The following is a 50,288-nucleotide window of genomic DNA, read 5'->3' as shown; positions in this document are numbered from 1 at the left end:
GATCCCCTCCCCACCCCGCCCGACCACCCCACGAACACCTGCACCACCGCGCGATCAGCGCCATTGCGAAGGAGCAAGCACATGTCCGCAGACTCGAGTCCGCGCCTCATCAGCGCACAGCTCGTCGGCCTCGACGAGGACCTCGGCGCCACGTCGACCGACGTCATCCGGGTGCTCGCCGATCGCGTCGCCGCGACCGGTCGCGCCGCCGACGGCGCGACGCTCGCCGACGACGCCATCAAGCGCGAGGCGAGCGTCGGAACGGGCGTCCCCGGCGGCATCGCCATCCCGCACGCCCGGTCGGCGTCGGTGTCCGAACCGACGCTGGCGTTCTCGCGCCTGGCCCGGAAGGTGCCGTTCGGCGCCCCGGACGGCGACGCCGACATCGTCTTCATGATCGCCGTGCCCGAGGGGGCGGACAAGGACCACCTGACGGTCCTCTCGACCCTGGCCCGTGCGCTCATCCGCGAGGACTTCACCGCCGCGCTCCGTGCCGCGACCACCCCCGACGAGATCGTCCGGCTCGTCGACAACGAGGTGAGCGGTGAAGTGGCCGAGGCCGGCGTCGGGAAGGCGAGCGGTGCCTCCGAACCGGCCACCGCACCGGAGGCGGGCCGCAAGGTCTTCGTCGGCGTCACCGCCTGCCCGACCGGCATCGCGCACACCTACATGGCGGCCGACGCCCTCGTCGCCGCCGCCCAGCGTGCCGGTGCCGAGATGCACATCGAGACGCAGGGGTCCTCGCAGGTCGAACCCCTCGACCCGGCCCTCATCGCCCGTGCCGACGCCGTCGTGTTCGCGGTCGACGTCGACGTCCGCGACCGCGGTCGGTTCGCCGGCAAGCCGCTCGTGTCCGGACCCGTCAAGCGCGGTGTCGACGAGCCCGACAAGATGATCGCCGAGGCCATCCGCGCCTCGGAGGACCCGCACGCCGCACGCGTGCAGGGCGGTGCCGCCGTCGAGGGCGAGTCCACCGCCAAGAACGAGCACTTCGGCCAGTCGCTCAAGCGCTGGCTCCTCACCGGCGTCAGCTACATGATCCCGTTCGTGGCCGGCGGCGGGCTGCTCATCGCGCTCGGCTTCCTGCTCTCCGGGTACGGCATCGCGCTGACCCACGGTGACTCGGGCCAGAACAACGCCGTCTTCACGCTCACCAACTACACCCTGCTGAACCTGCCGCCGGAGGGCCTCGGCTACTACCTCGGCGCCGCCGCGTTCCAGATCGGGTCCGTGTCGCTCGGGTTCCTGGTCGCAGCACTCGCCGGGTACATCGCCTACGCCATCGCCGACCGTCCCGGCATCGCACCGGGCTTCGTGGCCGGGTCGATCGCCGTGTTCATGAACGCCGGGTTCCTCGGTGGTCTGGTCGGTGGCCTCATCGCCGGTGCCGCCGCCTACTGGATCGGGCGCATCCCGACCTGGCGCTGGCTGCGTGGTCTGATGCCGGTCGTGATCATCCCGCTGTTCGCGTCGATCATCGCCTCGGGCCTCATGCTCCTGGTGCTCGGTGGCCCGATCGCCTGGGTCATGACCGAGCTCACCGCCTGGCTCAACTCCCTGTCGGGTGCCTCGGCCGTCCTGCTCGGGATCATCCTCGGCCTGATGATGGCGTTCGACCTCGGTGGTCCGGTGAACAAGGTGGCGTACGCGTTCGCCGTCGCCGGGCTCGGTGCCGGGACCGCCACGAACGTGGTGCCGTTCGAGATCATGGCCGCCGTCATGGCGGCCGGCATGGTGCCGCCGCTCGCACTCGCGCTCGCCTCGACCGTGCTCTACCGCAAGGGCTTCACGAAGCCGGAGCGCGAGAACGGCAAGGCCGCGTGGCTGCTCGGTGCGTCCTTCATCTCCGAGGGTGCGATCCCGTTCGCCGCAGCCGACCCGCTGCGCGTCATCCCGGCGTCGATGGTCGGTGCCGCGATCACGGGTGCGATCTCGATGGCTGCCGGCGTGACCTCGCGAGCGCCGCACGGCGGGATCTTCGTCTTCTTCGCGATCGGTGACGTCCTGATGTTCGTCGTCGCGATCCTGGCGGGGACCGTGGTGTCCGCGCTGGTGCTCGTCGCCCTGAAGAAGTGGGTCCGTCGTCCGGTTGCGTCGCGGGCCGGACGTGCGCCGGTCAGGCGGCCATCGCGAGTGCCGACGGGTCGATCTGGCCGGGGACGCACTCGTCGACGTCGCACGGCGCGATCGGCGCGACCGAGGTGTGGGTGATCTTCGGGTGCACGGGACGGCGTTCGGTCTCGCCGCGTCCGATGAGGTCCTCGTGGAGCTTCTCGCCCGCCCGCAGGCCCGTGAACACGATGTCGGACGGGCTCCCCGTCGCCTGGAGCATGCGCCGTGCGATGTCGAGGATCCGGACCGGTGCACCCATGTCGAGCACGAGGACCTCGCCGGGGTGGGCGATCGCAGCCGACTGGATCACGAGGTGGCACGCTTCGGGGATGGACATGAAGTAGCGGGTGGCGTCGGGGTGGGTGACGGTGAGGGGCCGTCCGGCACGGATCAGCTCCGCGAAGAGCGGGAGCATCGAGCCGCGGCTGCCGAGGACGTTGCCGAACCGGACCGACACGTAGTCGTGGCCCGTGTCGGCGGCGGTCCAGGCGGTCAACCGCTCGGCGATGCGCTTGGTCGATCCGAGTACGCTCGTCGGGTTCGCGGCCTTGTCGGTCGAGATGTTCACGAGTGTCCCCACGCCCGCGGCAGCAGCGGCGCGGAGGACGTTCAGGGTGCCGAGGACGTTCGTCTTCCAGCCTTCGTCCGGGTACTGCTCGAGCATCGGCAGGTGCTTCAGCGCCGCGGCGTGGAAGACGACGTCGGGCCGGCGGGTCAGCATGATGTCGCGGATGGCGTCGGCGTCGCGGATGTCGGCGAGGACGACGTTCTTCGTGTCGAGGAGCCCGTGACCGTCCACGGAGACCTGCACCTGCTGCAGGGCGGTCTCGTCACGGTCGAGCATGATGATCTCCGCCGGCTCGAACCGGACGAGCTGTCGGCAGAGTTCGCTGCCGATCGAGCCGCCGGCGCCCGTGATCAGCACCGACCGGCCCCGGACGAAGTCGACGGTGATCTCGAGCTCGGCCTCGGGCTGTCGATCCCCGATCAGTGCGTCGATGTCGAGCCCGTCGAGGCCGGGGATGCTGCGCTGTGGCATGGGGGTCTCCTCCGTGAAGTCCTCCCCAGTGTGAACCTCTCACATGTGAAATGTCAATTGGTCAGTCGGCGATGTTCGCCGTCACCGCGTCGATGTACGCCGCACGCTCCTCGCGCGAGTGCGGGCGCCCCGGCACGCCCGGCCGCTGCTCCCACGGGAACGGCCCGGCCTCGTGCCGGTACTCGATGCCCATGGCCTCGAGCCGGGCGGTGTGCTCGGCCAGGCGTCCGCGGAACTCGGCGAGGTCGCGCGGCCCGGTGACGTCGGCCGACCACAGTGCCTCGGCGAGGGCGGCGACGCGGGGGAAGAGCTGGTAGTCGAGCCGACGGGCGGTGTCGACGTGCTCCGTCCACATGTTGCCCTGGCCGCCGATGACGTGGACGCGCTCGTCGTCGGTGAGCCCCGACGGCACCGGGTCGAAGGCGAAGACGTCGTCGACGGTGAGCACGATCGACACCGGGATCGGCTCGGTCGGCAGGTCGCTCTGGCGGTAGTCGAGGTACACCTGGTCGTCCGGCGACGAGATGACGTCGTGCCCGCGGCGGGCGGCGGTCCGTGCGCCGGTCAGCCCGCGCCAGGAGACCACGGTCGCCGAGGGGTCGAGCGTGCCGCCCTCGAGGATCTCGTCCCACCCGAACGCCCGCCGGCCGTGCGACTCGACGTGTGCGGCGAGCTGCCCGATGATCCAGGCCTGCAGCTGTTCCTCGTCCTGCAGCCCGAGCTCGCGGATGCGCTCCTGGGTGCGGGGGTCGGTCTCCCACTGCACCTTCGGGCACTCGTCGCCGCCGATGCCGATGTAGCCGGAGGGGAAGAGTGCGATGACCTCGTCCAGGACGTCCTTGAAGAAGTCGATCGTGGCGTCCTCGGCGTTCAGGACGTCGTCGGCGATGCCCCACTCCGTCCACACCTCGACCGCTTCGCCCGTGACGCCGAGCGACGGGTAGGCCGCCAGCGCCGCGCGGACGTGCCCGGGGGTCTCGATCTCGGGGACGACGGTGACGAACCGGTCGGCCGCGTAGGCCACGATCTCGCGGACGTCGTCCTGCGTGTAGTACCCGCCGTGCGGGCGGCCGTCGAACCCGGCGACGACGAGTGTGCCGTCCGGCCCGGGGACGTGCGCGCCGACCTGGGACTCCCGACGCCAGGACCCGACCTCGGTCAGGCGCGGGTACTTCCGGATCTCGATGCGCCACCCCTGGTCCTCGGTGAGGTGGAAGTGCAGGCGGTTGATCCGGTGCGCGGCGAGTTGGTCGACCACCCGCATGACCTCGTGCTTCGTCCGGAAGTGCCGGGCGACGTCGAGCATCACGCCGCGCCAGGCGAAGGCGGGGGCGTCCTCGACGACCACGGCGGGGACGGACCACGGACCGGTCGCGACCCGGCCGCGGCGGTACACGTCCGGGGGCAGCAGCTGCAGCAGGGCCTGCACACCGTAGAAGACCCCGGCGGGCGAGCCGCCGACGACGTCGACGCCGTCCGGCGTCACCGTGAGGCGGAACGACTCCGCCCGGTCGCCCTCCGGCGTCGTCGGGCCCGCGGGCAGGGACGGGTCGTCGGCGACGCGCAGCGCGATCGTGCCGGTCCCCGGTGCCGTGTCGTCGAGGGCGTCCCGCACCGGCAGCCCGGTCGATCCCCGCAGGGTCTGCTGCAGGTACAGTCGGACGGACTCGCTCGCCGGGTCGGCGGCGATCCGGGTCGACGGGGTGATCGCGAAGGCCCCGACACCGGGAGCGGTGCGGCGCGGTCGTGGGACGAGCATGTCGGAGCCACCATTCCTCAATGATCTTTCGTAATGTGGAGGCTATGACCGTGGAGCAGACCGTGTCAACGACCCCCGGTGTCGTGGGGACGACCCCTGGCGTCCTGCGGCAGATGAACTCGCGGGCGATCCTCGACGAGCTCCTGCGCGACGACGTCTCCCGCACGGTCACCGAGCTCGGGCGCACGGTCGGACTCTCCCGCCCCACGGTCGAGGCGGCGCTCGCCGACCTGGTCGACGAGGGCTGGGTGACCGAGGCCGAGGCGATCGCCACCCCGAACAAGGCCGGTCGTCGCGCCAAGCGCTTCGCCGCGGACGCGTCGGCCGGCTCCGTGCTCGGGGTGGACCTCGGCCTGCACGGGATCGTCGGCGTGCGCGCGGACCTGCGCGGCGTCACGCTCGCCCGCGTCGAGGAGCGCTACACCGACCTCGCCGACGCCGAACAGGCCTGGTCGAGCGTGCAGGACGTCGTCCGTCGGCTGACGGCGCCCGTCGGTGGCACGGTCGGTGGCTCCGCCGGTGGTGCGCCGGTGCTCGGTGCCACGTTCGGGGTCCCGGCGGTCGTCGACCGCGACGGCGCGATCGACTACACGGTCGCGGTGCCGGAGTGGGTCGAGCGGCGGGTGCCCGGCCGGATCCAGGACCTCTTCCCCGGGGTCGCCACCTTCTTCGACAACGACGCCAAGCTGGCGGCCACGGCCGAGGCGCGGTGGGGGCGGTTCCACGGCGTCCGGGATGCCCTGTACCTGGTCATGGGTCGGCAGATCGGTGCCGCCCTGGTGGTCGACGGCTCGTTGGCGCGCGGTGCGCGCGGTGCGGCCGGCGAGATGGGCGGCATCGCCTCGACCGGCTGGCCCGCCGCGCCCGCCCGCCTGGAGGCCCGGATCCCGTCCGGCACGGACCTCGAATCCGTCTTCGCGGCGGCGGCCCAGGGCTCGGTGTCGGCAGTCGAGACCGTCCGTGCGTTCGCGGCCGACGTGGCACCCGGCGTCGTGCAGCTCGTGACGACGATCGACCCCGAGGTCGTCGTCGTCGGTGGTGAGGTCCTGCCGGCTGCCGAGGTGTTCTGCGCCGCGCTCGACGAGATCGTCACGCCGCAGCTCCGGCACCCGGTGGCCTTCGCCCCGTCGACCGTCGGTCGCGACGCCGTCGCCCGGGGTGCCCTCGCCCGGTCGCTCGCGCACGTCCGCTCCGCCCACATGGGACTCGGCTGACACCCAGGGAGCGTGCCGGGTCCTGACAGGGCGTTCAGGGATGCTGGGGGCATGACGACTGCCGTGACCACCCGTGCCATGACCGTCGCCAGTGGCGACTCCACCGCCCCGTCGGACCTCGGCGGGCTCTCCGGGCTCGTGCTGCAGCTGATCGACGCGCTGGGGGAGTGGGGCGTCGGGCTGATGCTCTTCGTCGAGACGGTGTTCCCGCCCATCCCGTCCGAGGTCATCCTGCCGCTGGCCGGGTTCCTCGCGGGTGCCGGCCAGATGAACCTCGTGCTGGTCCTGGTGCTGGCGACGATCGGTTCGTACCTCGGGGCCCTGGTGCTGTACTGGCTCGGCGCGAAGATCGGGTTCGAACGCACCACGCGGTGGTTCGGCAAGCTGCCCCTCGTCGACGAGGACGACTTCCGCAAGGCGGCCGGCTGGTTCCACCGGCACGGCAAGAGCGCGGTGTTCTTCGGCCGGTTCGTCCCGATCGTCCGCAGCCTCATCTCGCTGCCGGCCGGCGCCGACCGCATGCACCTCGGCACGTTCTCGGTGTTCACGATCATCGCGAGCGGCATCTGGAACAGTGCACTCGTGCTGCTCGGTGCCGCGTTCGGGTCGCAGTACGACCAGGTCGAGGCGTACACCGAGTGGATCGACCGCGTGCTCTACGTCGCGATCGCCGTGGTCGTGGTGACCTTCGTCGTGCGCCGGATCCGCCGTGTCCGCGCCGAGCGGCGTACGGGCGGCCCCGACGACGACCACGACGACGCCGGCAGCCCTGCCGTGGGCGGTGCCCGGGGTCGTCGTCGCGCCGAGCCCGCCCGCGACTGAGCCTCAGGCCTTCGTCAGCGCCGACTCCTTGTGGGCGGCCTGCTTGCCGCTCTTCTCCGACTCGACGATCCAGTACGGGTCGTCGTCGGTCGGCGTGAAGTGCTGCCCGTCGAACTCGAAGTCGCTCGTCCGCTTCCGCACGAGCGTGCCGGTCGTCCTGCCCTGCGAGGTGTTCCAGTGCACCTCGTCACCCTTCGACAACGCCATGCTGTCCTCCTTGCGCGATTCCTCGTCCTGGTGGAGGTCGGACTGTACCCCGTCGATCCCCGGGAACTCAGGGAAGTACGGCGATCACGATGTCGTAACGGCCATGCGGATCGAGACTCGGACGCGTACCGTTTCCCATGAGCCCACACGCCGGCAGGCGCCGCGGAACCACGGGCTCCGGACGGGACGACGGACACCATGACCCTGCTGGACAGCGCGCGGGCGGACACCGTCCTCTCTGCGCGGTACCGGCTCGTGAAGCTCATCGGCACCGGCGGCATGGGATCCGTCTACGAAGCCCGTGACGAGCACACGTACCGGGCCGTGGCCGTGAAGCTCTTCGCGACCCCGGACAAGATGACCACCGCCGACCGTGTCCGCCAGGAGCGCGAGATCCGGCTGCTCAGCATGCTCTCCCACCCGGGCCTCATCCCGCTGTACGACGCCGGCACCCACGAGTTCGAGGACGGCCCGCACCGGTTCATCGTGATGGAGCTCATCGCCGACACGACCCTCCTCCGCCGGCTGTCCGAGGGTGCCCTGCACAACTACGAGGTGGCCGACCTCGGTGCGCAGCTCGCCGACGCCCTGGCCTACGTGCACTCCCGCGGCATCGTCCACCGCGACGTCAAGCCCGCCAACATCCTGATCAGCGACGAGGGTTCGTCCGGGTTCGCGCGCACCGTCAAGCTCACCGACTTCGGCGTCGCCCACTTCGTCGACGGCTCCCGCCTGACGAACGACGGCACGGTCATCGGCACCGCCGCCTACCTCAGCCCGGAGCAGGTCGCCGGCGAACCGATCAGCTTCGCCACCGACGTGTACTCGCTCGGGCTCGTCCTGCTCGAGGCGCTGACCGGCAAGCAGGAGTACTCGGGCACCCTCATCGAGGCCGCCCTCGCCCGGCTCCGCCGCGACCCCGAGGTCCCGGACGACGTCGCCGACGAGTGGCGCGAGCTGCTCAGCCGGATGACCGCCCGCGACCCGGAGCGCCGGCCCACCGCGGTCGCCATCGCCAACGCGCTGCGCGGCGGCTCCACCCAGATCACCGGCCCGGTGCCGCTCGGCCCGGAACGCGTGAAGCACCAGCGGGACCACCGCATGCACCGCGCCGCGCACCGGCACGCCAGGCGCGGCACGTTCTCGGCGGTGCGTCGCTGGCGGCGGCGGAACGTCCTGGTCGGGTCCTTCGCGGCCTTCGGCGTCACCGCGGCGTGCGTGGCCGCCTACGTCGCGGGCGCCCTGCACTGACCCCTCCGGCGGCTCCGTGCTCCGGGTACCGGAGCACCCTGGCAGGATGGACAGCATGACCGACCAGCGCTGGATCAAGATCTGTGGCCTGTCGACGCCCGACACCGTGGACGCCGCCGTCGACGCGGGTGCCGACGCCGTCGGGTTCGTCTTCGCGGCGGGCAGCCCCCGGACCGTCACCGCCGACCTGGCGAAGGAACTCGTCGAGCGGGTGCCGGACGGCATCGACGCCGTCGGGGTCTTCCGCGACCAGAAGATCGACGAGATCGTCGGCATCGCCTCCGAGGTCGGGCTCACGACGCTGCAGCTGCACGGTGGCGAGTCGGCGTCCGACTTCGCCCGCGCGCGCGACGCCGGCTTCTTCACCATCCGGGCCATCGGGGCCGAGGACTACCTGCGCGAGACGCCCGAGCAGCGCGCCGCGTTCGACCACGACCTGCTGCTGCTCGACGCCGCCGTGCCCGGCAGCGGTCGCCTGATCGACCCGGCCACGATCGAGGGCGTGGACGAGGCCTGGATCCTCGCCGGCGGGCTGACCCCGGCCAACGTGGTCGCCGCGGTCGAGGCGCTCGACCCCGACGGCGTCGACGTGTCGAGCGGTGTCGAGTCGGAGCGTGGCGTCAAGGACCCCGCCAAGATCCGCGCCTTCGTCGAGGCCGTCCGCAGCCTGGGCTGAGCGCCCGGCCGCGTCGGTCGCGTTCGCGGCTCTGGACGCGACCGCGGACGGACAGGAGGCGCGGTGCGGGCCCGCCACGGGCCTCCCGTCCGCCGCGCGGTCAGCGCAGGGTGGGGATGAGCTCCGTCAGGAACGCGTCCGTGTCCTCCCAGCCCTGCACCGCGTGGCAGGGGACCCCGAGCGCCTTCACCGGGTAGTCGTTGCCCTCGGGGTCGAGCCGGTCGCCCACGAAGAGCATGTCGTCGAGTGCGATGCCGGTGATCTCGGCCAGACGCTGCATGCCGTAGGCCTTGTCGATGCCCTTGCGGGTGATGTCGATGCTGGTGGAGCCGCCCGAGCGGACCTCGAGGTCGGGCAGGTCCTGCTGCACCAGACGGCGCAGGTGGTCCTTCTTCTCGCCGGTCGGGTCCCACTGCTTCTTGACGTCCACCGGGGCGGACTGGCCGAGGGCGGAGAACGTGATCTGCGACCCGCGGTCCTCGAGGATGGCGCCCCAGGTCTCCGACTCCCAGTACCCGGCTTCCTTCGCACGGGCCTCGACCGCGGCGAGGGCGCGGTCCTTCTGCTCGTCGGTGAGGTCCTCGGCGTACTGCAGCGCCCAGTCCTGGTCCTCCCAGCGGTAGTACCGGGTGCCGCAGGTGGGCAGGAGGTGCAGGGCGTCGAGCGTCAGGCCGTCGCGCTGCCGGAGCGGGGTGACCAGCTGCTGCTCGAACTGGGTGAAGTTGCCGCCGGAGATGACCGCGACCGGCACGACCTCGAGCAGGGACGCGAAGGTCTCGAGCATGCGGGGGTCGAGGGAGGACTTCGACGGGGCGAGCGTGTCGTCCAGGTCGAAGGCGACGAGGCGGGGCGTGGTCATGCCCCCGATCCTGCCAGAGCCCGCCGACCACCCGCAGGGTGCGACCATCCGGGCACCCCGGTGCTGCGCGAAGTCTGCGGGGTCACGCGCGGTGCGTGGCGGGGACCCGGTCGCGCGCGTAGGTGATGTCCGTGTAGCCGTGCGGGGCCGGGTTGCCGTCCTCGTCGAGGTTCACGAACACGACCTCGTCGATCGTCAGGATGCTGCGGTGCGTGAAGAGGTTGCGCGCCTCGGCCCGCATGGTCAGCGACGTGCGGCCGAACCGGGTGGCGACGAGGCCGATCTCGACGATGTCGCCCTCCTTCGCCGAGGACAGGAAGTTGATCTCCGACATGTACTTCGTGACGACCTTGCCGTTGCCGAGCTGGATGATCGCGTAGACCGCGGCTTCCTCGTCGATCCAGCGGAGCAGGCTGCCGCCGAACAGGGTGCCGTTGGCGTTGAGGTCTTCCGGTCGCACCCACTTCCGGGTGTAGAAGTTCATCTCCGGCGGGGCGTCGTCCTGGTGCTGATCCATGTCACGTCATGGTACGCCGACGGCCGCGCCCCCGCAGGGACGCGGCCGTCGTGGCGATCGCGGGCGGCGGTGCCGCCGGAGCTCACTCCTTGACGAGGACGACCTCGTCGAGGGGGATGCGGGTGCGCGGGGCGACCTCGCGCTCGGCGGCCTTGTCGTCGAGCTGCGACGGGTGCGCGACGGTGCCGACGGCCGTGACGGTGTACGGCAGGAAGCGCTCGGGCAGGTCGAACGCGGCACGGAGCCCGGCGGCGTCGATGCCCGCCATCTGGTGCACGTGCAGGCCCTCGGCGTGCGCCTGCACGGTGAGGGCGGCGAGCGACTGGCCGAGGTCGTACTGCGCGAAGGGGCGCTCCTCGCCGTCGGCGGTCACGGTCTCGAGCACGCCGACGACGAGGGCGCTGGCGCGGAAGGCCCAGGCGGCGTTGAAGCCGAGCAGGTTCTCGTTGATCTTCCGGAACGTCTCGGTGCCGCGGCGGCCGGCGATGAAGCGGCGGGGCTGGAAGTTCATGGCCGAGGGTGCCCAGCGAGCGGCCTCGAGGACGGCGTCGAGCTGGTCGTCCGAGATCGTCGCGGTCTCGTCGTAGGAGCGGGGGCTCCAGCGCTCCTCGAGCAGCGGCACGAGCGGCTGGCTGGAGTCGGTGGACCGGGTGAGGGTGTCGGCGTTCGTCGAGGTCATGATGCGCTCAACGGTATTCGATGCGTACGCATTTCCGACCTGAGTGACGTCACATCCCCGCCGGCAGGTGCCAGGATGGACGGGATGGGTGGCGTGTTGACCGGCTTCGCGATCATCGGCGCGATCATCGCCGGTGGGTACGTCGTCGGACGCATCGGCCTGCTGGGCCCGCACGCGCAGTTCGTGATGAGTCGGCTCGCGTTCTTCGTGCTGATGCCGTGCCTGCTGTTCCACACCATCGCGACCGCCGACATCGCGTCGCTGCTGTCCTCGATGCTCTGGGTCTCGCTGCTGAGTGCCGCCGTGGTCGCCCTCGGTGCCGCCGCCGTGTTCCGCTTCGTGCTGCGCCGCCCCGTCACCACGACCACCGTCGGCGCCCTGGCGTCGAGCTACGTGAACGCGAACAACATCGGGCTGCCGGTGGCCGTGTACGTCCTCGGCCAGGCGACCGCGGTCGTGCCCGTGATCCTGCTGCAGCTCGTCGTGATGGCCCCGATCGCGTTGACGATCCTCGACGCGGCGACCGCGGGTGGCGGCGGATGGGGGCGGCGGCTCGCGGGGCCGTTCCGGAACCCGATCATCATCGCCTCGCTCGTCGGGCTGGTGTGCTCGGCGACCGGGATCACGCTGCCCGACCCGGTGCTCGAGCCGTTCTCGCTCGTCGGCGCGGCCGCGGTGCCCGTCGTGCTGCTGTCGTTCGGGATGAGCCTGCACGGTGCGACCCCGCTGCGGGACCCGGCGATCCGGACCGACGTCATCGTGGCGTCGTCGATCAAGCTCGTGGTGATGCCGGCCGTGGCGTTCGTGTTCGCCCGGTTCGTGTTCGGGCTCGGCGACCAGGAGGTCTTCGTGCTCACCACCCTCGGCGCCCTGCCGGCGGCGCAGAACGTCTTCAACTACGCGCAGCGGTACGGGGCCGCGGTCCCGGTCGCGCGCGACGTCGTGCTCATCTCGACGCTCGGTTCGGTGCCCGTGCTCGTCGCGATCGCCGCCCTGCTGCACCCGTAGCGCGCCCTGGACGCGCGACGCCGGCGTGTGGCCGCCCGGAAGACGCCGTCGTGTTGTCGAGACGCCTCGATGTCGCCGAGACGCCGCCGCATTCGGCGGCGTCTCGCGCTCTTGCGGGCGTCCTGCGGACACGCCGGCGTCTTCCGCGCCGTGGACGCGCCGCGGGGCGGACGGGAGGCCCGTGGCGGGGGTGCACCGGGCCTCCCGTCCGGCTGTGGTGGCGACCACCGCGGATGGTGAGCAGGAACGGTCGGGTGGCGGTCGCGGACCCGACCATTCCTGCTCACGAAGCGCGGACGGCACGCGCGTACCCTGGCGGGCACGCGGGGCGGACCGCCTCGTGACCGATGACCACGACGAGGAGACCGGCGATGGACACGATGGCGATGATGAAGAACATGTCGATGACGGACATGCCCATGGAGATGGACATGGACATGATGCAGGACACGATGATGGCGATGAACGCCGCGTCGATGGCGGCGACGATGTGCTCCGCGGCCGACATGCGGATGGGCGGCGAGATGGCCACCTGCGCCGCGATGTGCTCGAACACGGCGATGCTCGCCGACACCGGCATGCGGATGATGATGCGTCCGATGGGGATGGACACCGCCGCGATGCAGGCGATGCTCATGGCCGTCGTCGCGATGGGCACCGCGTGTGCCGCCGAGTGCCGCCAGCACCAGGACATGGACGAGTCGTGCCGCTACTGCGCCATGGCCTGCGACGAGATGGTGTCGAAGTGCCAGGCGATGCTCGACTCGATGGCGGCCTGACCCGCTCCGTGCGCGCTCCCCGACGCGTGCGCGCTACGCGACGCGTGCGGTGGTCTGTCGACCGCCGGCGCTGAGGATCTCTGCAACCGGGTGGTGGGCGACCGGCTCGCCGACCGACAGGACGCCGTCGGCGTCCGCCACCCGCAGCTGCGTGATGCTCCCGTCGAGGAACAGCACCACGGCGTCGGCTGCGCGGGTCTCGACGACGATGCCGTCGCGCCACGCACCGGGGGCCGCGGTCGCCATGAGGCGCTGGATGGGAAGGATCGTCGTGCGGGACATGGCTTCACCTGCTCTCGAAGGGGTTCGGTGCAGGAAACCTACGTCGGCGTGACGGACGGCTCAATCACGGCGGACGCCGGGCGTAACAGAGCCGGACGGACGCCGATCCCGGGCCGGGCCGGGCCGGGCCGGTGAGCCGACTCCGATCAGAAGATCATCGGGCGGTCGTCGTCGAGCGACGTGTCCAGGTCGAGGTCGACCACCACGGGGACGTGGTCGCTCGGGGCGTCGCCCTTGCGCTCGTTCCGGTGGATCGAGGCGTCGGTGACGACGTCCGCGAAGGCCTGCGAACCGAGGACGAAGTCGATGCGCATGCCCTCGTTGCGCGGGAACCGCAGCTGCTTGTAGTCCCAGTAGGTGTAGCCGTCGGGCACGATCGGGCGCACGACGTCCTGCAGGCCCCGCGCCTCGAACTCGCGGAACGCTGCCCGCTCGGGTTCGCTGACGTGGGTGGACCCCTCGAAGACCCGCATGTCCCAGACGTCCTGGTCGAGCGGTGCGACGTTCCAGTCGCCCATCAGCGCGAGCGGGGTCTCCGGCGACGCCTCGATCCACTCCGAGGTGCGGTCGGCCAGCTGGGCGAGCCAGTCGAGCTTGTACGTGTAGTGCGGATCGCCGAGCTCGCGGCCGTTCGGCACGTAGAGGCTCCAGAGCCGCACGCCGTCGACCGTGACGCCGATCGCGCGGGCCTCGACCGGCAGGTCCGGCCCCTCGTGGCCCTTCAGGAAGCCGGGCTGGCCGGGGAAGTCGCGGGTGACGTCCTCCATCGGCAGCCGGCTGGCGAACGCGACGCCGTTCCACTGGTTCAGGCCGTGCGCCTCGACGTGGTACCCCGCGGCCTCGAACTGCTCGACCGGGAACTGCTCCGGCTTGCACTTGATCTCCTGCATGCCGAGGACGTCGACGTCCTCACGCACCAGCCAGTCGACGATCCGACCCACTCGGGTGCGGACGGAGTTCACGTTCCAGGTCGCCACGCGCATGGAACAAGAACCTACCGGTGCCGACTGACGACGAGGTCGGCGAGACCAGCGGCATGGTCGGGCGGGACGTGCGCCGCCTGTGCGGCGTACGGCACGATGGTGTTCGCTGGAGGCCAGCAATCGACCGCACGGAGGCAGCAATGGCATCGACGACCAACCGCGTCGACGGGACCACGACCGGGGCCACGCTCGGGACCGGGGCCGGGAGCACCCAGCCCGCCGGCACCACCACGACGCAGGTCACCGCCAAGGGCAGGACCATCATCGACGACACGGTCGTCGCGAAGGTCGCGGGCATCGCCGCCCGCGACGTCCCCGGCGTCTTCGCGCTCGGCGGCAACGCCTCGCGGGCGTTCGGCGCCATCCGCGACGCCATCGGCTCGAGCGCGCTCGGCCAGGGCGTCCGCGTCGAGGTCGGTGAGACCCAGGTGGCCGTCGACCTGACCATCGTCGTGGACTACCCGACGCCGATGATGGAGGTCGCCTCCGCGGTCCGTGCCGCCGTCACGAACGCCGTCACCGAACTCGTCGGCCTCGAGGTCACCGAGGTCAACATCGCCATCAACGACGTGAACATCCCGGCGCTCAACGGCGTCGCGGACGAGCTCGACACCCGGGACGGTCGGGTCCGGTGAACGCCACCGTCGTCGGGATGGGCACCGGCGCCCTGCTCGCGATCGTCGCCGTGACGCTCGGGTTCTGGGCGTTCGTCGTCGTCGCCGTCTGCATGGCGGTCGGTGCACTGGTCGCCCGCATCGTCACGGGTGACGTCGACTTCCGGCGCCTGCTCGACGTGCTGCGCGGACGCCGGAGCTCGTCGTGAGCGACGCCGCCGTCGCCACGGCCGGCGACAGCGGCGTCCGGCTCCGCGGCTCCGACCGCATCGGTACGTCCGCGTTGGTGCACACCGCCCAGGCGGTCGCCGCCGAAGCGCTGCGCGTTGCCTTCCGGGAGGTCCGTGCCCGGGTCGCGGACGACGGCCGCGGCGCGCTGGCGGTCGAGATCACCGCCCCGCTCGCCCTGCCGGTGCTGGGCTCGCACGCACTCCCCGACGAACCCGTCGTCGCCGCGGCGCACCGGGCTCGCGGCACGATCGCCGAGCGCTTCCGGACCATCACAGGCCGACAGGTCGCCCGCGTGACCGTGACCTTCGCCTCGTCGGTCGTGGACACCCCGCGGAGGGTCCGGTGACCGCCGCGACAGCCGTCGACCCCGCCGGCGGCAACCCCGATCCGGTCGTCCCCGCCGGCCCGTCGCACGACGACCACCTCGCCACCCACCGCCGCCTGCTGCGCCGCGAGACCCACGTCTCCCGCTCCGGCGCAGTCGTCGTCGCGATGCTCATCGCCATGGTGCTCGCCGCCGCCGCGGTCTTCGCCGGCGCACTCGTCCTGCTCGACCAGAACGTGCTCGGTGTCGACCCCCGTGCCGTGATCGACGCCGCGCTCGCCGCGCCGGACGGCCTCGACACCACCATCGTGATCGGCATCGGCGCCGTCGTGGCCCTGATCGGCCTCGTGCTCCTGCTGCAGGGGATCCTGCCCCAGCGCCGTCCGCGGCACGTGATGTCGTCCGACCGGCTCGCAGTCGTCGTCGACGACGAGGTCCTGGCCTCCGCCGCGGCCCGAGCCGCGCGTTCCGCGACCCGTCTGGGCGCCGACGCCGCCGTGGGCACCGTCGGTCGCCGCACGGTCGACGTCGTGCTCCGTCCCGCAGCCGGGGCGGACGTCCCCGCGGTCGCCGCGACCGAGGCCGTCGAGCGGGAGTTCGCCGCGATCGACGCGCAGCCGACGCTGGCCGCGCGCGTCCGGGTGCAGCCGACGGGGCGGGTGGACGGATGAACGCCACGAACCGCGCGCTCGGCCGGACGGCGCTCGTCGTGCTCGGGCTCGTCCTGCTCGTCGCCGGGGTCGCCGCGATCCTGGTGCAGACCGCCCAGGGGGTGCCCCTCGTCGCATCGTGGTGGCGCGCGGTCGGTGATGCCCTCGCCGGACTCGGCACCGGGGCGTCGCGTGACGATTCGGTGTTCGCGTGGACCTGCGTGCTCGGCGGTGGCGTCGTGCTCGGCGTGCTCGCACTCGTGGTGCTGACGACGCTCGGCGGTGGCCGCGAGAGCACCGTCGTGGACAGCGACGGTTCGGCCGACGGCGTCGCCGGCTCCGTGCGCATCGAGTCCACGGCCGTGCAGCACGCGCTCTCCGCGGCCATCGGCGACATGCCCCAGGTCGGCTCGCTCGCCGTCGACGTCTACCGGGTCCGTGGTGGTCGGGCGATCCGGGTGCGGGTCCGTCCGCGCCGGGGTGCCGCGCCGCGGGAGATCACCGAACGGGTCGAGGCCGTCGTCGCCGACCTGGACGCCCTGCTCGGCGAACGCCTGCCCGTGCTGCTCGAGATCGCCCGTGGTGGGTCGGGGTCCTCCCGCCCGGACCGCGTGCACTGAGCGTCGCCGTGGTGCGCTCGATCGGCGGACTGCCCCGGCCGGGCGAGACCGTCCCGGTGCCGCGCGTGGTCACCGACGTCGCCCGAGGGCGTGAGGTCGCGCTCGTCTGGCACAACCAGATCGGCGGGACGACGTTCCGGATCGGACCGGACGCGCACGCCGAGGAGTTCGTGAAGGTGCTGCCGCGCGCCTACGGTTCGTGGATCAGTGGCGAGGCCGCGCGGCTGACGTGGGCGTCCCGGTACGCCCGGGTGCCCGAGGTGCTCGACCACGGCGCCGACGACGACGGCGTCTGGCTGCACACGCGTGCCGTGCCCGGCTGGAGCGCAGTCGACCCGCGCTGGCACGACGAACCCCGGACCGCGGTGGTCGCGGTGGGCGAGGGCCTGCGCGCGCTGCACGACACGTTGCCCGTCGACGACTGCCCGTTCACGTGGTCCACGGCGGACCGGCTCGATCGCGCGCGTGGGACGAGCGCCGACGTTGCCGCCGACGCCGAGCGAGGCTGCCCGGGCGGTCTCGGTCCGGAGCCGCCGACCGACCGGATCGTCGTCTGTCACGGCGACCCGTGCACGCCGAACACGCTCATCGGTGCGGACCGGCGGTGGAGCGGGCACGTCGACCTGGACGCGATGGGGGTTGCGGACCGCTGGGCCGACATCGCGGTGGCGACGATGGCCCTCGGCTGGAACTACGGACCCGGGTGGGAGCCGCTGTTCCACCGGGCGTACGGGCTGCCGGACGACCCGGAGCGCACCGCCTGGTACCGGGCGCTGTGGAACGCCGGCGACGACGGGATCGACGAGCCGGAGCCGGAACCGGGCACGTCGCCGGAGCCGGGGTCGATCGGCTAGAAGGCGACCCCGCGAGCGCCCATGAAGGGCACCGGGTCGGTGGTGGCGCCGTTGATGTGCACCTCGACGTGGCTGTGGCAGCCGGTCGACGCCCCGGTGGAGCCGACGAGCGCGATGAGCTGCCCCGCGGAGACCTGCTGGCCGGTGGCGACCCGGAAGCCGCCGTCGACGATGTGGCCGTACGCGGTCTGCACGCCGCCGCCGTGGTTGATGCGGACGTAGTTGCCGTAGCCGCCGTACCAGCCGACGTAGTCGACGGTGCCGGCCGAGGCCGCGACGATGGGCGTGTAGCAGCCGCTCGCCAGGTCGGTGCCCTCGTGCATGGTGACGACGCCGGTGATCGGGTGGACGCGGTACCCGTAGGGGCTGATGACGTAGCCGCTGGCCGGCCGGACCCAGCCGGTCCCGGAGCCCGCGCCGACGGAACCGCCGCCACCCGAGCCGCTGCTGCCGGTCGAGCCGCCGCCTGACGGAGCGCCCCCGCCGGAGTTCGCGGCGGCCTGTGCGGCGGCTGCTCGCTGCGCGGCGGCTGCGCGCTCTGCGGCTTCGCGTGCGGCCTTCTCCTCCGCCGCCTTGCGGACGCGCTCACCCTTGGCGAACTCGGCTTCGGTCCGGACGCGGCCGGAGGTCAGGGTCGCGAGCTGGGCGTCGAGTCGGGCCTTGTTCGACTGCTGCTCGTCGTAGGCGGCCTGCACGGCGTCGGACGCCGCCTGGGCTTCCTGCATGCGGTCTTCGGCTTCGGCAGCGAGGTCGCCCAGCGCTTCGGCGGCGCGGTCGGCCTGTGCCTCGAGCGAGCTGGCGACGGCGGCGTCGGCGCTCGCGGCGGCCTGCACGCGCTCGGCCTGCTCGGAGAGCTTGCTCAGCGCACCGAGGTTGTAGAGCAGATCACTGGCGTCTTCGCCCTGGGTGATCACCGAGGTGGTGACGTCGGCGCCACCGGAGCGGGACATCTGCGCGGCGAACTGCCCGGCCTGCGCGGCGCTCTGGTCGGCGACCTTCGCGTGGTCCTTGGCGTCGGCGCGGAGCTGCTGTTCCTTCTCGGCCGCCGTCTGGGCCTTGCGCTGTGCCTTGTAGAACACGTCGCCGAGCTTCTGCGCCTTCGCCTCGGCAGCATCGACCTTGGCGTCGAGTTCGCTGATGATGCCCCGGATCTCGGTGATCTGGCCCTGCTTCGCGGATTCCTTGCCGCGGGCGGACTTCACTTCGTCCCACGTGGGGTAGGTCACCGCCTGGGCGGCCGGAGCGTCGGCGATGACCGTGCCGACGAGGCCCGCGAGTGCCAGGCCGGTGACGGCGAGGCGCAGGCGCACGGGGACACGGTGGGCGCGGGGGCTGGTGGGACGAGACATCGAGCACGAGCCTATACATCCGTACAGCGAGCATCGGACGGCAACGCGCCGCTGTGGACAACTTCAGCAGTGGATCAGAAGCCGCGGTCGCGCCGGATGACGTCGGCGCTCCCGACGACGTCGCGCCGCAGGATCGCCTGTCCGGCGGTGCCGGCGTAGTCGTAGACGTCGAACCCGGTGCAGTGGGTGATCGTCGCCGGGGGGCCGAGGGAGTCCTCGACCGCGGTGGTCCAGAGGTCGTGCGACCCGACCACCACGAAGCTCGGGTCGGCGTCGCGGTAGGCGCCGAGGTCGACGAGCCACGGGTACGTCTCGAAGGTGTCGCGGACCTGCAGCAGCCCGACGTTCGTCGCCGCGTAGGTGGCGAGGGGCCGGACCGTCCAGAACTGCCCGACGCCGGTGACCTGGCGCCCGTCGGCCCAGCGGTCCAGGCACGCGGCCGCCGGGTACCGCGCGGTCGACACGGCGTGGGCGGTGCCTGGGGCCACGGCGATCCCGGTCGCGAGGACGGCGGCCATCGCGACCGCCACCCCCGCCCGGACCCCGCGGTGCGGGCGGTGCACGCGGGTGCGGCGGACCGCGGTGCGGGTGAGCTCGGCCACGGCGACGAGCGCGAGCAGCGGTGCCGTCACGATCGGCTGCAGGTAGCGCGGGGTCTCGGACCCGGCGACGACGACCCCGACGGACACGGCGACGACGGTCACCAGCGGCAGCAGCGTCGCGACCAGCACGGTGCGTGCGGTGCGGACCCGCCAGGCCCAGACCGTGCCGCCGACGGTGACGAGCACTCCGGCGAACAGCAGCAGGAGCCCGAGGTCGCCCGGTGCCGTGCCCGCCCGGTCGTCGGTCAGTGCCGCGAAGAACCGCAGGGTCTCCCCGGCCCGTGACGGCTGCACGTACGTCGCCGGGTCGAGGGAGACGAACGGTCGCAACGGGATCCGCACCAGGTACCCGACGACCGATCCGACCGTGACGGCACCGGCGAGCAGCGCAGCGGGGCGCCACGGCACCCGCCGTGCCAGCACCAGGAGCCCGAGGGTGACGACGACGGGAGCGGCGGACCAGGGCACGTACAGCGGGTTCGACGCGGTCGTGCACGCGGCGACGAGTCCGAGCACCACGAGCAGGGGCACCGACGCCCGGCCGAGGCGCACCGCCCGCAGCACCAGCACCGCGGTGCCGAGCACCGCCAGCACGGCGCCGTAGTAGTAGGTCGTCGTGAGCAGCAGGGACGCCAGCTCGAGCGAGGTCGCCGTCGCCGATGACTCCGTCAGCACGAGCAGCGTGACCAGGCCGAGCGCCCCCGCCGACACCGCGATCCGCGCGGGGCGCCCGGCGGACGGCATCAGTTCGTTCGCAGCGGCACGCACCAGCGCGTAGACCGCGAGGAGCACGAGCACCCCGTTCAGCGCCAGGGCCTGCTGCGGGGTCCCGGTCACCAGCGAGCAGAACAGGTACACGGGCAGCTCGGGAAAGAAGAACAGCGCGGGCGACATCGCCCACTCGAACGGCTGGCCGGCCTGCAGCGAGCGCTCGACGAGCGGCAGCAGCACCGAGTCGCCGTCGTACCAGAGCAACGCCACCCGTTCCGTCGCGACGACGTGGCGCAGGGCGATGACGGCCAGGGCCAGCGCGACCAGGCCGCCCAGGGCCTCCCGTCCGATCGTGACGGCCACCCCACCCGTCCGGCGGCCGCCGGACGGAGCCGGCTCCACGGCGGGGCGACGCGGTGCTCGGGACATGCCCCGGAGCGTACCGAGGCCGCCTCGGTGCCGGTACGCACAGACCCACAGGCTGGGGGAGCGCGTTGCGGGCCCGACCGACTACCCTTGTGCGCTGTGACCGACGCGCGCGAACAGTTGATCCAGTACATCTCCTCCGAAGCGGTGTTCCACGGCGACTTCACCCTGACCAGCGGGAAGAAGGCGACGTACTACATCGACCTGCGGAAGGTCAGCCTGGACCACCGCGTCGCGCCGCTGATCGGCCAGGTCATGACCGAGCTCGTGCAGCAGGTGCCGGACGTCTCCGCCGTCGGTGGCCTGACCATGGGCGCCGACCCGATCGCCAGCGCCGTCCTGCACCAGGCCGCTGCCCAGGGCCTGACCTACGACGCCTTCGTCGTCCGCAAGGAGCCGAAGGACCACGGCCGCGGCAAGCAGGTCGAGGGACCGGACCTCAAGGGCAAGCGCGTCGTCGTGCTCGAGGACACCTCCACCACCGGCGGCTCGCCGCTCAAGGCGGCCGAGGCGCTCGAGCGCGAGGGCGCGATCATCGCCGCCGTCGCGGTCGTCGTCGACCGGGACACCGGTGCCAAGGAGACGATCGAGGCGGCCGGCTACCCGTACTTCGCGGCCATCGGGTTGGCTGATCTGGGGCTGACCGCGTGACCGAGGAGCGTCCGGACGACGCACGCGAACCCGACGGCACCGCCGGCCCGGCAGACGGGGACGACGGCCTGGAGGCTCGGCGTGCGTCCGGTTCGGACGCTCCGTTCCACGGTCTCCGCAGCGCTGCGGACATCTTCGGGGCTCCGCGCGGCGAGGAGGACTGGCCGTCGCGGCGGGAGCGCCGCGAGGCGGAGCGCACCGCCCGTGAGACGGGCGCGCCGCTGCCGGAGCCGTTCGTGGCCGAGGGGGAGGCGGAGGGCGCCGAGGCTGCTGCTCCGGCGCTCGACGACGGCGCGACCCAGGCCATCTCGATGCCGCCCGAGCTGCTCGCACCCTCCGAGAACCCCGACGCCGTCGTCGAGCACGAGCGCTCCACACTGCACGACCGGATCCCGGCCGCCGCCGACGTCGCGCCGGACTCCACCGCGCCGCACCCGTCGTCGATCGTGCTGCCGACGGCGCAGACCCACCGTGACGAACGAGCTGCCGCGTCGAAGGCCATCGAGGAAGAGCGTCGCCGCGTCGACCCGTTCGGCGAGGGCCGCGCCGACGTCGACTGGCTCGGCCGCGCGACCGGCAACCACCCGGAGTCCGTGGCGCCCGCTGCTGCTGCTCCCGCTGCGCCGCAGCCCCTCGGCGTCGAGAACGTGCTGCCCCCGACCGAAGAGCCGCCGACCTTCACCGACCTGCTGCGCATCACCAGCACCGGGCCGGTCCCCACGCAGACCGGCGCGCACGACCGGCCGTTCGACTGGGCCATCGGTGACGACGAGCCCGGCGAGGTCCCGGCGACGCTGACCACCGACTCGTTCGACACCACCGCGCTGTCCGCCGGGTCCTGGTCGCTCGCCGACGAGTTGGACGACGAGGACGAGGTCGTCGCCGGCGAGGTCGACACCCCCGCCTCCGGGCTGCCGCAGGCACCGCGGACCTACCCGGTGCCGCCGGCGGTCCCCGTGCCGCCGGTGGTGCCCCCGACGGTCCCGGCTGCGCCCGTGTCGGACACGGCTGCTCCGGCTGCCGTTCCCGCCGCTGATGCCGCTGGTGCTCCGTCGGAGGCGACCGAGGCCGTGGACGTGCCCCGCGAGCCCGCCGGAGACGACGTGCCGGACGCGACCGAGGGCCTCCAGGCCGATGCCCCGACCACCGCGATGCCGGCGGCCGGGACGCCCTGGTGGTCCGAGCCCGACGCGACCGTGCCGCCGACCGCCGCACCGCCGCTTGTCGAACCCGCTGCGGGTGCCCAGGAGTACCCGGCGCACCTGCCGCCGTCGGTGGGGCAGGACCTCGACGCCGTGCTCGGACTGCGTGGGAACGACACCGGTCCGCAGCCGGAGTCCCTTCCTGCCGCGGCGCCGGACGACCTGGACCAGTCCGAGTGGGACGGCCGCGAGACCAGTGACACGAGTGCCATCAAGGACCTGTTCGGCACCGAGGCCGTCGGGCAGCTCGGCGGGACCGGCTACGACCCGGAGGACACCGGGACGCGGATGATGCCGGCGGCTGCCGTGCCCGCGGCTGCTGCCGCTCCTGCTGCTGCCCCTGCGCCCGCTGCTGCTGGCCGGCCGGCCGGCGGTCCGGACCGGCAGTCCGGCGACCGCGACAACTTCATCAACGAGGGCTTCGCGCGGCTGCGGAACGAGGGCAAGCGCGGCAAGCAGCTGCTGATCTACGGGTCGATCGCGCTGATCCTCGTGCTCATCGTGCTGGTGTTCCTGCTGTCGAAGTGGATCCTCGGGAACAACATCGCCGACCAGGCCGTGCCGACGAAGTCGCCGGTGGCTGCCTCGTCGGCGCCGGCGACACCGAGCGCTGCGCCGTCGGCGTCGGCCTCGCAGCCGGGTGACGCCGCAGCACCGGCCGCCACGCTGCAGTTCGCCACGACCCCGGCGCTGCCCGGCGAGCACCCGTGGACCGACCTGGCCGGCGGGGAGTGCCTGTCGCCGTTCACGAACGCGTGGTCGCAGACCTTCACGGTGGTGGACTGCGCGACGCCGCACATCGGGCAGCTGACCGCACGTCTCGCCGTCGAAGGTGACACCTACCCCGGTGCCGAGGCCCTGGCGACCCAGGCGGCCGACCAGTGCCAGTCCGACACGGCGCTGAACGCCTCGGCCGCCGCTGCCGTGGGGGACGTGCAGGTGCAGGGTTCCTACGCGCCGGACCAGGCGACGTGGGACCAGGGTGACCGGTTCATCGCGTGCTTCGTGACGCGGTCGTCGGGGCAGCCGCTGACCGGGTCGTTGGCGCCGGGGGCGTAGGGGCGGTCGGCGCGGGTCGCACGCGTTCTGCGACGATCCACCCCGTGATCGACTGGTGGTCTGTCGGAACATGCACACGCAGCGACTGCGTGCGCAACGAACGACATCCCACCCGTCGAACGACGAGTGGGATGTCGGAACATGTACGCGCATCGGCTGAGATGCGCCGGCGTCAGGCGCTCGCGGGCACCTTCGCCGACACGTCGGACAGGGTCTGCAGCTCGTCGGCGGTGAGCTCGAGCTCTGCCGAGGCCAGCAGCGCCGGCAGCTGCTCGGTGTTCCGGGCGCTCGCGATCGGCGCGACGACGTCGGGCTGCGCCTGCAGCCAGGCGAGTGCGACGGTGGCGATCTCGGAACCGTGGGCATCGGCGATCGAGGACAGCGCGTCCACGACGGCGAGCCCCTCGTCGGTGAAGTAGCCGGACACCTGGCCCTCGCGGTCCTTGCCCGCGAAGTCGTCCTTCGAGCGGTACTTGCCGGTCAGGAACCCCGCGGCGAGCGAGAAGTACGGCACGACGCCGAGTCCGTGCTCGTGCGCGAGCGGTGCGATCTCGGCCTCGTACGGCTGGCGGGTGACCAGGTTGTAGTGCGGCTGGATGGCGACGGGCTGGGCGAGGCCGTTCTCCGTCGCGATGCGGATCCACTCCGCGGCGCGGTCCTTCGAGTAGTTCGAGATCGCGGTGTAGCGGACCAGGCCGTCCTGCACGAGCTGGTCGAAGGCGCGGACGGTCTCCTCGAGCGGGGTCGACTGGTCGTCGAAGTGCGCGTAGTACAGGTCGATCCGGTCGGTGCCGAGGCGCTCGAGGCTCGCGCGGGCAGCGGCGGCGACGGTGTCCGCGGCGAGGCCCTGGAACTCCGGGTGCTGCGAGCCCTTCGTCGCGATGACGACGTCGTCCCGCTTGCCCGAAGCGCGCAGCCACGAACCGATGACCCGCTCGGACTCGCCGCCCGAGTTGCCCGGCGCCCAGGCCGAGTACACGTCCGCGGTGTCGATGAAGTCGCCACCGGCCGCGGTGTAGGCGTCGAGGACCCGGTGCGAGGTCGACTCGTCCGCCGTCCAGCCGAAGACGTTGCCGCCGAGGGCGAGGGGGAACACGTGCAGGTCGCTGGTACCGATGCGGGGCATGCGGAGGTCCTTTCGTGGTCGGAGGTGCGGTGGGAGCCAACCGCACGTCTCCCGACGCTATGCCCCGATGCTTGACACGGCCCCGGCGCGAGGGGCTTCGATGGACGGATGACCACGCTCACCGATGCCCTCGCCGATCCGCGATCCTCCGCCCGGCTGCAGGCCGTGATGGCCGCGGGGACCACCCCGGACCCCGCGGACCTCGAGGTGCTCGTCGCGCAGTGCGCCGTCGAGCCGGACTTCTTCGTCCGCGACATGCTGACGTGGGCGCTCACCCGGCACCCCGCCGACGAGGTCGTCGCCCGCGTCCTGCCCGAGCTCGAGCGCCCCGAGCCCCAGGCCCGCAGCCAGGCGCTCCACACCCTGTCGAAGATCGGCGACCCGGACGCGTGGCCCGCGGTGCGCCCGCTGCTCGAGGACCACGACGACGAGGTGCTCCGAGCCGCCTGGCGCACTGCGGTCGTACTGGTGCCGGACGACGAGCGGGCGTCGCTCGCGCGGACCCTCGCCGTGCAGCTCGGCATCGGTGACCGCGAGCGTCGGCTCAGCCTGTCGCGTGCTCTGGTGGGACTCGGCGAAGACACCGTCGGACCGGTCCTCGTCGCGGCCGCCGACCGGGGGACCGACGCCGTCCGGGAGCACGTGCACGAGACCGAACGGCTGCTGCACGACCCCGGCGTCGCCTCCGAGTACGCGCTCGAACGGGCTCGGCGCGAGGTCGCCCTCGGCCGGACGCGCTCCGTGAAGGGCTAGGGCCGGCGGACGTGCCCGGTCGGGCGCGCCGAGTGGTCGAGAACCGTCGGCGTCGCGGTGGTGGGGCGGGCGCGTCGCGCGGTCACGACACCCCGTGGGCGGGGTGCCGAGTGGTCGCGGACCGTCGGTTGCGGGGCTGCCGGGCGACAGATGGTGACCGCTCGGCGGAGGTGAGCGGGTGCCGTGACCGGTGGGGGCGTCGGACGGGAGGCGCGTGGCGGCGGGTCACCGGGCCTCCCGTCCGTCGCCACGCGCGTTCGCGGGCCGCAGTGCGGTCACGACGCCCCGTGCGTTGGGTGCCGAGTGGTCGCGAACTGTCGGTTGCGGGGCTGCCGGGCGACAGATGGTGACCGCTCGGCGGACGTGAGCGGGGTGTCGTGACCGGTGGGGGCGTCGGACGGGAGGCGCGTGGCGGCCGCGCGCCGGGCCTCCCGTCCGTCGCCACGCGGGTTCGCGGGCCGCGGTGCGGTCGCGACGCCCCGTGCGTTGGGTGCCGAGTGGTCGCGAACCGTCGGTTGCGGGGCTGCCGGGCGACAGATGGTGACCGCTCGGCGGACGTGAGCGGGGTGTCGTGACCAGCCGACCATCCCGCCCGCGCACGCCGCGCGGTCAGTCGCCGTCGGGCGCGAGCCAGATGGAGGACGCGGCGGCAGCCGGTAGGTCGACGAGGGACTCCGAGCCGTCGATCGCCCGCCGCGACACCGCGATGACGCCGGCGTAGTCCCGCACCCGCTCGACCCGCAGGTGCGTGCCCAGCCCCACCCCGAGCTCGTCGAAGTACCGCAGCAGCGAGGGGTCGTCGTCCGAGACCCGGTCGACGGTGCCGCACGCTCCCGGCTCGATCGCGCCGAGCAGGGTGCCGGGGGAGTCCGGCACGATGCCGTCCGCCCCGGGGATCGGGTCGCCGTGGGGGTCGTGCGTCGGGTGGCCGAGGTCGGCGTCGACGCGGTCGAGGAACTGCTCGGACACGGCGTGCTCCAGGGCCTCGGCCTCGGTGTGGACCTCGTCCCACGAGTAGCCGAGCCGCTCCACCAGGAACGTCTCGATCAGCCGGTGCCGCCGGACCATCGCCACCGCGACCTGCTGCCCGAGTGGGGTGAGCACGACGCCGTAGTACGGGGTGTGCTCGATCAGGCCGTCGCGGTCGAGCTTCTTGAGGTTGCCCGACACCGTCGACGCCGACACCTTCAGCGACGCCGCGATGTCCCGCGTCGCCAAGCCGGGCCCGCCGCGCTCGCTGGCCTTCCAGATGAGCTTGACGTAGTCCTCTGCCATGGTGGACAGGGAGGGCAGGCGCATACCGCCAATCGTACGTCCCGCCTGGTACAACCGGGAGGTGACCACCACCGCCCCCGTCCGAGCCCGCCGCCGTCGCTGGCCGGTGCCCCCGTCGCTACTGCTCGGGCTCGCGCCGATCGTGGTCTTCGCGGCGATCAGCGCCTGGCGGTCACGGCCGAGCGACGACTACGCGACCCTCGGGCAGACGGTCGACAGCGTCGTGCACGCCCTGGTCATCCCCGAGGGCATCGCCGTCGTGGCACTCGCCCTGTTCGTCACTGCGCTCGGCTGGTGGCGGATCGCCACGGTCGACCCGGTCCGGACGCGGCTGCGGTGGACGATGCTCGCACCGATCCTCGTGCTCGTGGTGTGCGTCGTCCGGCTGCCCCTGATCGACTGGACGGCGCTGCCGACGCACTACTTCCTGCTGCTCGCCGTCGGGGTGCTGTTCGTCGGGGTCTTCGAGGAGCTGATGGCCCGCGGGACCCTGCTCGTCGGGCTGCGGCGGCGCCTGCCGGAGATGGGGGTCTGGGCCCTGTCGTGTGCGCTGTTCGGGCTGCTGCACCTGCTCAACGCGCTCGCCGGAGCCGGGATCGGGCCGACGCTCATCCAGGTCGTGTTCGCGGCGTCGTTCGGGTCGACGCTGTACGTCGCGCGTCGGCTGACCGGGTCGCTGCTCGCCCCAGTGCTGCTGCACGCCTTCTGGGATTTCGGGTCCATCGGGTTCTCGGCGACCGCGGACACGGGCGACTTCGGCAAGCTGACCCTGCTCGGTCTGATCGGGCTGTTCTCGTTCGGGGTGCTCGCGTTCGGCATCGTGGCCGGCGGGATCATCGCCTGGTACGACGACCGACCCCGTCGGCTCGCGAAGCGGTGGCGGACGGTACCGCCCATGGGGGCGGTCGTGGTGCCGGGAGGCGAGCCGCGCCTCCGGGCCGACGTGGTCTGAGGGACCGGACGCGACGGCCGCTGCACTGGCGGACGCTGAGCCGACCGGCGCGTGGCGACCCCGCGCGGACGCGACGGTGCCCCGGAGCGCAGCACGCTCCGGGGCACGGTTCGGTCGTGTCGGTCGACGCGACCGACGCGACGTGTCAGTCGGCTCGGCGTGTCGTGTCGGTCGACGAGACGCGTCGGTCGACCAGCGTCGTGTCAGTCGGTCCGACGCCGGAGCTGTCGACGGCGGACGACGACCAGCGCGACGCCGGCCATCAGGAACACGATCGCGGCGATCGTGACCCCGGTGAGCTGCACGCCCGTGAACGCCAGGCGCGTCGCGGACGGGTCGGTCGCGGACGGGTCGGCGGCGACGGTCTGCCCCGCGGCCCCGGCTCCTGCTGCGGCGCTGGAGGCAGTCGTGGCCCCACTGCCCGTGCCGGCGCCCGTGCCTGCCGTGCCCACCGTTCCTGCCGTTCCTGCCGTTCCTGCCGTTCCACCGGAACCGGTGCTCGCGCCCGTGCCGCTGCCGCCGGTCCCCGTGTGCGGCTTCGTCGTGGGCTTCGGGGTCGGCTTCGGCGTGACGGCCGTGGACACGATCCGCGAGACCGCACCGCTCTTCGTGTTCAGGAGCACCTCTCGGTGCTGCGGGTGCGTGAAGTCGAACATGCTCCGGATGGACCCGGCCCGGGCGTCGAACGACTGGTCACCGATCCGCCCGGTCGACCAGTTGTCCTCGATGAACTTCGTGGTCGACGTCTGCTCGATGGCGGTGTGGTCGACGTGGTTCTGCTTGGCGAACGGCGAGATGACGAGGTACGGCAGCCGCTGCGAGGGGCCACAGCGGTCGAGGTACCCACCGGCGACACCGACCTTGGTCGCGGCCGTGGTGCAGACCGTGGTGTCGTTCGAGGAGTCCGTCGAGCCGTTCAGGATCGTGGGCGCGACGTGGTCGTACCAGCCGTCGGAGTCGTCGTAGTTGATGACGATGGCCGTGCTCGACCACTCCGGCGACCGCTCGATCTCGTTGATCTTCGACGTCAGGAACTTCTGCTCGTCGAGCGGGTCGGAGTACGCGGCGTGGCCGTCCTGGGCCTCGGGCGCCTTGAGGAAGGACACGGCGGGCATCCGGTGCTCGGCGAGCGCGGTGTCGAACGCCGACAGGTCGTACTGGTGGTTCGCGCGGTCGGTGGAGCCGATCATGCGGTCGCTCGTCGGTGCGAGGTGGTGGGGGTTCGACGTCGATGCGTAGTACGCGAACGGGTTGTGGTGCGGCGAGTAGTCGTTGCTGACCGAGCCGCCCACGTTCGTCGTGGTGGCGTCGCACTTGGCGAGGGTGCCGGTGCCCGAGTAGGCCGTCGTCGGGGTGAAGCCGCCCTGGAACCAGCCCCAGGTGACGCCCTTCGCGTTGAGCAGGTCGCCGATGTTCTTGCCCGACATCTCGACCAGGTTCGACGTCGACGTGTGGTCCTTGTCGGAGCAGTCGTCGAAGGCGGGGTCGGGGTCGGCGGTGACGGTGCCCTGGCCGGCGGCGTCCTTCGCGACGACGGCGGTCGAGGTCGGCACCGTGGCACCGGTGACCGAGTCGACGCCCGTGCCGCCGTGGGTGTTGCCGCTGATCAGGTTCAGCGCTCCGGGGGTCGAGGGGCCGAAACCGGTGTCCCAGGCGTTGTCACTCATCGCGTAGTTCTGGGCGTAGTTCCACAGCCCGGTGGTGGTGTTGCCGTCGTAGTAGTCCATCGTCAGGCCGGGGGACCCGTACAGGCCGGTGCAGGTGTCCACCGAGGTGCTCTCGACGAACTTGTCCATGGCACCCCCGTCGACGGCCTTCTGCTCGGGCAGGTAGTTGTGGTTCTGGTCGCACGTGAGCGCCTGGGCGGGCGTCAGCCGTGACGGGGCGTAGGCGTTCGGGTTCTTCGTCAGGGTGCCGGAGGACGCGAGCGTGTTCACCTTCGGGGTGCTCCGCGCCGCGGTGAAGCGGGTGCCGTCGGTGTTCGCGGCCCTCGGGTAGGTGCCGAAGTAGTGGTCGAACGACACGTTCTCGTCGTACATGACGACGACGTGCTTGATCGGTGTGGTGGTCTTCAGGGAGTTGTCCGCGGCGGACGCCGACTGCGGGATGGCGAGGGCCGCCCCGGCGACGGCCGCCAGGGCCATGATGGCGAGCGCGCCCTGTTGGACGCGTCGTTCGGAAGGTCGGAACACGTGGAACCTCTCACTGGTCGGGACGGTGGGGTGGTGGGGAGCGGTGGGGCCCTGCGGCGGGCGGGCGCGTTCGAGCGACGGCCCGGCTAGGTCCGTGCGAGCAGCCGACGACCCAGCCAGTCGTCCGCGTGGCGGACCCCGGGCAGGGCGAAGTAGTAGCCGCCACCGACCGGCGACACGTAGTCGACGAGCGGTTCGTCGACCAGGCGCTTCTGCACGGCGACGAACTGCCGTTCCAGGTCGGCCTGGAAACACGCGAACAACAGGCCCATGTCGAGGTCGCCGTTCGTGTCGGTGCCGTTGTCGTAGTTGTACGGACGACGGAGCATCTGCTGCGCACGGGCTTCGGCGGTGCGCGGGTTCGCCAACCGGATGTGCGCGTCCATCTGGATGACGTCGCCGGTCGGGTCGTCCTGGTACCGGGGGTCGTCGAACTCACCGCTGCGGGTGAGCGGGGCACCGGAGTCACGGTGCCGGCCGATCATGTTCTCCTGCTCGTGCAGTGAGACGCGGTCCCAGAACTCGACGAACATCCGGATGGTCCGCACGACGTGGTAGCTGCCCCCGGTGACCCAGTCGGGTTCGCCGTCCTGTCCGCCGCGGGTCCAGACCAGGTCGTCCATGACGCTGCGGTCCGCGGTGGAGGGGTTGCCGGTGCCGTCCTTGAAACCGAGCAGGTTGCGCGGGGTGCCGGAGGGGCGCGGCGGGGACGCGAAACCGTCCTGCCGCCAGCGCACCTGCATGCCGCCGCGGGTGGCCCGGGCGATGTCGCGGATCGCGTGCAGGACGGTGTCGGTGTTGTGCGCGCACACCTGCAGCAGCAGGTCGCCGTCCGAGATCGACCGGTCGAGGTCGTCGTTCGGGAAGTCCTCCATCGTCCGCAACAGCGCCGGGCGCTGCCCCGACAGGCCGTACCGGTGGTCGAAGAGCGAGGCACCGACGCTCGCGGTCACGGTGAGCCCGTCGGCCGCGACCTCCGGTCCGAGCACGCCGGAGTCGGCCGGCGGCGCGGTGATCCCGACGTCGGCAGGCGTGCCGCCGCGGGTGAGGAACCGTGCCCGCTCGGTGATCGTCCGGAGCAGGTCGGCGAGCTCCCCGCGGTCGGCCGCGGTCACGTCGAACGCCAGGAACGCCGACTGTCGCTGCGCGGGCGTGGTGATCCCCGCCTGGTGCGCCCCGTGGAACGCGTACGAGGAACCGGGCGGAGCGTCGGCACCGCCCGTCGTCGCGGCGGCTGCCAGGAGGCCCGTCCCACCCCCGGCGGTCAGGCTCGCTGCCGCCGCGGCGGCTCCGGCACCTGCCCCGACCGCGCTGGTCAGGAACGCGCGGCGGCCGACGCCGCGGGTGGGGCCGGTCGGCGGCTGCTGGTCGTCCGGTGCACCGGCCGGACACGCGCTGCCGTCGGCGGACAGTCCGAGGCGGGCGTGCGCCTCGGTCATCCGTCGGTACGTCGCCGCGTCCATCCCGCGTGGGAGTTGCCGGCTCTGGAGGCCCTGCCGGCCCTGGCGCTGCGGTCGTTCGGTCACGAGGTCCTCCTCGGGTCGCAGATGGCGGCGACGGGGGCGAGTCGTTCGAGCGCAGCGTCGAGGTCGGCGTCGAGGCGCTCGCGGGCGGTGCGGTCGAGACCGTCGAGGGTGTCCCAGCTGCCGTCGCGCCGTCGGTGAGATCCCACGTCGGCGCGGAGGGTCGCCAGCGCGCGATCGGTGGCCCGGAGTCCCGGGTAGCGGGTCCGCAGGATCGACCGGACCGGCTCGAGCGCGTGTTCGGTCCCGCTGGTGTTCGCGTCGATCGTCGCCAGTGCGGTGTGGCTGCCGGCGTCGGTGGCCCCGGTCGCCTCGAAGCGGAGTGCGTTCTCGAGGATCTCGTGCGAGCGCAGGCCGATGTCGAGCGGGTCGACCCGTTGGGTGGGGAACGTCCGGCGCAGGTGTGCGACGGCGGCGACCAGGGCGTCGGCGGGCGCGACGGCGCGACGGCTGGGCGCACCCGACCACAGCAGCGCCTCGACGCGGTGGAAGCCGGCCAGGTGCGGGTCGTCGAGTGCGGTCCGTCCGGCGGCCGGGAGCCCGTTGATCGCGGTGTCGTCGTCGCCGAACGCACCGTAGGCGGCTCCGAGCTGCTCGTACTCGCGGTGCCCGGTCAGCCAGTCCCGCCGTGCGGCGCGGACGTCACCCGCACGGACGTCGGCGTCCAGCGCGCGCACGTCGTCGAGCAGCGCCGGCAGGCGGCTCTCGATCCAGGCGCCGTACGACTTCGCGGCGGGGATCAGGTCGTCGCGGGTGACCGGGACGATCCCCGGGGTCTCGTCGCTGACGTGGGTGGCGCCGCGCAGGTGGACGACGGGTCCGGTGCTCGGGTTCGCGTCGGCGGGCAGGCAGCGGAACCGGTACTGGCCGCTCGGGAGTCGGACGCCGTAGTCGTGCGTCGCACCCGACCCCAGCCCCTCCGCGTCGAGGTAGACCGCGCCGTTCGTGGGGTCGACCAGCTGCACCTCGATCCCGGCGACGGAGGTGTTGTGGATCCGGAACGTCTGGGGGCCGGCGAGGGCGCGGTCCGGGCTCGCGGGCCACCCCGTCCCGCAGGCGTCGGTGCCGGCCTGCACGGTGACCGCCGACCTCTGCGGCGCCGGCGAGGGGACCAGGTGCGGGGCGACGATCGCGGTCCCCACGAGCGCCCCGAGCGCGCCGACGACCACTGCCGTCGTGGCACGAACCGACATCGGCACCGATGACCCCATCCTGTAGCAACTCACAGAAAACCCTGATCAGAGCCACTTTCGGCTCGACCAGGGCAACCATAGAGTCGCCCCAGGGGCAGTTTTCCCGTCGTTCACCGCAGGGCGGTTCTGTTCACCGGATCGTCATCGAGCGGTCTGCGGTGAACGGGCGCACCCGGGTCGTGGGCCGCCAGAGCTCGAGCTAGAGCTCGACCTCGAACGGCTCGGTGCGCACGAGCTCGTGCACGCCGGAGATGACCTCGCTCGGGCGGAACGGGTACCGGTCGATCTCGGCCTGGTCGCTGATGCCCGTCATCACGAGCACGGTGTGCAGCCCCGCCTCGATGCCGGCCTGCACGTCGGTGTCCATGCGGTCGCCGATCATGCCGGTGTTCTCGGAGTGCGCGCCGATCCGGTTCATCGCGGAGCGGAACATCATCGGGTTCGGCTTGCCCACCACGTAGGGCTGCTTGCCGGTGGCCTTCTCGATCATCGCCGCGATGGCGCCGGTGGCCGGCAGGACCCCCTCGGCGCTCGGGCCGGTGGCGTCGGGGTTCGTCACGATGAAGCGGGCACCGGCGCGGATGAGCCGGACGGCCTTGGTGATCGCCTCGAACGAGTAGTTGCGGGTCTCGCCGACGACGACGTAGTCGGGCGCGGTCTCGGTCATGATGAACCCGGCCTCGTGCAGGGCGGTCGTCATGCCGGCCTCACCGATCACGAACGCCGAGCCACCGGGCATCTGCGACTTGCAGAAGTCGGCCGTGGCGAGCGCGCTCGTCCAGATCCGCTCCTCGGGCACGTGCAGGCCCGAGCCCCGCAGTCGGGCGCTGAGGTCGCGCGGCGTGAAGATCGAGTTGTTCGTCAGCACGAGGAACTCGGTGCCGTCGTCGAGCCACTGCTGGATGAGTTCCGGCGCGCCCGGGAGCGCCTGGTTCTCGTGGACGAGCACGCCGTCCATGTCGGTCAGCCAGCACTCGACGTCGTCTCGGGTCGCCATGGCCCTCACCCTACTGCGCAGGGGTTCAGGCCCGGCTCGTGGTCGGCTCGGAAAGGGCCGGGAGGCCCGGGGCGGCTCTTGCGCGCTGCTGCCAGACCCGAGAAGGTCGAGACACCGAACCGCGGTCGGCTTTTGCCCTACGCTTTTCGGGACACGTACCGAATCAAGGAGGCCCCTCGTGCTCGTCGAACCCGGAACCCCGTCCGCCGCGCCCCGACCCACCCCGGTGTCGGAGACGGAGCTCGAGGTGACGCCGCGACGACGCCGAGGCCGCCCGAACGTGCTCTCCCGCGAGCAGGTGATCGACGCCGCCACGACCATCGCGAACGAGGACGGCCTCGACCGGCTGTCCTTCCGAGCCCTGGGCGTGCGGCTCGGGGTCGCCCCGATGACCGTGCACCGGACCATCGGCGGGCTGGACGACCTGCACGCCGAACTCGTCCGCCGCACCGTCGACGAGTTCACCGCGACCTTCGTCTGGCCGGACGAGTGGCACGCCGTCGTCCGCACCTTCGCCACGACGTTCCGCGACCTGATGCGCACCCACCCGCTCGTGCTCGAGTCGCACAGCCAGCGCGCCCCGCTCGCCTCGACCGAGTCCGACGCCGTCGTGGCGAAGGTCGTCGGTGCCCTGCAGGACGCCGGGCTGCCGCCGGCCGAGGCGATGTACACCTTCTTCGTCGTCTACGACTTCGTGGTCGGGCACGCCGGGGTGCAGGTCGGGCGCGGGGACTCCGAGGCCGGACGCCCCGAGCGGCACCGGCTGGTGGGCGAGATCCTCGGCGAGCACTCCTACGACGACCGGTTCGCGCTCGGCCTCGACATCCTGATCGCCGGCATCGAGTCGCGCATCGCCTACGGGTCCGGCACCGCCTGAGCCCGCGGCGCCGCCGGGCGCTGCGGTCGTCGGGCCGGTGCCGAGTGCGCCGTACGCTGGTCGGGTGACCACTGCGCCCGAACCGTCGCACGAGCTGACGACCAACGGGGTGGGGCCGCACCCGGAACCCTGGCCCGACGACCCGAGGCTCGACCCGGAGCTGCTGGCCGCCGGGGACTCCCGGAACGTGCTCGACCGCTACCGGTACTGGTCGATGGACGCGATCGTCGCCGAGCTCGACACCCGCCGGCACGCGTTCGACGTCGCGATCGAGAACTGGCAGCACGACCTGAACATCGGGTCGATCGTGCGGAGCGCCAACGCGTTCCTCGCCGGCACCGTGCACATCATCGGGCGACGCCGGTGGAACAAGCGCGGAGCGATGGTCACCGACCGGTACCAGCACGTCCGCTACCACCCAGACGTCGAGGCCTTCCTCGCCGCGATGGCCGAGGAACAGCGTCCCGTCGTCGCCATCGACAACACCCCGGGTGCCGAGCGCATCGAGACCGCGACGATCCCGGAGCGCTGCGTGTTCCTGTTCGGGCAGGAGGGCCCCGGGCTGACCGACCAGGCGGTCGCCGGTGCCGACGCACACCTCGAGATCACGCAGTTCGGGTCGACGCGGAGCATCAACGCCTCGGCGGCGGCCGCGATCGTCATGCACAGCTGGGTCGTCCAGCACGCGGAGCTGCCCGGCGCTTCGTGAACAGGAATGGTCGGGTACGGGCCCTGGACCCGACCATTCCTGCTCACGAAGCGGGCGGGGCGGAGGCGGGGCGGGCCTCCCGGCCGGGGTCCGTGCTGCCGCGTCAGCGCGCGGCGGTGGTGCGGCGCGCGACCAGGCGGGGTTCGACGAGGAGTTCCGTGGCGGCGATCCGCGGATCGGCGATGCGGGCCAGCAGGCGCTCGCCGGCGCCGCGGCCGATCTCGACACTGCGGTCGTCGATGCTCGTCAGGCCGACGTACCGCATCGCGGCCACCGGGGTGTCGTCGTAGCCGATGACGGAGACGTCCTCGGGGACGCGCAACCCGCGTTCGGCGAGTTCGGACAGCGCGCCGAGGGCCATCACGTCGTTCGCTGCGAAGACGGCCCTGACGTCCGGGTGCTCGTCGAGGAGCATGCCGAGGGCGCGGGAACCGGCCTCTTCGGTGGGTTCACCCGGCAGCACCGTCGTGACGACAGAGGCGCGTGCTGCTGCGGCCTGCTCGAACCCGGCCTGGCGTTCGGCCGAAGCAGCCGAGCTCGCACCGACGAACCCGAGGCGGGTGTGGCCGAGGTCGAGCAGGTGCTGCGCCGCGATGCCGCCACCGGCGTGGTCGTCGTTCGCCACGGTGTCGGCACGGGGGATCGCGACCCGGCCGCCGGCGATCACGAGCGGCATCGAGGCGGGGATCGCGAGGTCGGTGGTGGGCTCGCCGGCGATCACGATGCCCTCGACGCGCATGGAGAGGAAGCCCTCGACCGGAGAGGCATCGAGCCCCGTGTTGAGGAACCGGTCGGCGACCACGAGCCGGTGCCCCTGGTCCTGCAGGCTCTCGCGCAGACCGGTCAGCAGGTCCACGAACCACTGGTTGCGGAAGTCGTCGAGGACCACGCCGATGGTGCGGCTGCGCGTGCCGGCGAGGGAGACCGCTGCGGTGGAGGGGCGGTAGTCGAGCTCCTGGATCGCCTTGAGCACGGCGGCCCGGCGCTGCTCGCTGACCCGGGGGGAGCGCTGCAGCACGAGGGAGACGAGGGACTTCGAGACCCCGGCGCGTGCGGCGACGTCGTAGATGGTCGCGGGCTTGCCGTCTCCCATGATGCGCTTCGACCTCCGTTGGCTCGTGCGTCGATCGTAGCGGTTGACGTGACATGGGCCGGCGGGTGGGGTGGGGCGTCGAGTGAGCAGAAGACGACGGGTCTCGAACAGCCACTCGTCGTCTTCTGCTCATTCCCTTGGGTTCGCGAGTCCTCCACAGCGGAGGCACGGTGCCGGTTCTGCACGGAACTCCGGTTCGGTGAGCGGGGCGTCGGCGCGGGGCGCGAGCGTGTCGGCATGCGACCACGACCACTCCCTCCGGCGCTGCGAGGCCGGGCCTTCGACATCGGCGCGGCTGATCGAGCCGGAGTTCCCCGACAACGACTCCAGCGGAAGGACCTGACGTGCCCGACGCGATCGATCCGATGGCCCCGGGACCGACCACCCGATCCGATCCGCCGCATCCAGGCACTGCGGCCGGTCCTGTTGCCCGGACAGTTCGTCAGCCACACCTCTGCGGGGGTGTTGTGGGGTCTGCCGGTGCCGTGCGGCCCTGACGCACCGGTGCACATCACCAGCGTGCACCCGCAGGCGCAGCCCCGGCGCGTCGGCGTGGTCGGGCACCGTGTGGCTGCTGACCGGGTGAGCACCCAGCAGCGCTGGGGTGTTCCGTCCAGCAGCCCCGCGGCGCTGTGGGTGGAGTGCGGGGGCCTGCTCGGACTCGATGAGCTCGTCGTCCTGGGTGACGCCATCGTCACGTCGCGGGCGTGCGCGACCGCGCTGGAGGACCTCGCCGCCGCGCTCGCCGGGGCGGGGAATCGTCGTGGCGTGCGGAAGCTGCGCGTGGCACTCGAGCTCGTGCGGGTGGGGGCCGGGTCGCCACAGGAGACCCGAGCGCGGCTGGCGATCGTCCGCGCGGGGCTGCCCGAGCCCGAACTGCAGGTCGACGTGCTGGACGAAGCCGGTCGGTTCGTCGGCCGCGTCGACCTGGCCTACCCGGAGCACCGCATCGTCATCGAGTACGAGGGTGACCACCACCGGACCGACGCCGAGCAGTGGGGCCGTGACCTCCGCCGCTACCGCGAGATGGAACGACTCGGCTGGGCAGTCGTCCGGTGGACCAAGTCCGACCTGACGCTGCACCGGTCAGCCGCAGTGGCGCACCTGCAGACGCTCCTTGCACGCGGAGGTCGCGTCGAGTGAGCAGAAGACGACGGGTCGCTATTGCACACCCGTCGTCTTCTGCTCACTCGATGTCGCGGGCGGCCCTGCGCGCGAGCGTCCCGCGCGCCCGAGCGCCCCGCGCGCCCGCGTGCCGCCCCGCTACCCGATCAGGCTCGGGCGCAGGTCGCGCAGCGTGCGGGAGCGGGTCTGCCGCGCCGTGACCACGAACGACACCAGGAGCGCCCCGAGCAGCCAGCAGAGCAGCACGCCCGCGTCCGACCACGCGGCGCCGAGGTTCCCGCCGTACATCGTCTGCCGGATCGCGTCGACCGAGTACGTCATCGGCAGCGCGAAGTGCAGCGCCGCCAACGGCCCCGGCAGCGTCTGCCACGGGAACGTCCCACCGGCGGTGACGAGCTGCACGAGCATGAGCACCAGGCCGAGGAACTGCCCCACCGATCCGAGCAGCACGTTGAGCGCCATGATGATCGCCGCGAAGGTCGCCGAGGCCAGCACCATGATCCCGATCGTGCCGCCGACGTGCACCACGTTCAGGTCGAGGGCGAAGCGCACGATGAAGAACAGCGCCACCATCTGCACCAGCCCGAGGAGTGCCGGGGTCAGCCAGCCGCCGAACACCACGGCGAGGGGCTTCCGCACCGCCGTGATCGCGCGCTTGGAGATCGGCTTGAGGATGAGGAACAGCGCGTACATGCCGATCCAGGCCGCGAGCGAGATGAAGAACGGCGCGAGGCCGGCACCGTAGTTCGACGCGGCGGCGACGTTGTCGTCCCCGACCTTGACCGGGTCGGAGATGACCGAGGCCTGCGACGCACGCTCCGAGGCGTTCGACGCCGGGATCTTCGTGCGGCCCTCGTCGAGCGACGACGCGAGCTTCGACGAGCCGGTCGTGAGCTTGTCCAACCCCGATGCGAGCGACGAAGCGCCCTGGTCGGCGGTCTTCGCACCGGTCGCGAGCTGCGACGCACCGGACGACAGCGTCGGAGCGGCCGAGGCCAGCTTCGATGTGCCGGCGGCCACCTTCGACGCGCCCGACGAGACCTTCGAAGCACCGTCCGCGGCGGTGGCGATGCCGGACGACAACTCCGGGGCCTTGGCGGCGAGCTTGCCGGTGCCGGCGGCGAGCGTGTCCGAGCCGTCGGAGAGCTGCTGGATGCCGCTCGTCAGCGCCGGGGCCTGCTCGGCGAGCTGGGAGGCGCCCGCGGACACCTGCGCGCTGCCGGTCTTGAGCTTCTGCAGGTTGCCGGACAGGTTGCCGGCACCGGTACCGAGCTTGGTGCTGCCGGCCTGCAGGTTGTCGAGCCCGGCGAGCAGCCGGGTCTTCTGTTCCTCGGAGAGCACCGTGGAGGCTTGGACGACGGGCTTCAGCGACGCGACGAGTTCCGGCGATTGCGCAGAGAGCTGCTGGACGCCCGCGATGAACGGTGCGGCCTCGTCGGCCAGCGTGGCGTTCCCGGCGGCGACCTGCGACGCACCAGTGGACAGGCGCGCAGAGTCGGAGGGAAGCGAAGCCGTCTGGTCACGGAGCTGGTGCAGCCCGGACTGCAGCTGCTGCGCCCCACTGTCCAACTGCTGCGTCTGCGACGGCAGCGCCGCCGTCTGCTGCTGCGCGCTGGCCAGCCCGGACGCCAGGGTCGACGCCCCCGACGCCACCTGATGCGCTCCGCTGTTCAGCTGCTGGGTCTGCGACGGCAGGTCGGCCGTGCCGGACGCGAGATCCGCCGCACCGGACGACAGCTTGCCGGTGCCGTCGGCGAGCTCGTGCGCACCCTTGTCCGCCTTGGCGGTGCCGGACGCGAGTTCGTCTGCACCGTCGACGGCGTCGCCGAGGCTGTCCCGCACGTCGGCGAGCCCGACCAGCAGGGTCTTCGCGGCCTGCTTGCCGACACGCTCGGCGACGGCGGTGCGCATGGTCTTGCCCGCCTGCTCGGCGATGGTCGAGGCCAGGTACGAGTTCGTGTCGGCCGTGGTCATGACGAGCTTCGCCTGCGTCGGGTCGTCGGACTGCGCGGACACCAGGTGCTCCGAGAAGTCGTGCGGGATGGTGACGACGAAGTCGTACGTGCCGTTCCGGACGCCGGAGCGGGCATCGGCGGCGCTGGTCTTCGTCCACTTGAAGTCGGCCCCGTCGATGGCCTCCTTCGTGACGTCCTTGCCGTAGTCGACGTGGTCGCCGTCCAGCGTGGCGCCGGCGTCGAGGTTCACGATCGCGGCGGGGATCTGGTCGAGCTTCGCGTACGGGTCGCGGTTCGCCCACAGGTAGGCGCCGCCGTAGAGCAGCGGCACGATCATCAGTGCGATGAACGCCAGGCGTGCGAGCGGGGTCGCGGTGAGCCGCGCGAGTTCTGCGCGGACGAGCGAGGTGGTGGTCACTTCTGTGCCTCCGTCGGGACGGTTGCGGATGCTTCGGTGACGGAAGGAGCGGCCGGGAGGCCCGGCTCGGTTCCGTCGGTTCGGGCCACGTCCTCGGGGTCCTCGGTCTGGGGCGTCGCGAGCGTCGCGACGTCGTCGTGCGTTTCGACGCCGCCGTGCGTCTCGACGCCGCCGTGCGTCTCGACGCCGTCGTGCGTCTCGACGCCGTCGTGCGTGTCGATCGTGTCGAGCAGGTGCTCGACGGTGGTGGCAGCGGCCTTCGAGGTCACGAGGACCACGGTCACGCCCCGTCGTGCGACGTCGCGGACCACCTGGAACCAGTCCTCGACGGCGCCGCCGTGCCGCTCGGGCGAGGTGATCACGATGCCGGTCACACCGTCGCGGAGCAGGGCGAGTTCGACCAGCAGCCGGATGCGCACGACGGTCGGCACCCGCTGCACGGCGGTGTCGACGTAGTCCCGCAGTCCGAGCTCGTCGAGCACGGTGTCGACGTGCTCGCGGTTCGGGCGCTGCCCGGCGAACGCGAGCTCCTCGCGCACGATCTGCTTGAGGGTCATGACGGGGAAGGGCTCGGCGACCCCGGGGGTGTCCACGAGCGCGAACGAGCGCCGGACGGCTGCCGGGTCCTCGTGGCCGTCGAGCAGCAGCCGACCGGTGTCGGGCTGCATGCGGCCACCGGCGACGAGTGACGCGAGCACGGGTGCCTGCTCGGTCTCGACGGCGAGGACCCCGGGGCGTCCCGGGGCGGCGACGGCGGAGACGACGGGCAGGGGTGCGCCGGGCTCCTCGCCGATGCCGACGTGGTCGAGTTCGAGCGTCATGCGTGGTCCTTCGGGGCAGGAGTGGGAGCGGGAGCAGCGGGTTCGGAGAGCAGTGCCGTGCGCCAGTCGATGCCGGCCATGCCCAGCGCCGACACCACGACCATGCGCCGTCCGTCCTCGTCGCTCGTGCCGGAACGGGTGGCCTCGTCGAGGACGGCGATGCACGCACCCTCGACCAGACGGCCGAGCGTCTCGGGGTCGACGTCGTCCCGCATGGCACCGTCGGCGATCCCGAGCGCGCACGCCTGGCGTACCTGTGAGCGCAACGGCGCGAACACCTCGGCGACGGGTTCGGCGAACGGGCTGCGGACGGCGACCCGGGCCATCGAGCGGACGTGCGACACCTCGGTCCAGAGCGTCACCGCGATGGCGGCGAGACGTGCGGCCGGCGGGAGCTCCTGCAGGTCCGATGCGGTGGGCATGGCTGCGGCGATCCGGGCGGCACCGGCGGTCACGACCTCGCGCACCAGGTCGTCGCGCGAGGGGAAGTGTCCGTACACCGCACGGCGCGAGAGTCCCGCAGCCGCGGCGATCGTCTCGATCGAGGCGTCCGGGTCCTGCTGCAGACAGGTCTTCGCCGCGTCGAGGAGGGCTGCCCGGTTCTCCGTGGCGTCGCGGCGGGGCGCGCGGGAGGGCTGCTCGGTGGTGGTCACGCACCCCATCGTAATAACGTGCACACGGGTGTGCAACTTAACAGGTTCCGGCCCCCGGACGAGGGGAGTCCCCCAAAGTGCGGACTGTCTTCCCTGAGAACGAACGCATAGCTTCACAGGAATCTCATGCGAACCACGGACTGAGCCAGGAGTGCCCTCTTTGAACCGTGCAACACCGAACACCGACCCGAACCCAACCCCCCATCGCTTCACCCGCGTCCTGACCGCCGGCATCGCCGTCGCGGCCCTCGCGTGTGGCGGTCTCGCAGTCGGGGGCGCGGCCTCCGCAGCTCCGGCCGGGATCTCGGTGGCCGACCTCAAGCTCTCCGCCCCGCTCCGTGACGCCAAGCCGACGAAGACCGTCGCCGCGTTCGTGCGCACGACCGGCCAGGGTGCCCTCGAAGTGGACGCCAAGGCGAAGGGCGGGGACCTGACGAAGTCGCGGACCCAGTCCTCCGCGGCCAAGAACCGCGTCGAGGCGATCCAGTCGACCGTCGCCGCGGTGCGGTCGGCCGTCAAGCGCGCCGACGCCGACGCGACCGAGCTCTACTCGACCGAGTACACCGTCCCCGGCGTCGCGGTCGTCGCCGACGTCGACGCGTTCCGGAAGATCGCGGAGCGCTCCGACGTCGAGAGCATCATCCCGCTCACGCCGAAGAAGATCGTCGAGCCGACGGTCAACGAGAACGCCGACGCCGCTCCCTCGGGTGTCGACCCCAGCCTGGTCCAGCCCGGTGCCGACGGCGTCGCGCCGAAGAACGCCGCGAGCGACGTCTACACGCGCTCGCTCAATGCCTGGCAGCAGACCGGCCACACCGGCAAGGACGTCAACGTCGCCGTCCTCGACACCGGTCTCGACTACACGCAGGCCGACTTCGGCGGCCCCGGCACCACCGAGGCGTACCAGCAGGCCCTGGCGAACGCGAGCGGCGGCGCCCCGGACCCCAGCCTGTACGACGCGTCGAAGTTCCTCGGCGGGTACGACTTCGCCGGTGCGACCTACAACGCCGACCCGACGGACCCGGACGCCTACGACCCGGTGCCGGCTCCCGACGACAACCCGATCGACGGCAAGGGCGGCGACCACGGCACGCACGTGTCCGGCTCGATCGCCGGCTACGGCCTGACCGCCGACAAGCAGCAGTTCGACGGCGACTACACCAAGCTCACCACGCAGCAGGTGCAGGACATGTGGATCGGTCCGGGCACCGCGCCCGAGGCCGGCCTGTACGCCCTGAAGGTCTTCGGTGACAACGGCGGCTCGACCGACGTCACCGGTGCCGCGCTCGACTGGGTGGGCCAGGCGCTCACCGAGGGCAAGGACATCAACGTCCTGAACCTGTCGCTCGGCTCCGACTACGGCGCGCCGGACGACCCCGACAACGCCAAGATCGACGCACTGACCGCTCGCGGCGTGCTCCCCGTGATCGCCTCGGGCAACGCCGACGACTTCACCGACATCGGTGGTTCGCCGGGCAACGCCGAGGGCGCGCTCACCGTCGCCGCGAGCGCCACCGGCCAGTCGCTCTACGACGGCGTCCAGGTCACCGCACCGGCCGACGTCGCGAAGACCTACCGCTCGCAGTACTCGTCCAACTTCAAGGGCACCCTGCCGGTCGAGGGTGACGTCGTCGTCCCGACCGCGAACATCGACGGCTGTGCCGCGTTCAGCGCCGCCGACGCCGCGAAGATCAAGGGCAAGGTCGTCTGGCTGAAGTGGACGGACGCCGCGCTCGAGTGCGGTTCCCTCGTGCGCTTCAACAACGTCGAGGCCGCTGGCGGCGTCGGCGTCCTGCTGGCGGGCACGCTCGACACGTTCGAATCCGGCATCGGTGGCAACGCGACCATCCCGGGTGCCGAGCTGACCGCGAAGAGCGTGGCGAGCCTCCAGGCCACCGCCAAGGCGGGGACCCTGCACGTGCGCTTCGCGGACGAGCTCAAGGGCTTCGAGGTCGCCATCGAGGCGGACGCCGTGAACACGCTCGCGTCGTTCACCAGCCGTGGTGTGCACGGATCGTTCGACGACATCGTCAAGCCGGACATCGCCGGCCCCGGGGTCAACGTGATCTCCGCGGCCAACGGCACCGGTGACGGCCGCATGTCGATGAGCGGTACCTCCATGGCCACGCCGGACGTCGCGGGCATCGCGGCGCTGACGTTCCAGTCGCACCCGACCTGGTCCGCCCCGCAGGTCAAGGCGGCCCTGATGAACACGGCGACGCACGACGTGAAGGACGGCAACCGTTCGGCCACCCTGCTCCGCCAGGGCACCGGTCGCGTGGACGCACTGCAGGCGGTCACCGCCGGCACCACGGTCCGCAGCGCCGAGAACGACCAGCTCGTCACCGCGTCGTTCGGCGTCGTCGAGGTCGCGAGCGGGACGAGCGAGACCCGCACCCTGCAGATCGACAACACCGACAGCACGGCGCACACGTACAACGTGTCGTACCAGCCGCAGGTGTCGCAGCCGGGTGTGACCTTCGCGCTCAGCTCGAAGCAGGTCACGGTGCCCGCCAACGGCACCGCGTCGGTCACGCTGACGTTCTCGGTCGCCGACGCGACGAAGCTCCGCCGGGTCATCGACCCGACCCAGGAGGCCGTCCAGCAGGGCTACCAGCGCGAGTTCGTGGCCGCCGCTTCCGGCATCGTGGCGTTCGCGCCGACCGACAGCTCGCTCAACCCGATGCGCCTCGGGGCCTACGTGGCCCCGAAGCCCGTCAGCGCGGTGCGGGCACGGACCACGGTCTCGTTCACGGGACCGGGCAAGTCGGCCGAGCTCACGCTCAAGGGCCGCACGCTCGACCAGGGCGGACTGACGACCGGCTACCACGCCGCCGTCGCTCCGTTCGTGCTCGGCGGCACCGACCCGGCCGAGGCGTTCCCCGAGGGTTCGGCGACGCGCTCGCTGCAGGCGGCCGACGTCCGTTCCTACGGTGCGTCGTACGACAAGTCGTCGGGAACCCTGGCGTTCGGCGTGCAGACCGCCGGTCCGGACGCGAACCCGGGCGCCGTGACCAACGTCGAGGTCCTCATCGACACGGACCGTGACGGCGAGCCCGACTTCCTGGTGTACAACGCGAAGTCGGCTGCCGTGGACGCCACGTTCGCCACGACGGTCGACCTGGCGAAGGCCGCCCTGGACGACCCGGACGTCGACCCCGTCGTCGACGTCCAGCCGCTCAACGGCGGTGCGCCCGGACAGGACGTGAACACCTTCGACAGCTCAGTGAAGGTGCTGACCGTCGCTGCGAAGGCCATCGGTTCGTCGAAGAAGTTCGACTACACGGTGCTGACGGAGTCGGCCTACGCCCCGGGTGCTGCCACCAGCGGTTCCTCGGTCGTGGACGAGACGAAGACGGCCACGTTCGACCCGTCGAAGCCGAAGCTGTCGTTCTCGCAGGACGGCACCTCCGGCGTGCTGTTCGCCGACGCAGACTCGCTCACGGTCACCCGTGCCTCGGGTGTCACCAAGGCGACGGTGCTGCTGCTCCACCTCGACAACGCGGCGGGCAAGCAGGCCGACACGTCGACGATCAACGTGGTCCCGCCGAAGCTCGCGCTGGCGAAGGGGAGCAAGGTCACGCTGAGCGGGACGGCGAAGGTCGGCTCGACCCTCACCGCGAAGCACGGTACGTGGAGCACGACGAAGGCGACCTACAAGTACCAGTGGCTGCGTGACGGCAAGGTCGTCAAGTCGGCAACGGGTACCAAGTACAAGCTCGGCTCGTCCGACGTCGGGCACCGCGTCAGCGTGCAGGTGACGGCCCACGCCTCGGGGTACAAGGACGGCACGGCCAAGTCCGGGGCGACCGCGAAGGTCACGCGCCGCTAGGACAGGGTGCGCGCGGTTCACGCGCCACATGGTGAGCAGAAGAGGTCGGGTCCCGAGAGGGGATCCGACCTCTTCTGCTCACCAAGCACGGGGCACCCCACCCCGCGAACGCGTGTTCGGGACAGGTAGTTAGACAAACTAGTGAAGTGGTGCCACTGTTTGTCCCATGCAGAACACGCTGAACCAGCTCCGGTCCAACCCGGTCGAGTGGCGCCGTCGTGGACTCACTCCGCCGGACGTCATCCAGGCCATGATCGAGCAGCGCCTGGCCGAGCCGGGGCACTCCCAGCCCGTCGGTGACCCGTCGTACCAGGACTTCTTCCGGAGCTGATCCGGGGTCGGCCGGGTGGCTCGGGACGCACCGGCAGACAGACGGGAGGCGCGGTGCCAGCTGGCACCCCTCCCTCGCAGGCTCGGTCGGCGCGCCCCGCGCAACGCTTCGCGTCGCCGCTGAGCGGAACGCGCCCGTCTGTCCGCCGGTGACGTCTCGGACGTCACTTGCCGATCTTGCCGTCGGCCGCGTCCTCGGCCTTGCCGATCTGGACGCGTCCGACCGTGCTCCGACAGATCCGGACGGACATCCAGGTGCGCTCCATGTGGACAAGCGACCCGCCGTCCACAGGACGTCACAGCGGGTGACGCGCAGGTGACCAGCCGATAGACTCGGGTGGACCACCGGCCCGGACGGCCGTGTGCGGTCCTCCGCCAACGTGAGGAGAACCAGATGCCCGCAGCAGTCATCATCGGAGCCCAGTGGGGCGACGAGGGCAAGGGGAAGGCCACCGACCTCCTCGGCTCCCGCATCGACTACGTCGTGAAGTTCAACGGCGGCAACAACGCCGGCCACACCGTCGTCGTCGGCGGCGAGAAGTACGCCCTGCACCTGCTGCCCTCCGGCATCCTGACGCCCGGCGTGACCCCGATCATCGGCAACGGCGTCGTCGTCGACCTCGAGGTGCTGTTCCAGGAGCTCGACGCCCTGCGCGCCCGCGGCGTCGACGTCTCGAAGCTGCTCGTGTCGGCCAACGCGCACGTCATCACGCACTACCACCGCACCGTCGACAAGGTGACCGAGCGGTTCCTGGGCAAGCGCCAGATCGGCACCACCGGTCGCGGTATCGGCCCGACCTACGCCGACAAGATCAACCGCGTCGGGATCCGGATCCAGGACATCTTCGACGAGAACATCCTGCGCCAGAAGGTCGAGGCAGCGCTCGACCAAAAGAACCACCTGCTGGTCAAGGTCTTCAACCGCCGCGCGATCGACCCGGAAGAAGTCGTCGAGTCGCTGCTGTCCTTCGCCGAGCGCCTGCGCCCGATGGTCGCCGACACCGCCCTCGAGATCCACCGTGCCCTGGAGCGTGGCGAGACCGTCCTGTTCGAAGCCGGCCAGGCCACGATGCTCGACGTCGACCACGGCACCTACCCGTTCGTCACCTCGTCGTCCGCGACCGCCGGTGGCGCCGCGACCGGTTCCGGCATCGGCCCGGGCAAGCTCGAGCGGATCATCGGCATCGTCAAGGCGTACACGACCCGCGTCGGCGCCGGTCCGTTCCCGACCGAGCTGTTCGACGAGTCGGGCGAGTTCCTGCGCGCCAACGGCTTCGAGTTCGGCACCACCACCGGCCGCCCGCGCCGCTGTGGCTGGTACGACGCCCCGATCGCCCGCTACACGGCACGCATCAACGGTGTGACCGACTTCGTGCTCACCAAGCTCGACGTCCTGACCGGGCTCGAGACGATCCCGGTGTGCGTCGCGTACGAGGTCGACGGCGTCCGCGTCGACGAGGTCCCGGTCAACCAGTCCGACTTCCACCACGCGAAGCCGGTGTACCAGGAGTTCCCCGGCTGGACCGAGGACATCACCGGAGCCCGCACCTTCGACGACCTGCCGAAGAACGCGCAGGACTACGTCCTGGCGATCGAGGCGATGTCCGGCGCACGGATCTCCGCGATCGGTGTCGGCCCCGGCCGTGACGCCATCGTCGTGCGGCACGACCTGCTCGGCGACGACGAGCGTGCCGACCAGCGCGCCGGCGAACGCACCGACGCAGCGTGACGATGCGGATCCTGTTCGTCTGCAGCGGCAACATCTGCCGGTCGCCGCTCGGCGCGCAGGTCCTGACGGCACGACTCGGCCCGGACGCCCCCGCGTTCGTGGTCGAGTCGGCCGGCACCATCGCCGACGACGGTGCCGCGATGGACGCCGCCGCGGCGGAGCAGTCCGTCCGGCTCGGGGGCGACCCGTCGGCCCACCGGTCGCGGTACCTGACGGCCGAGATCGTCGAGCGCGCCGACCTGGTGCTGACCGCCGAACGATCGCACCGTGCAGCCGCCGTCTCCCTGGCGCCCCGGGCTTCCAAGCGGACGTTCACGATCAAGCAGTTCGCGCGGGTGCTCGCCGGCCTCGAGCCCGGTGACCTGGCCGACGTGACGACCCCGCAGGAGCTCGTGGAGCGCGTCGCCCGGCTGCGCGGCACGGTCTCGCCGCCCGCCGACCCGGCCGACGACGACGTGGACGACCCCTACCGTCGCTCGACGGCGACGCACCAGCGCGTGGCCGACGAGGTCGACGTGGCCCTGACGGGCATCGCGGACGCATTGCGCGCCGTGGTCTGACCCCCTGACGGACAGGAGGCCCGGTGTCAGCTGACACCGGGCCTCCTGTTTGTCTGGACTGCTCGTGTCCTGCGAGTGATAACGATTCTCAGTTGCATGTAAGGTCGCTGTGGCAGCGCGCAGCGCTGCGTCCCCGCCTCTCAGCAGACCAGGAACCCATGCGTCCACGCTTCCTCATCGGTGCGCTCGCGCTCGCCGTGATCATCCCAGGCGCGCTCCTCGTGCGCCCCGCACCGCCCTCGCCCGACCGACCGCTCGCGGACTCCGTCCCCGCCTGGACCGCACACGCGGAGCGCGGCGACCCGGTGACCGTCGACGAGTTGTCCCTCACCGTCCTCCTCGACCCCGTGCACCTCGACCGCGCCCCGGCCGTGGCGACCTGGTTGCGCGGTGCCGGGCTCCACGTCGGCCCCGTCGAGCGCTCGATCGTGTCCCTGCCCGTTCGCGGGACGGCCGCGCGCATCGCGGACGCCTTCCACACCTCCTTCGCGCGGTGGGACGTCGCCGGACAGAGCGCCGTGGCACCGGTCCGCGCCCTCGCCGTGCCACGCGGGCTGACCGCCGTCGTCGGCGTGTCCGGAGCCGTTGACTCCGACGCCGTCCGACCGACCGAGACGACCACTGCAGCAGCGGTGGCACCCACCCCGGCACCGGGTGAGACCGTCCCGCGACCGCCGGTCCTGGCCGACGACGGACAGTGCGCAGCATGGTGGGGCGAGCGCCTCACGACGGACTGGCCCGCATCGGTGCCGGTCACGCACCGATCGAACGCGCTGTGCGGGTACCAGCCGGCCCAGTTGCGCGAGGTCCACGACGTGCCGGCCGGGTACACCGGACGCGGCGCGACCATCGCGATCGTCGCCGCCTACGACGACCCCGACGTCGAAGCGAACACGGACACCTACTTCCGGGCGGCGGGCGCCCAGCCGTTCCGCTCGGGGCAGTACCAGCACCACGCTCCGGCGTCGCCGGACACCTCCCGCTGCGGCGGGCCGCAGAGCTGGACAGAGGAGCAGCACCTCGACGTGCAGGCGGTGCACGCGATGGCCCCCGACGCCGACATCGAGTACTGGGGTGCCGACGACTGCAGCACCACCTCGTTGTTCTCGCGGATCCTCGACGTCGTCGAACACGGCAGTGCGGACGTCATCAGCCTGTCGTTCGGGTCCACCGAGGACCTGGACACCGCGGACGACCGGACGCTGCTGAACCGGGTGCTCGTCGAGGCGGGGGCCCGGGGCATCTCGGTGTTCGCGTCCTCCGGCAACGACGGCGACAACAGCGCCGTCGGTGACCACGACTCCGGCCCCGACGTGTCGTCGCCGGCGTCCAGCCCGTACGTGACCGCGGTCGGAGCGACCAGCACCGGGCTCGCACATGACGGTTCCGTCGCGGTCGAGGCTGGTTGGGAGACCGAGACCCGCTTCGCGCGCAACGGTGCCCTCATCCCGCCGGGCTTCGCGTACGGCGCCGGCGGCGGCCAGTCCGACGTCTACGACCGACCGACGTGGCAGCGCCAGCTGCTCGACGAACCGGGGACCGGGCGACTCGTCCCCGACGTCGCGTCGATCGGCGACCCCAACACCGGCTTCGTCGTGTACGGGCCACACAAGGGCGTGACCGGCTACGTCACGCACGGCGGCACGAGTCTGGCGACCCCGATGGTCGCCTCGATGGTCGCCATGGCCAAGGCCGCCACGGGGGTCCGGATCGGGCTCGTCACGCCGATGCTCTACGAGATGCTCGGGACCGACGCCGTCCGCGACGTCCGCCCCGCTTCCGCTGCCACCTGGTCGCCGCGCGGGCCCGATGCCGGAGCGCTGTGGCCCGAGACCCTGTTCCTCTGGGACACCGGTCGGCAGGGACTCCGGTCCGCACCCGGCTGGGACGACGTGACCGGGGTCGGCGTCCCCGCCGGCCGCGCCTTCTTCACCGCGTTCGCCGAGGAGGCCCGCCGATGACCGATCGTCCACGCACCACTTCCGTCATCGCGCTCGCGGCCTCGGCGCTGCTCGGCATCGGCCTCGTGGTGCCCATGCTCGCGCTGCCGGCCAGCGCGGACACCGCGGCCGACGGCGCCACCCTCGCCGCCGCGTCGGGCGTCGAACTGACCGACATCGACGGTGGCACGCTCACCGCACCGACCCCGGCCGTGCGCTGGGACTCGGGCGACCCGACGGTGGCCCGGGTCGACACGACGCAGGACGTCCTGAAGCTCAACACCACCCGCACGAGCGGTCTGCGCTCGGAGGCCGGCCCGGACGGGGCGACCTCGACGATCGCGAGCGGGGAGTTCACCCTGCGCGATCGTCCCCCCGTCGTGTTCACCGGACTCCGCGCCGCGTGCACTCCCGGCGGTACCCCCGCGGTGTCGTTCGACCGCCTGACCATCGACGGCGACGACGTCACCACCGAGGCCACCGCGACGCCCGGGTGGAGCCGCGACCTGCCGGAGTCCCGTTACGGCGCCACCAAGGTCGTCGTCGGCAGCACCACGACGGCCGCCGACGGCACCACGACGACGGTCGCGCTCCGCATCGACGCCGAAGCCGGTGCCTCCGAGATCTGGCGCGTCCGTGCCGGATCGGTCTCCTGCGCGGCGGGTGACCGCTGGCCGGCACCCACCCCGACGCCGACGCCGACGCCGACGCCCACCCCGAACCCCGCGCCGACCCCTGATCCCGCGCCCGAGGC

The 50,288-nt window shown here is 72.1% G+C and carries 46 protein-coding genes and 1 pseudogene; 26 read left to right on the top strand and 21 right to left on the bottom strand.

The features are described from left to right. Window positions 1-81: 81 nt before the first annotated feature. Window positions 82-2,211 carry a fructose-specific PTS transporter subunit EIIC gene (locus tag DEJ05_RS07305; protein WP_258376110.1) on the top strand — a complete coding sequence of 710 codons (2,130 nt, stop codon included), beginning with the start codon at window positions 82-84 and terminating at the stop codon, window positions 2,209-2,211. On the opposite strand, the gene DEJ05_RS07300 is transcribed toward DEJ05_RS07305, so the two are convergent. Both DEJ05_RS07300 and DEJ05_RS07295 read right to left on the bottom strand, forming a co-directional pair. Beyond that, window positions 2,117-3,151: a UDP-N-acetylglucosamine 4,6-dehydratase family protein gene (locus DEJ05_RS07300; protein ID WP_111110106.1), complete on the bottom strand. Its 1,035-nt coding sequence runs from the start codon at window positions 3,149-3,151 to the stop codon at window positions 2,117-2,119. The genes DEJ05_RS07305 and DEJ05_RS07300 overlap by 95 nt on opposite strands. A gap of 61 nt (window positions 3,152-3,212) precedes the next feature. Next, window positions 3,213-4,910, bottom strand: coding sequence for a beta-N-acetylhexosaminidase (locus DEJ05_RS07295; protein ID WP_111110105.1), 1,698 nt, complete (start codon window positions 4,908-4,910; stop codon window positions 3,213-3,215). Between the two features lie 62 nt (window positions 4,911-4,972). Here DEJ05_RS07295 and DEJ05_RS07290 point away from each other — a divergent pair, with 62 nt between their 5' ends. After that, window positions 4,973-6,124, top strand: coding sequence for an ROK family transcriptional regulator (locus DEJ05_RS07290; protein ID WP_181440682.1), 1,152 nt, complete (start codon window positions 4,973-4,975; stop codon window positions 6,122-6,124). A 51-nt stretch (window positions 6,125-6,175) separates the two neighbouring features. Beyond that, on the top strand, window positions 6,176-6,946 hold the full coding sequence (locus DEJ05_RS07285; RefSeq protein ID WP_258376109.1) for a DedA family protein: 771 nt from the start codon (window positions 6,176-6,178) through the stop codon (window positions 6,944-6,946). Between the two features lie 3 nt (window positions 6,947-6,949). Here DEJ05_RS07285 and DEJ05_RS07280 read toward each other — a convergent pair whose 3' ends face one another. Continuing rightward, window positions 6,950-7,153 carry a DUF2945 domain-containing protein gene (locus DEJ05_RS07280; RefSeq protein ID WP_071404335.1) on the bottom strand — a complete coding sequence of 68 codons (204 nt, stop codon included), beginning with the start codon at window positions 7,151-7,153 and terminating at the stop codon, window positions 6,950-6,952. 198 nt (window positions 7,154-7,351) lie between these two features. Between DEJ05_RS07280 and DEJ05_RS07275 the strand changes: the two genes are divergently transcribed. Next, window positions 7,352-8,404 carry a serine/threonine-protein kinase gene (locus tag DEJ05_RS07275; RefSeq protein ID WP_111022754.1) on the top strand — a complete coding sequence of 351 codons (1,053 nt, stop codon included), beginning with the start codon at window positions 7,352-7,354 and terminating at the stop codon, window positions 8,402-8,404. Window positions 8,405-8,459: 55 nt separating this feature from the next. Further along, window positions 8,460-9,080, top strand: a complete 621-nt coding sequence (locus tag DEJ05_RS07270; protein WP_111110103.1) for a phosphoribosylanthranilate isomerase — start codon at window positions 8,460-8,462, stop codon at window positions 9,078-9,080. A 100-nt stretch (window positions 9,081-9,180) separates the two neighbouring features. Here the strand turns inward: DEJ05_RS07270 and DEJ05_RS07265 are convergent, their stop codons facing one another. From DEJ05_RS07265 to DEJ05_RS07255, 3 genes are all read right to left on the bottom strand, one after another. Further along, window positions 9,181-9,939 (bottom strand): HAD-IIB family hydrolase, encoded by a 759-nt coding sequence (locus DEJ05_RS07265; protein ID WP_071404337.1) that lies wholly within the window; start codon window positions 9,937-9,939, stop codon window positions 9,181-9,183. Window positions 9,940-10,021: 82 nt separating this feature from the next. Next, a complete protein-coding gene (locus DEJ05_RS07260) occupies window positions 10,022-10,456 on the bottom strand; it encodes an acyl-CoA thioesterase (RefSeq protein WP_017886352.1) in 435 nt (144 codons plus the stop codon). Window positions 10,457-10,538: 82 nt separating this feature from the next. Beyond that, window positions 10,539-11,135: a nitroreductase family protein gene (locus DEJ05_RS07255; RefSeq protein WP_027464865.1), complete on the bottom strand. Its 597-nt coding sequence runs from the start codon at window positions 11,133-11,135 to the stop codon at window positions 10,539-10,541. Window positions 11,136-11,219: 84 nt separating this feature from the next. On the opposite strand from DEJ05_RS07255, the gene DEJ05_RS07250 reads away from it, so the two are divergent. Next, window positions 11,220-12,143, top strand: a complete 924-nt coding sequence (locus DEJ05_RS07250) for an AEC family transporter (protein WP_111029741.1) — start codon at window positions 11,220-11,222, stop codon at window positions 12,141-12,143. A 283-nt stretch (window positions 12,144-12,426) separates the two neighbouring features. Here the strand turns inward: DEJ05_RS07250 and DEJ05_RS18035 are convergent, their stop codons facing one another. Continuing rightward, window positions 12,427-12,576, bottom strand: coding sequence for a hypothetical protein (locus tag DEJ05_RS18035; protein ID WP_181433171.1), 150 nt, complete (start codon window positions 12,574-12,576; stop codon window positions 12,427-12,429). Here DEJ05_RS18035 and DEJ05_RS07245 point away from each other — a divergent pair. Then, the gene (locus DEJ05_RS07245; RefSeq protein WP_232536581.1) at window positions 12,575-12,922 is read left to right on the top strand and encodes an aldehyde dehydrogenase; all 348 of its coding nucleotides are present in this window, start codon (window positions 12,575-12,577) and stop codon (window positions 12,920-12,922) included. The two genes, DEJ05_RS18035 and DEJ05_RS07245, sit on opposite strands and share 2 nt — an antisense overlap. A 33-nt stretch (window positions 12,923-12,955) precedes the next feature. Here the strand turns inward: DEJ05_RS07245 and DEJ05_RS07240 are convergent, their stop codons facing one another. Then, complete coding sequence (locus DEJ05_RS07240) at window positions 12,956-13,204, bottom strand: hypothetical protein (RefSeq protein WP_027464862.1); 249 nt, start codon at window positions 13,202-13,204, stop codon at window positions 12,956-12,958. Between the two features lie 146 nt (window positions 13,205-13,350). After that, window positions 13,351-14,187, bottom strand: a complete 837-nt coding sequence (locus DEJ05_RS07235) for an exodeoxyribonuclease III (protein WP_110864246.1) — start codon at window positions 14,185-14,187, stop codon at window positions 13,351-13,353. Between the two features lie 140 nt (window positions 14,188-14,327). Between DEJ05_RS07235 and DEJ05_RS07230 the strand changes: the two genes are divergently transcribed. The 6 genes from DEJ05_RS07230 to DEJ05_RS07210 are packed head-to-tail and all read left to right on the top strand — an operon-like array spanning window position 14,328 to window position 17,481. Continuing rightward, entirely contained in the window at window positions 14,328-14,822 is a 495-nt protein-coding gene (locus DEJ05_RS07230) for an Asp23/Gls24 family envelope stress response protein (protein WP_110858766.1), read from the top strand. Then, entirely contained in the window at window positions 14,819-15,010 is a 192-nt protein-coding gene (locus tag DEJ05_RS07225) for a DUF2273 domain-containing protein (protein WP_027464859.1), read from the top strand. Before DEJ05_RS07230 ends, DEJ05_RS07225 begins: the two co-directional genes overlap by 4 nt. Next, window positions 15,007-15,378, top strand: coding sequence for a hypothetical protein (locus tag DEJ05_RS18030; RefSeq protein ID WP_181433166.1), 372 nt, complete (start codon window positions 15,007-15,009; stop codon window positions 15,376-15,378). The genes DEJ05_RS07225 and DEJ05_RS18030 overlap by 4 nt, the downstream gene beginning before the upstream one ends. Next, on the top strand, window positions 15,375-16,028 hold the full coding sequence (locus DEJ05_RS18025) for a hypothetical protein (RefSeq protein WP_181440681.1): 654 nt from the start codon (window positions 15,375-15,377) through the stop codon (window positions 16,026-16,028). Before DEJ05_RS18030 ends, DEJ05_RS18025 begins: the two co-directional genes overlap by 4 nt. Next, window positions 16,025-16,627, top strand: a complete 603-nt coding sequence (locus tag DEJ05_RS07215) for a hypothetical protein (protein ID WP_111110101.1) — start codon at window positions 16,025-16,027, stop codon at window positions 16,625-16,627. The genes DEJ05_RS18025 and DEJ05_RS07215 overlap by 4 nt, the downstream gene beginning before the upstream one ends. Before the next feature lie 8 nt (window positions 16,628-16,635). Next, entirely contained in the window at window positions 16,636-17,481 is an 846-nt protein-coding gene (locus DEJ05_RS07210; protein WP_375334831.1) for a phosphotransferase, read from the top strand. Here DEJ05_RS07210 and DEJ05_RS07205 read toward each other — a convergent pair. Both DEJ05_RS07205 and DEJ05_RS07200 read right to left on the bottom strand, forming a co-directional pair. After that, window positions 17,478-18,830 carry a M23 family metallopeptidase gene (locus DEJ05_RS07205; protein ID WP_111089396.1) on the bottom strand — a complete coding sequence of 451 codons (1,353 nt, stop codon included), beginning with the start codon at window positions 18,828-18,830 and terminating at the stop codon, window positions 17,478-17,480. The two genes, DEJ05_RS07210 and DEJ05_RS07205, sit on opposite strands and share 4 nt — an antisense overlap. Window positions 18,831-18,904: 74 nt before the next feature. Beyond that, window positions 18,905-20,572, bottom strand: a complete 1,668-nt coding sequence (locus DEJ05_RS07200; RefSeq protein WP_146245046.1) for a hypothetical protein — start codon at window positions 20,570-20,572, stop codon at window positions 18,905-18,907. 96 nt (window positions 20,573-20,668) lie between these two features. Between DEJ05_RS07200 and pyrE the strand changes: the two genes are divergently transcribed. Both pyrE and DEJ05_RS07190 read left to right on the top strand, forming a co-directional pair. After that, window positions 20,669-21,220, top strand: a complete 552-nt coding sequence (pyrE, locus tag DEJ05_RS07195; RefSeq protein ID WP_071404348.1) for an orotate phosphoribosyltransferase — start codon at window positions 20,669-20,671, stop codon at window positions 21,218-21,220. After that, entirely contained in the window at window positions 21,217-23,481 is a 2,265-nt protein-coding gene (locus DEJ05_RS07190) for a septum formation family protein (protein ID WP_111110099.1), read from the top strand. Before pyrE ends, DEJ05_RS07190 begins: the two co-directional genes overlap by 4 nt. 172 nt (window positions 23,482-23,653) lie before the next feature. Here the strand turns inward: DEJ05_RS07190 and DEJ05_RS07185 are convergent, their stop codons facing one another. After that, on the bottom strand, window positions 23,654-24,607 hold the full coding sequence (locus DEJ05_RS07185; RefSeq protein ID WP_111110098.1) for an aldo/keto reductase: 954 nt from the start codon (window positions 24,605-24,607) through the stop codon (window positions 23,654-23,656). 108 nt (window positions 24,608-24,715) lie between these two features. Between DEJ05_RS07185 and DEJ05_RS07180 the strand changes: the two genes are divergently transcribed. Further along, window positions 24,716-25,360: a HEAT repeat domain-containing protein gene (locus tag DEJ05_RS07180; RefSeq protein WP_111110097.1), complete on the top strand. Its 645-nt coding sequence runs from the start codon at window positions 24,716-24,718 to the stop codon at window positions 25,358-25,360. Between the two features lie 609 nt (window positions 25,361-25,969). On the opposite strand, the gene DEJ05_RS07175 is transcribed toward DEJ05_RS07180, so the two are convergent. Continuing rightward, window positions 25,970-26,659, bottom strand: a complete 690-nt coding sequence (locus DEJ05_RS07175; RefSeq protein WP_110864256.1) for a metal-dependent transcriptional regulator — start codon at window positions 26,657-26,659, stop codon at window positions 25,970-25,972. A 37-nt stretch (window positions 26,660-26,696) separates the two neighbouring features. Between DEJ05_RS07175 and DEJ05_RS07170 the strand changes: the two genes are divergently transcribed. Further along, window positions 26,697-27,587: a CPBP family intramembrane glutamic endopeptidase gene (locus DEJ05_RS07170; RefSeq protein WP_181440680.1), complete on the top strand. Its 891-nt coding sequence runs from the start codon at window positions 26,697-26,699 to the stop codon at window positions 27,585-27,587. 203 nt (window positions 27,588-27,790) lie between these two features. On the opposite strand, the gene DEJ05_RS07165 is transcribed toward DEJ05_RS07170, so the two are convergent. The 4 genes from DEJ05_RS07165 to DEJ05_RS07150 all read right to left on the bottom strand — a co-directional run bounded on the left by DEJ05_RS07165 (window position 27,791) and on the right by DEJ05_RS07150 (window position 33,492). Next, window positions 27,791-29,779 carry a phospholipase C gene (locus DEJ05_RS07165; RefSeq protein WP_258376107.1) on the bottom strand — a complete coding sequence of 663 codons (1,989 nt, stop codon included), beginning with the start codon at window positions 29,777-29,779 and terminating at the stop codon, window positions 27,791-27,793. Between the two features lie 86 nt (window positions 29,780-29,865). Beyond that, the gene (gene efeB, locus DEJ05_RS07160; RefSeq protein ID WP_258376106.1) at window positions 29,866-31,305 is read right to left on the bottom strand and encodes an iron uptake transporter deferrochelatase/peroxidase subunit; all 1,440 of its coding nucleotides are present in this window, start codon (window positions 31,303-31,305) and stop codon (window positions 29,866-29,868) included. Beyond that, complete coding sequence (locus tag DEJ05_RS07155) at window positions 31,302-32,495, bottom strand: EfeM/EfeO family lipoprotein (protein WP_111110094.1); 1,194 nt, start codon at window positions 32,493-32,495, stop codon at window positions 31,302-31,304. Before DEJ05_RS07155 ends, efeB begins: the two co-directional genes overlap by 4 nt. Window positions 32,496-32,694: 199 nt before the next feature. Next, window positions 32,695-33,492, bottom strand: a complete 798-nt coding sequence (locus DEJ05_RS07150; RefSeq protein WP_027464991.1) for an HAD-IIA family hydrolase — start codon at window positions 33,490-33,492, stop codon at window positions 32,695-32,697. 178 nt (window positions 33,493-33,670) lie between these two features. On the opposite strand from DEJ05_RS07150, the gene DEJ05_RS07145 reads away from it, so the two are divergent. Both DEJ05_RS07145 and DEJ05_RS07140 read left to right on the top strand, forming a co-directional pair. Next, window positions 33,671-34,369: a TetR/AcrR family transcriptional regulator gene (locus tag DEJ05_RS07145; protein WP_181440679.1), complete on the top strand. Its 699-nt coding sequence runs from the start codon at window positions 33,671-33,673 to the stop codon at window positions 34,367-34,369. Between the two features lie 64 nt (window positions 34,370-34,433). After that, complete coding sequence (locus tag DEJ05_RS07140) at window positions 34,434-35,078, top strand: TrmH family RNA methyltransferase (protein ID WP_111110093.1); 645 nt, start codon at window positions 34,434-34,436, stop codon at window positions 35,076-35,078. Window positions 35,079-35,181: 103 nt separating this feature from the next. Here DEJ05_RS07140 and DEJ05_RS07135 read toward each other — a convergent pair whose 3' ends face one another. Beyond that, window positions 35,182-36,171, bottom strand: coding sequence for a LacI family DNA-binding transcriptional regulator (locus DEJ05_RS07135; RefSeq protein WP_111029754.1), 990 nt, complete (start codon window positions 36,169-36,171; stop codon window positions 35,182-35,184). Between the two features lie 504 nt (window positions 36,172-36,675). Between DEJ05_RS07135 and DEJ05_RS07130 the strand changes: the two genes are divergently transcribed. Further along, entirely contained in the window at window positions 36,676-37,314 is a 639-nt protein-coding gene (locus tag DEJ05_RS07130) for an endonuclease domain-containing protein (protein ID WP_181433138.1), read from the top strand. A gap of 120 nt (window positions 37,315-37,434) precedes the next feature. Here the strand turns inward: DEJ05_RS07130 and DEJ05_RS07125 are convergent, their stop codons facing one another. From DEJ05_RS07125 to DEJ05_RS07115, 3 genes are read right to left on the bottom strand one after another with little or no spacing between them, the layout of a single operon-like run. After that, window positions 37,435-39,669 (bottom strand): YhgE/Pip family protein, encoded by a 2,235-nt coding sequence (locus DEJ05_RS07125; protein ID WP_111110092.1) that lies wholly within the window; start codon window positions 39,667-39,669, stop codon window positions 37,435-37,437. After that, window positions 39,666-40,490, bottom strand: a complete 825-nt coding sequence (locus tag DEJ05_RS07120; protein ID WP_111110091.1) for a hypothetical protein — start codon at window positions 40,488-40,490, stop codon at window positions 39,666-39,668. The genes DEJ05_RS07125 and DEJ05_RS07120 overlap by 4 nt, the downstream gene beginning before the upstream one ends. Continuing rightward, window positions 40,487-41,152 (bottom strand): TetR/AcrR family transcriptional regulator, encoded by a 666-nt coding sequence (locus DEJ05_RS07115; RefSeq protein ID WP_246552608.1) that lies wholly within the window; start codon window positions 41,150-41,152, stop codon window positions 40,487-40,489. Before DEJ05_RS07115 ends, DEJ05_RS07120 begins: the two co-directional genes overlap by 4 nt. A 151-nt stretch (window positions 41,153-41,303) precedes the next feature. Here DEJ05_RS07115 and DEJ05_RS07110 point away from each other — a divergent pair, with 151 nt between their 5' ends. The 6 genes and pseudogenes from DEJ05_RS07110 to DEJ05_RS18255 form a co-directional block, all read left to right on the top strand. Beyond that, entirely contained in the window at window positions 41,304-44,975 is a 3,672-nt protein-coding gene (locus DEJ05_RS07110; protein WP_181440678.1) for a S8 family serine peptidase, read from the top strand. A 166-nt stretch (window positions 44,976-45,141) separates the two neighbouring features. Then, window positions 45,142-45,306, top strand: coding sequence for a hypothetical protein (locus tag DEJ05_RS18020; protein WP_155896763.1), 165 nt, complete (start codon window positions 45,142-45,144; stop codon window positions 45,304-45,306). 393 nt (window positions 45,307-45,699) lie between these two features. Beyond that, the gene (locus tag DEJ05_RS07105) at window positions 45,700-47,034 is read left to right on the top strand and encodes an adenylosuccinate synthase (protein ID WP_017886319.1); all 1,335 of its coding nucleotides are present in this window, start codon (window positions 45,700-45,702) and stop codon (window positions 47,032-47,034) included. A gap of 2 nt (window positions 47,035-47,036) precedes the next feature. Further along, entirely contained in the window at window positions 47,037-47,594 is a 558-nt protein-coding gene (locus tag DEJ05_RS07100; protein ID WP_111029760.1) for a low molecular weight phosphatase family protein, read from the top strand. A gap of 158 nt (window positions 47,595-47,752) precedes the next feature. Further along, a complete protein-coding gene (locus DEJ05_RS07095) occupies window positions 47,753-49,555 on the top strand; it encodes a S8 family serine peptidase (RefSeq protein ID WP_111029761.1) in 1,803 nt (600 codons plus the stop codon). Next, a pseudogene (locus tag DEJ05_RS18255) lies at window positions 49,552-50,288 on the top strand (hypothetical protein); the annotation flags it as partial. The gene DEJ05_RS07095 and the pseudogene DEJ05_RS18255, both read left to right, overlap by 4 nt.

The organism is Curtobacterium sp. MCLR17_045, from assembly GCF_003234405.1.
Classification (GTDB): Bacteria; Actinomycetota; Actinomycetes; order Actinomycetales; family Microbacteriaceae; genus Curtobacterium; species Curtobacterium flaccumfaciens.
Note: the sequence above shows the minus strand (reverse complement) of the source record. Positions and strands in the feature narration are given on the sequence as shown.

What these genes read in the sequence shown, in the direction of transcription:
- DEJ05_RS07205 (WP_111089396.1), bottom strand. Translation starts at nt 18,830, where the DNA reads ATGTCTCGTCCCACCAGCCCCCGCGCCCACCGTGTCCCCGTGCGCCTG.
- DEJ05_RS07265 (WP_071404337.1), bottom strand. Translation starts at nt 9,939, where the DNA reads ATGACCACGCCCCGCCTCGTCGCCTTCGACCTGGACGACACGCTCGCC.
- DEJ05_RS07295 (WP_111110105.1), bottom strand. Translation starts at nt 4,910, where the DNA reads ATGCTCGTCCCACGACCGCGCCGCACCGCTCCCGGTGTCGGGGCCTTC.
- DEJ05_RS07155 (WP_111110094.1), bottom strand. Translation starts at nt 32,495, where the DNA reads ATGTCGGTTCGTGCCACGACGGCAGTGGTCGTCGGCGCGCTCGGGGCG.
- DEJ05_RS07135 (WP_111029754.1), bottom strand. Translation starts at nt 36,171, where the DNA reads ATGGGAGACGGCAAGCCCGCGACCATCTACGACGTCGCCGCACGCGCC.
- DEJ05_RS07305 (WP_258376110.1), top strand. Translation starts at nt 82, where the DNA reads ATGTCCGCAGACTCGAGTCCGCGCCTCATCAGCGCACAGCTCGTCGGC.
- DEJ05_RS07275 (WP_111022754.1), top strand. Translation starts at nt 7,352, where the DNA reads ATGACCCTGCTGGACAGCGCGCGGGCGGACACCGTCCTCTCTGCGCGG.
- DEJ05_RS07100 (WP_111029760.1), top strand. Translation starts at nt 47,037, where the DNA reads ATGCGGATCCTGTTCGTCTGCAGCGGCAACATCTGCCGGTCGCCGCTC.
- DEJ05_RS18020 (WP_155896763.1), top strand. Translation starts at nt 45,142, where the DNA reads ATGCAGAACACGCTGAACCAGCTCCGGTCCAACCCGGTCGAGTGGCGC.
- DEJ05_RS18035 (WP_181433171.1), bottom strand. Translation starts at nt 12,576, where the DNA reads ATGTCCATCTCCATGGGCATGTCCGTCATCGACATGTTCTTCATCATC.
- DEJ05_RS07260 (WP_017886352.1), bottom strand. Translation starts at nt 10,456, where the DNA reads ATGGATCAGCACCAGGACGACGCCCCGCCGGAGATGAACTTCTACACC.
- DEJ05_RS07180 (WP_111110097.1), top strand. Translation starts at nt 24,716, where the DNA reads ATGACCACGCTCACCGATGCCCTCGCCGATCCGCGATCCTCCGCCCGG.
- DEJ05_RS07175 (WP_110864256.1), bottom strand. Translation starts at nt 26,659, where the DNA reads ATGCGCCTGCCCTCCCTGTCCACCATGGCAGAGGACTACGTCAAGCTC.
- DEJ05_RS07270 (WP_111110103.1), top strand. Translation starts at nt 8,460, where the DNA reads ATGACCGACCAGCGCTGGATCAAGATCTGTGGCCTGTCGACGCCCGAC.
- DEJ05_RS07215 (WP_111110101.1), top strand. Translation starts at nt 16,025, where the DNA reads ATGAACGCCACGAACCGCGCGCTCGGCCGGACGGCGCTCGTCGTGCTC.
- DEJ05_RS07285 (WP_258376109.1), top strand. Translation starts at nt 6,176, where the DNA reads ATGACGACTGCCGTGACCACCCGTGCCATGACCGTCGCCAGTGGCGAC.
- DEJ05_RS07280 (WP_071404335.1), bottom strand. Translation starts at nt 7,153, where the DNA reads ATGGCGTTGTCGAAGGGTGACGAGGTGCACTGGAACACCTCGCAGGGC.
- DEJ05_RS07095 (WP_111029761.1), top strand. Translation starts at nt 47,753, where the DNA reads ATGCGTCCACGCTTCCTCATCGGTGCGCTCGCGCTCGCCGTGATCATC.
- DEJ05_RS07235 (WP_110864246.1), bottom strand. Translation starts at nt 14,187, where the DNA reads ATGCGCGTGGCGACCTGGAACGTGAACTCCGTCCGCACCCGAGTGGGT.
- DEJ05_RS07250 (WP_111029741.1), top strand. Translation starts at nt 11,220, where the DNA reads ATGGGTGGCGTGTTGACCGGCTTCGCGATCATCGGCGCGATCATCGCC.
- DEJ05_RS07300 (WP_111110106.1), bottom strand. Translation starts at nt 3,151, where the DNA reads ATGCCACAGCGCAGCATCCCCGGCCTCGACGGGCTCGACATCGACGCA.
- DEJ05_RS07255 (WP_027464865.1), bottom strand. Translation starts at nt 11,135, where the DNA reads ATGACCTCGACGAACGCCGACACCCTCACCCGGTCCACCGACTCCAGC.
- DEJ05_RS07120 (WP_111110091.1), bottom strand. Translation starts at nt 40,490, where the DNA reads ATGACGCTCGAACTCGACCACGTCGGCATCGGCGAGGAGCCCGGCGCA.
- DEJ05_RS07240 (WP_027464862.1), bottom strand. Translation starts at nt 13,204, where the DNA reads ATGTCCCGCACGACGATCCTTCCCATCCAGCGCCTCATGGCGACCGCG.
- DEJ05_RS07115 (WP_246552608.1), bottom strand. Translation starts at nt 41,152, where the DNA reads ATGGGGTGCGTGACCACCACCGAGCAGCCCTCCCGCGCGCCCCGCCGC.
- DEJ05_RS07230 (WP_110858766.1), top strand. Translation starts at nt 14,328, where the DNA reads ATGGCATCGACGACCAACCGCGTCGACGGGACCACGACCGGGGCCACG.
- DEJ05_RS07150 (WP_027464991.1), bottom strand. Translation starts at nt 33,492, where the DNA reads ATGGCGACCCGAGACGACGTCGAGTGCTGGCTGACCGACATGGACGGC.
- DEJ05_RS07200 (WP_146245046.1), bottom strand. Translation starts at nt 20,572, where the DNA reads ATGTCCCGAGCACCGCGTCGCCCCGCCGTGGAGCCGGCTCCGTCCGGC.
- DEJ05_RS07105 (WP_017886319.1), top strand. Translation starts at nt 45,700, where the DNA reads ATGCCCGCAGCAGTCATCATCGGAGCCCAGTGGGGCGACGAGGGCAAG.
- DEJ05_RS07185 (WP_111110098.1), bottom strand. Translation starts at nt 24,607, where the DNA reads ATGCCCCGCATCGGTACCAGCGACCTGCACGTGTTCCCCCTCGCCCTC.
- DEJ05_RS07245 (WP_232536581.1), top strand. Translation starts at nt 12,575, where the DNA reads ATGGACATGATGCAGGACACGATGATGGCGATGAACGCCGCGTCGATG.